This window comes from Pantoea sp. JK (assembly GCF_026130245.1).
GTDB lineage: Bacteria > Pseudomonadota > Gammaproteobacteria > Enterobacterales > Enterobacteriaceae > Pantoea > Pantoea trifolii.
The window spans coordinates 115,057-171,585 of record NZ_JAINFN010000011.1 but is presented as its reverse complement, the minus strand read 5'-3'; the positions used below and the strand labels follow the sequence as shown (position 1 = coordinate 171,585).

The window sequence follows — 56,529 nt, the reverse complement described above, 5'->3', positions numbered from 1 at the left end:
CACGATATGGCGGTGGTGGAACGTATCGCTAACCGCGTGGCGGTGATGTATCTCGGCCAGATTGTTGAGCTGGGGCCGCGTCAATCGGTGTTCAACCAGCCGCAACATCCGTATACCCAACGTCTGCTGGCCTCGGTGCCGGTGGCCGATCCCCAGAACCGTCAACCCCGCACTTTCGAGGACGGCGAAATTCCGTCGCCGCTGCGCAAGGTGGGAGAAACGGTCGTTAAACCGCGTTATCGCCAGGTTGCTCCGCAACACTGGGTCGCTGATTGTGTTTCGCGCTAACCCTCAATACCAGGAGATTTCATGAACCCGATTTTCCGCCGTACTGCGCTCGCGCTGGGATTGACCCTCTCGCTGGCCGCCGCCGCTCAGGCGCAGGATCTGCGCATTTCGATGTATGCCGACATCACCGGCCTCGATCCGCACGATACCTCCGATAACGTCAGCTACTCGGTGCAGAGCGGCATCTTCGAACGTCTGTTCCAGTTCGATGCCAGGATGAAGCTGCAGCCGTGGCTGGCTACCAGCTACACCAGCAACGACAGCGCCACCGAATTTACCCTGACGCTGCGTAAAGACGTGACCTTCCAGGATGGCACGCCGTTCGATGCCGAAGCGGTAAAAGCCAACCTCGATCGCCTTGCCGACCAGACCAAAGGCCTCAAGCGCAACAGCCTCTACAAGATGATTGCGAAAGTGACGGTGCTGGCGCCGGACCAGGTGAAAATCGATCTGAACCAATCGTTTGGTGCTTTCATCAACACGCTGGCGCATCCGTCGGCGGTGATGTGGAGCCCGGCGATTCTCAAGCAGTATCCGGAAGAAGCGCAGTTGCGTCTGCATCCGGTCGGCACCGGCCCGTTCAAATTCGTCACCTGGCAGCCGGGTAAAGCCGTGACGCTGGCGAAGTACGACGGCTACTGGCAAAAAGGCTGGCCAAAAGTGGATAACGTGATCTTCTCGCCCAGCCCGGAAGATGCCACGCGCGTGGCGGCGCTGAAATCCGGTCAGGTGGATGCGATCTGGCCATTGCCATCCGATCTGATCGCCACCGTGCAGAGCGACAGCAAACTGGCGGTGCAGCGCGATCCAAGCATTTATCTCTATTACATGGCGATCAACACCCAGCACAAACCGCTGGCGGATGTGCGCGTGCGTCAGGCGATCAACTACGCCATTGACCGCGATCTGTGGTTGAAAGTGGCGTTTGCCGGCATGGGCAAACCGGCCAGCTCGGCGATTCCGCAAGGCGTGCAGTTCTACCAGAAGCAGAGTGCGCCGAACTATCGCTATGCGCCGGATGAGGCCAAAGCGCTGCTGAAAGCCGCCGGTTATCCGAACGGCCTCGATCTCAAACTGTGGGTCACCAACGCCACCGCCAGCGTGCGTGCCGCGCAGGTATTAAAAGCGCAGCTGGCAACGGTGGGCATTCGCGCCACGGTCACGCCGATGGATTCCGGCACGCGTAACGCCAAACTGTGGGGCGTGAAGGACCCGAAAGAGGCGGAATTTGATCTCTATTACGGCGGCTGGTCGACATCAACCGGTGATGCCGATTGGGCCTTGCGTCCACTCTACGCCACCGAATCCTGGGTGCCGACCTCGTATAACGTCTCGTACTTCAGCAACGCCGAAGCCGACAAAGCGATTGCCGGCGGCCTAGCCACCGCCGATCCAGCTAAGCGTGGCGAAGCTTACGCCGAGGCACAGAAAGTGTTGTGGAAAGAGGCGCCAGTCGCCTTCCTCGGCACGCCAGACAATCTGGTCGGCAAACGCAGCACGCTGAGCGGTGTGTCGATGCTGCCGGATGGCAACTTCCTGTTTAATCAGGCGACGTTTAAGTAAAGGTTGGGTGGGGTTGGGTGCTCGCTGTCCCCCATCCCGGCCTTCCCCCGCAAGCGGGGGAAGGAGATGCTGCCACATGCAACTTCTGAGCTGGCATATGGCAGCATCTTCCTCCCCCATTTATGGGGGAGGACCGAGGAGGGGGACAGCCAGCACAATCTGGGGACAGCAAGCACAATCTGGGAAAAGCCAGCACGATCCCAAAAAAATAAAGGAACCGCATGTTCGCATACATCATTCGCCGACTGCTGGAGATGATCCCCGTATTGCTGGTGGTCTCGCTGCTGGTCTTCGGCTTCATCAAACTGCTGCCTGGCGATCCGGCGCGTATCTACGCCGGACCGGATGCGCCTTTGGCCGCGGTGGAAGCAGCGCGTCAGCATCTCGGACTTAACGATCCGCTGCCGCAGCAATATATCAACTGGATCGGCGGCCTGCTGCGCGGCGATCTGGGCGTCACTTATCGCACTCAACAGCCGGTGCTGGAGGTGATCAAGCAGGGCTTTATGCCCACGCTGTGGCTGGCGCTGGCCGGTTTTGCCTGGTCGGTGATTCTGGGCCTTTTCCTCGGCGTGTTTGCCGCCCTGAAACGCGGTAAATGGCAGGACTGGACCTTAATGAGCGTCGCCGTCGGCGGCATCTCGATGCCCACGTTCTGGCTCGGCCTGCTGCTGATCCAGTTCGTCGCCATGCCATTCGGCCTGTTCTCCGTCAGCGGCTTCAATCAACCCAGCGACATCGTGTTACCGGCGATCACGCTCGGTTCTTCGGTGGCGGCGGTGATGGCGCGCTTCACCCGCTCGGCGTTTCTTGAAGTGGCGCAGGAAGATTACGTGCGCACCGCGAAAGCCAAAGGGCTGCGTAATCGGCTGGTGACGTGGAAACACGTGATGCGCAATGCGTTGATCCCGGTGATCACCATGCTCGGTTTGCAGTTTGGTTTTCTGCTCGGCGGATCGATCGTGGTCGAAAGCGTGTTCAACTGGCCGGGATTGGGCTGGCTGTTGATCGAGTCGATCAAAGCGCAGGATCAACCGGTGATCCAGGCGTTAGTCATGCTGTTCGTGTTTGAATTTATTATCATTAACCTGCTGGTGGATCTGCTGTACGCCGTGGTCAACCCAGCGATTCGCCTGCGACAGGAGCCCTGATGAGTCTGCAATCTCTGCCTGCCCACGCGCAGGAGGCGATCCGTTCGCCGTGGCGCGATTTCCTGCACGCGCTGGTGCGTAATCCGCTGGCGCTGGTCTCCGGCGGCTTTGTGCTGCTGCTGGTGCTGGTGGCCATTTTCGCGCCCTGGCTGGCGCCATGGGATCCAATGGCACCCGACTGGATGGCGCTGTCATCGCCGCCCTCCAGCACGCACTGGATGGGCACCGACGAACTGGGGCGCGATCTGTTCAGCCGCATCATCTTTGGCGCGCGTATCTCGCTGTATGTGGGCGTGTTGTCGGTAACGCTCGGCATGGTAGTTGGCGTGCTGCTCGGCCTGCTGGCGGGCTATTACGGACGCTGGATCGATATGCTGATTATGCGTGGCTCTGACGTGCTGTTCGCCTTTCCCGGCATGCTGCTGGCGATTGCGGTGGTGGCGATTCTCGGTCCGGGACTCAACAACGTCATCATCGCGGTAGCGATCTTCAGCGTGCCGGTGTTTGCCCGCATCGTGCGTGCGTCCACGCTGTCGCTGAAACAGGCAGCGTATGTTGAAGCGGTGCGCTGTGCCGGTGCGCCGGACCGCGTGATTCTGCTGCGCCACATTCTGCCGGGCACGCTGTCAAACGTGATTGTCTATTTCACTATGCGTATCGGCACCAGTATTCTGACCGCCGCCGGGCTGAGTTTTATCGGTCTCGGCCCGGAACCCGATGTGCCGGAGTGGGGCAATATTCTGGCGATGAGCCGCAGCATGATGATGGCTGGCTTGTGGCACGTCAGCGTGTTTCCGGGTCTGGCGATATTCATTACCGTGCTGGCGTTTAACCTGTTGGGTGATGCGCTGCGCGACACGCTCGATCCCAAACTGAAGAGCTAAGCATGGACTTTCAACAACTGCAGCGCGACCTGCTGCTGCAACGCTGGCGCAGCGAGCGCCAGCTGGGACAACCGCGCAGCGCCAGCGGGCCAACCAATCGTATTAGCGACGTGCCGGGCGTGCGCGTCGGTCACTACACGTTAGCCGATGGCGAGCGACAAACCGGCGTCACCGCGATTGTGCCGCCGGGCGACAATCTGTTTACCCAGCCGCTGCCTTGTGCGGCGGCGGTGTTTAACGGTTTCGCCAAGCCGGTTGGTCTGGTGCAGGTTGAAGAGTTGGGCGTGCTGCAAACGCCGATTCTGCTGAGCAACACGCTGGCGGTCGGCACGCTGTTTACCACGCTGGTGCGCGATGCCATCAGCCGCAACAGCGAGTTGGGCCGCAGCTTGCCCACGGTCAATCCGCTGGCGCTGGAGTGCAACGACGGCTGGCTCAACGATATTCAGGCGCTGGCGATCACTGAAACGATGGCGCAGCAAGCACTCTATGACGCCACGACAGATTTCGATCGCGGCAGCGTGGGTGCCGGGCGCGGCATGAGCTGTTTCAGTTTAAAAGGCGGCATTGGTACGGCGTCGCGCATGATTCCGTCGCTCAATGCCACGCTGGGCGTGCTGGTGCTGGCGAACTTCGGCGCGTTGACCGCGCTGACGCTGGATGGCGTGCGCCTCGGCGAAATGATCGCACCGCTGCTGCCGGAACTGACGCCGCAGCGCGATGCCGGTTCCATCATCATTATTATGGCGACCGATGCGCCGCTCGATGCACGTCAGCTGAAGCGCGTCGCCAAACGCGCCGGGGCCGGTTTGGGACGACTAGGCAGCTATTGGGGCCACGGTTCGGGCGATATCGCGCTGGCGTTTTCCACCCAGCCGCAGCCGCAACCGCCAGAAGAGTCCATGCTGGAACCGCTGCTCGCCGCCGCCGCCGATGCCACCGAACACGCGGTGCTGGATGCCTTACTCAGTGCCGAATCTGTCACCGGTTTTCGTGGCCATCATCGGCCGTCGTTAACCGAAGTATTAGATCGATTGACCGCGTCGTAGGGTCGCCATTCATGGCGACCTCTGCCAATAACCGCATGGAACCCAACCTCATGAAAATCTTCATCTCTGCTGACATCGAAGGCATCGCCGGCGTCATGCGCCCTGAACAGTGTTCACCGGGCCACGCCGAATATCAGTTGGCGCGCGGCCTCATGGAACAAGAAGTCAACGCCGCCATTGATGGCGCCTTTGCCGGTGGCGCGACGGAAGTGGTGGTGGCCGACAGCCACGCGCAGATGACCAACCTACGCGCGGAAAATATCGATCCCCGCGCGCGTATGGTGCAGGGCAAACCGCGTGGCTTATCGATGGTGGAAGGCATTGAGCAGCAGCCGTTTGATGGCCTGTTCTTTATCGGCTATCACAGCGCGGCGGGCGAACCGGGCGTGCTGGCGCACACCATTAATGGCCGTGCGTTCTGGCGCATTCACATCAACGGCAAGGTGATGGGCGAGACCGATATCTACGCCGCAGCCGCTGCCGAACAGGGCACGCCGCTGTGGCTGGTAAGCGGTGACGATCAGCTCAAAGGCTGGATTGCCGAGCATTATCCCTCGGTGGATTACGTCTGTGTGAAACGCGCCATCTCACACACCTGTGCCGAATCCATCAGCCCGCAGGCGGCGCAAAACGCCATTCGCGCTGCGGCAACGGCTGCGGTGCAGCGCAAACGCCAAATCAGCACCACGCGGTTGAGCGCGCCTTATGAGATGCAGCTGCAAGCCAGCAAACCAGTGTTGGCGGATCTGTTCAGCCTGATCCCCGGCGTGACGCGCATTGACGCGGTCACCGTTGGTTATCGCGCGGACAACATGAACACGTTAATCAGCCTGCTGAGCGCCTTCTCCTATCTGGCGAGCACGCAGTCGTGATCGTAGGGGCGTCATTTATGGCGGCCGCGCTAAATCATCAGGTCGGTCCGCATTTCCTGCTGAATTTTGCTAACCTGCGCGCAATTTATATATAACAACGAGGCAGTCATGCAGCTCTGCAGTTTTTATCTTATTGACCAGCAAAGAAAAAGTTACGGTATTGTGCAGCAAGAGGGCGTGATTGATATCGGCGCACGTCTCGGCGCTGACTGCCCGGACCTGAAAACCTTGCTGCAACGCGGCGCGTTAAGCGATCTCGACGCCTTCGTTTCAATGCCGGTTGATCACCCGTTTAGCGCCATTCGCTTCATGCCGGTGGTAGAAAATCCTGGCAAAGTGTTCTGTGTTGGCATGAACTACGCCGACAAACGCAAAGAGTTTGCCGAGACGATTGAAGCGCCGACGCTGTTTGTGCGTTTCGCGGATTCGCTGGCGGCGCACGAGCAGCCGCTGATGAAACCCGCGACCACGCAGGAATTTGATTACGAAGGCGAACTGGCGGTGATCATTGGCAAAGCGGCCTATCAGGTGAAAGCCGCTGATGCGCTGAATCACGTTGCGGGTTACAGCTGCTTTATGGATGCCACGGTGCGCGACATGCAGTTTACCTGGTTCACCGCCGGGAAAAACTGGCAGCAAACCGGCGGTTTCGGGCCGTGGATGACCACCGCCGACGAGATCCCCGATCCGCAGCAGCTGGCGATCAAAACCTGGCTCAATCAGCGCGAAGTGCAGAACGACACCACCGCCAGCATGGTGCATCCGGTGGCGAAGATCATCGAGTACATTTCCGCGTTCAGCCCGCTGTCGCCAGGCGATGTGATCATCACCGGTTCACCGGGCGGCGTCGGTAAAAAACGCACGCCACCGCTGTTTATGTTCCCCGGCGATGAGATTGAAGTAGAAATCGAAAAGATCGGCCGTTTACATCATTACGTGGCTTAGCGCCCGTCATACTTCGAGCCGCCGCTGCGTTGGCTACGTGTGCTCACCCCAGTCACTTACTGATGTAAGCTCCTGGGGATTCACCCACTTGCCGCCTTGCTGCAACTCGAATTATTTAGGGCGTGCTGTCTGTAAAAAGCGCACCACGCGGCTGCGGTTCAACAGCAGCCGCAGCGTGTCGCCTTCGCGCGCAATCGCGAAGCGCTTCTCCCACGGTCCATCCTGCGCGGTGGCTAAGAGGCGATCGTTGCCCAGCGACTGCAAACGTGCGCGAATCGCCGCCGGGCCGATGCCCATGATTAAGCTGTCGCCCTCAATCACCAACTCGCTGCGCCACTGCGGCGCAAACCAGCGGCCTTGCAGATTATCGAGACTGGCCTGATCGGCCTGCACTGGCACAAAACGTCGTGCGGCATGGCCAATCTCACCGACAATCGCCGCGCCATCATGACGTAACCGCATCGGGAAGGTGCTGGAGAGCGACGCCGCCGTACCGTGCACATCGTCACGCCACAAGGTTTCGCCTGCGCCGAGCCAGGTGGCGGTCACGCCTTTAATTTCCAGCCAGTCGGCGGCGTCTTGCGCCACGTAAAGTCCGGGCGTTAAATCGTGTCCTTTCTCCGGTAACGCGCGATTGAGCAACGCCGCCATCACCCGCAGCGCGCTTTCAGAGGTAGTGACATCTTCGCGGTTGGCGACCAGCGCCACGCCGATTTTCAGTTCCGGATGCAGCAGGAAATAGCTCTTATAGCCGGCATGCGAACCGCCGTGACCAAACAGCGTCTGGCTGCCGAGCGTCGAGCTGGTGATGCCCAAACCGTATCCGCTGGTGCGGCCATCGTTGAGATTACGCGGCGCGCTCAGGCGCTGCAGCACGCCTGCCCCCGGTCCGCTATCGGCCAGCAGGCTTTGCAGCCAGCGCGTCAGATGATGCAGGCTGCCGGTCACGCTGCCCGATGCCGAGAGATGCAAACCGGCGCTGGAAAGCTGCCACTGCGCGCCGTTTTGCCAGTAGCCAGGCACCAAACCGGGCACGATATCGAACCAGCTTTCTGGCGCAATCAGGTTGATATCCAGCGGATCGCAGATGTACTGCTGCAGCAGATCATTGAATAACACGCCTTTGGCTTTCAGCGCTTCTTCCACCAGCCGATAGCCGGTGTTGGTGTAGGAGATTTCGCTGCCGGGCGCATAGTTGAGCTCGCCTTCGCGCGCGATAAAATCCAGCAGATCTTCGGCGCGGGTGGCGTTATACACCGACAATCCCAGCAGCGATAAGGTTTCGCGCACGTCCGGCAAACCGCTGCTCATATCCAGCGCCTGGCCGACGGTGATCTGGCCGTTGGCTCCGCTCAGCTGCGGAAGATGCTGCACCAGCGCATCGTCGAGCTTGAGGTAGCGACGTCCCGGCCCGGTCACCAGCGCGGCAAACAGATGTTTAGTGATCGAGGCGAAACGCACCACGCTGTCGGCGCTGAACGGCGTTTGCTGCGCCAAATCAGCCAATCCGGCGCAGTGGGTTGAGTGGATCTGGTGCGCATCAAACAGCACCATTGCGCCGCCCGGCGCGCCTGGCTGTTGCCAGCTTTCAGTGATCTGTTGTGCGACATCCGCGGCGTGTTGCCAGTGAGCGGTCATGCCGGTTCCTCCAGCGTCATGCTGAGATCGAAAAGTTGGGCGGTATGCGGATGCTGGATGCGCCGCGCGCGCAGATCGTCGGCGCTCAGCTGCTCCACCATCTCGCCATTCTGCATCACGCCAATGCGCTGACACAGGTGCGTTACCACCGCGAGATTGTGCGTCACCATAATGTAGGTGAGTTTGCGCTCGCTGCGTAGGTCGCTGAGTAAATTCAGGATTTCGGCCTGCACCGATACATCAAGTGCCGAGGTTGGCTCATCCAGCAGCAGCACTTCCGGTTCGGCGATCAGCGCGCGCGCAATCGCCACGCGCTGACGCTGGCCGCCCGACAGCTGATGCGGATAGCGGAAACGTACCGAGGCGGGCAAGCCCACTTCGCCTAACGCCTGGCTGATGCGCTGTTCAGCGCGATCGAGCTGATGCACCAGCAGCGGTTCGTGCAGGATGCGATCAATGGTTTGACGCGGATGCAACGAACCAAACGGATCCTGAAACACCATCTGCACCTGACGATAGAAGGCGCGACTGCGTTTAGCGCTGAGCTGCATGCCGCCAAACAGCATGCTGCCTTGCCAGTCGGCATTCAGCCCAGCGAGCGCGCGCAGGATGGTGGATTTGCCCGAGCCGCTTTCACCGACCAGGCCAAAGCTTTCGCCGTTACCGACCGAGAAGCTGACGTCTTTCACCGCCGTGTGCGCACCGAAGTGGATGCGCAGGTTATCGATTTGAATCATGGGTTGTTCCGTGCGAACCGTGAAACGGTCGGCATGAATGCCGACCCTACGGTAGGGGCGCCATTTATGGCGACCAGGCTAATTATTCGCGCCACGCGGCATCGCGCTGCAATACGGGTAAACGCTCGCGCGGATGGCGCAACGACGGCAAACATGCCAGCAAACCGCGCGTGTAAGGATGCTGCGCCTGCTGCAACTGCCCGGCATCGAGCAGCTCGACGATGCGGCCGGCGTACATCACCGCCACGCGATCGCAGAAGTGCGACACCAGCGGCAAATCATGGCTGATCAGGATTAGCCCCATGCCGCGCGCCGAGACCAACTCGTCAATCAGCTTGAGGATCTCTGCCTGCACGGTGGCATCCAGCGCGCTGGTGGGTTCATCGGCGATCAACAGTTCTGGATCGGGCGCCAGCATCATGGCAATCATCACGCGCTGGCCCATGCCGCCCGAGACTTCATGCGGATAGCGTTTCGCCACGGCTGCGGGATCGCGAATCTTCACCTGCTCCAGCAGCTCAATCGCCGCCTGCATCGCCGCTTTATGGCTGCCGCCTTTGTGCTCGCGCCAGGCTTCGGCAATCTGCTGGCCGATGGTCATCACCGGATTGAGTGAATATTTCGGGTCCTGCAGGATAAAACCGACGCGCTTGCCGCGAATTTTACGCAGCACTTTCTCGCTGGCACCGCGCAAATCGATGCCATCAAAGCGCAGCACATCGGCGCTGACTTCCGCGTTGCCCGGCAATAACTGCATCAGGCTGCGCGCGGTCAGCGACTTGCCGGAACCGCTTTCGCCGACAATGGCAAACTTCTCGCGGCCCACGCTAAAACTGACGCCGCGCACGGCTTCAACGGTTTCGCTGCGCGAGCGGAAGGCAACGCGCAGGTTCTCGATTTCCACCAACATTTAGCGCTCCTTGGGATCCAGCACGTCACGCAGACCGTCGCCGAGAAAGTTAAACGCCAATGACGTCAGGAAAATCGCGATACACGGCATTAATGGCACCCACCATTCGCTGAACAGGAAGCGACGCGCGGTAGCAATCATCGTGCCCCATTCCGGTGACGGCGGCTGCGCGCCCATGCCAAGGAAGCCAAGGCTGGCGGCGGTGATAATGATGGAACTCATGTCCAGCGTGACGCGCACGATCAGGCTCGGCACGCACAGCGGCATGATGTGGCGCAGGATAATGCGCAGCGGTGACGCGCCGGTCAGACGGCTGGCGGCGATAAAGTCGCTGTGGCGGAACTGCAGCGTTTCGGCGCGCGCCAGACGTGCATATGGCGGCCATGATGTCAGGGCAATCGCCAGAATTGCGCTCTCAACGCCAGGTTTCAGCGCGGCAACAAACGCCAGCGCCAGAATCAGACGCGGGAAGGCGAGGAAGATGTCGGTCAAACGCATCAGCGCTTTATCGATGAAACCGCCGGCATAACCGGCGATACAGCCAATCAGCAGACCGAGCGGCGCGGTGAGCAGCACCACAGCGATCACCATGCCGAGCGTGGTGCGGCCGCCATAGATAATGCGCGTCCAAACATCGCGCCCCAGTTCATCGGTGCCGAGCCAGTGTGCGGCGGAAGGTGCCGCAAGACGGTTTTCCAGATGCTGCACCCCGGGATCGAACGGCGTCAGCCACGGTGCAAACAGTGCCAGCAGCAGCATCACCGTCACCACCAGCAGTCCGGCCATCGCCAGTGGATTACTGCGCAGGCTGAGCCACAGGCGATAACGCCGGCCCCACACCGCCTGGCGACGATTGGCGGGCGTGTCGTCGAGCAGCCATTCTCGTGAGAAGAAGATCATTTTACGCGCGGGTCCCAAAGTCGATAGAGAAGGTCAGCCAGCTGATTGAGCAGCACATACACGGTGCCGACCAGCAAGGTGGCGCCGATCACCGGGTTCATGTCGGCGTTCATCAGCGAGGTGGTGAGATATTGGCCGATACCGGGCCAGGCGAAGACGTTTTCCGTCACCACCGCGCCCTCCAGCAATCCGGCGTAGGTCAGCGCCAGCACCGTGACCAGCTGCACCGCCACGGTGGGAAACGCATGCCGCCAAATCACCCGCCGTGACGACAAGCCTTTGGCGCGCGCGGTGATCACGAACTCGCCGCTCAGCGCGTTAAGCATAAAGGTGCGCGTCATACGCGTGATGTAGGCCATGCTGAAGTAGGCCAGAATCAGCACCGGCTGCGCCATGTGCGCCAGCGCATCCCAGAAGGCGTCGGTCTCCCCGGCCAGCAGCGAATCGATGGTGAGGAAGCCGGTGACCTGCGGCACCATATCCTGCCAGATGATGTCCTGCCGTCCAGGGCCGGGCGCAATGCCGAGCACCGCGTAGAACACCAGCAGGCTCAGCAGCGCCAGCACGAACACCGGCAGCGAATGGCCGGCAAGACAGATCACGCGAATGGTTTGATCGACCCACGAACGTTGACGCACCGCCGCCCACACGCCGAGCGGAATGCCGATCAGCGCCGCGATGATGATCGCCGCCGTCGCCAATTCCATGGTAGCGGGGAAGAAGCGGGCGATGTCGGTAATCACCGGATTCGAGGTGAGAATTGATTTACCGAGATCGCCATGCAGCAGTTGATTAAGGTAGTGACCAAACTGCACGTAAAGGGGCTGATCCAGCCCCATTTCCGCACGCACGCGCTCGACCACCGATTGCGGTGCGTTATCACCGACCGCCGCCAGCACCGGATCGGTGGGCATGACGCGGCCAATGAAAAAGGTCAACACCGACAGACCAAACAGCGTCAGCACCAGGCTTCCCAGGGTGCTGACGATTCTCTTCAGTAACGGCATCAGGCTTTTTTCACCTGCGCATACGGCCACTGCTCCAGCACGGTCATGTGAACATCACTCAGCGCTTTGCTGGTGGCCACGTTTTTGGTCTTCTGCATCATGAAAATGAACGGACTCTTCTCGCGACCTAGCTGCTGAATCTGCTGATAGAGCGCGATGCGTTTCGCTGGATCGGGCTCATGCAACGCCTGCTCGGTGAGTTTGTTGAACTCTTCATCTGACCAGCTGCAGCGCCACGCCAGCGTACGCGCACGCGCGTTATCGCTGTTGTCGGTGTTAACGCAGAAGGCTTCGGTGTTGGAGTTAGGATCAAAGTAATCGGCTCCCCAAACGGTCAATGCCAGCTGATGCTGACGCGCACGCATCTTGGTCAGAACCTGACGGTTTTCGGCGGCGATCAGTGACACTTTGATGCCAATCGCGCCCAGCTGGGTTTGAATCGCCTGCGCGATGTCCGGATACGGTTGCATTGAGTAGTGATCGAGGGTGATGTCGAAACCGTCCGGATAACCCGCTTCGGCCAGCAGCGCTTTGGCTTTCGCCAGATCTTTGTGGAATGGCGTATCGTCCAGCGCCGCCGGGAAGCCGCTCGGCAGGAAGCTTTGATGGGTGACAAAACTCATCGACAGAATGTTTTTCTGGATGCTTTCGTAATCCAGCGCCCACTTCAGCGCCTGCCACACCTGCGGTTTTTTCAGGTACTGATTATTGGTGTTGCACGACATCAGCATGATGGCCGACAGCGACTGATTCACCAGCGACACGCTGCTGTCGTTTTTCACCTGCAGCAGCTGTTCAGTGGTGAGATCATACGCGGCATCGACATCGCCTTTTTTCAGCATCAGCGCCTGCGCGGCCGGATCGGCGATGTGTTTGAGGATCACGCGTTTGGTTTTGCTTGAACCTGCATATTGCGGGCTAATCTCCAGAATCACCGTTTCGCTGGCATTCCAGGTGCGCAGGGTAAAGGCACCGGAACCGGCGCTGTGCTGTTTCAGCCAGCCGTTACCGAAGTCATTGTTCTGCTGGTTTGCCAGACAGGCTTTCTTCGACACGATGCTGCCGACGGTGGCGGACAAGCAGTAGAGCAGGAAGGTTTCGGCCGCCGGCGCGCCGAGTTTCATCTCAACGGTGTGCGCATCTTTCGCGGTCACCAGCTGCGTCACGTTGTCTTTGGTAAAGCCGAACTGGTTGATAATAAAGGCCGGGCTCTTATCCAGCTTGACGATACGTTCAATCGAGAACGCTACGTCTTCTGCGGTGAGCGGCGAACCATCGGCGAATTTAGCTGCCGGATCGAGATGGAAAGTGTAAGTGCCGTTATCGCTGCTGACGTCCCAGCTTTGCGCCAGTTGACCAATCACTTTGTCGGCTTGCTTGGGATCGGGCGTGACTAAACGTTGATAGAGGTTGCCGCAAATCTGGCCACCGGTGGCTTCGAAGCTTTCGTGTGGATCGAGGCTGGTGATGTTATCGAGCTGCATCGCGATCACCAGCATGGTCGGCGGCGTCGCGGCAAAGGATGAATTCAGGCTGAGGTAGGAAACAACAGGTACAGCAGTGCATCCTGCAAGAAAACGTCTTCTGGTAACCATGTAAACTCCCAACTGATTGATAAGTAAAATAAAAAATTGTTATTTGATTGTTTTTTGTCTTGACTTTACGCACCTGCCGGAGGATTAATACCGGCTCTAAGCCATTTGTTTCACGCGCGTGTGCTCGCCCTTTTTTGGTGCAATTTGCTCCGCCAGCTGGCAGTGCTGCGCTTTCCCCCGAACATGGAACTGAACAACATGTCTGACTCGATGACCCTCGATATTCCGGTCTTTGACGGCCACAACGATGTGCTGAATAAGCTGTGGCAGCACTATCAGCCGGACGCGGTTAATGCCTTTTTCACTGGCACCAAAACGGGCCAAATGGACTTGCCGCGTATCCGTCAGGGAAATATGGCAGGTGGCATTTTCGCCACCTGGGTGCCGTCCCACCCTCTGATTGCAAGAAGTGCGCCAGACCTCGCAGATTTTCCTCAGGAAATTATCAACTCAGCGCGCGATGCGACGTTTTCTATGCTGGCGCTGCTACTGCGCATTGAGCAGGCCTCAAACGGCCAGGTGAAGATTTGCCGCAGCGTGCGTGATATCCGCCACTGCATGGCAAACAAGGTGTTAGCGGTGGTGATGCACGTGGAAGGTGCGGAAGCGCTGGATACCCACGGTGAATTGCTCGACATGCTCTACGCCAGCGGCTTGCGCACGCTGGGGCCGCTGTGGAGCCGCCCGAATCAGTTCGGCGACGGCGTGCCGTTCCTCTATCCTTCGTCGCCGGATATCGGCAATGGCCTGACGGCCGCGGGCAAGCAGCTGGTACGCGACTGTAATCGCCGCCGCATCATGGTTGATTTGTCGCATATGGATGAGAAAGGCTTCTGGCACACCGCAGAGATCAGCGATGCGCCGCTGGTGGCGAGCCACTCCAACGCGCATGCGATCAGCGCGCAGTCGCGCAATCTCACCGATCGCCAGCTGGCGGCGATTGCTGAAACCAACGGCTTTGTCGGTGTCAATTTTGCCGTGCCGTTCCTGCGTGAAGATGGCGATCGCCATGCGCCGACCGGCGTCGATGCCATTGTGCGTCACGTTGAGTATCTGCTGGAAAAAGTCGGGGAAGATGGCGTCGGTTTTGGTTCGGATCTCGATGGCGCCACCATGCCGGGCGATCTGAAAGACGTGGCCGGATTCCCACTGCTGGTGCAGGCGCTGGCGGCACGCGGCTATTCGCGTGCGCTGCTGGAGAAGATTTGCCACGGCAACTGGCTGCGCGTGCTTGAAGCCACCTGGGGCGAATAATCATGCGGCTGCGGCATATTGAAGTGTTTCAGGCGATTGTGCAGACCGGCAGCATCAGTGCGGCGGCGCGTTTGCTGAATGTGTCGCAGCCGAATGTCAGCCGCGTGCTTAATCACGCCGAGCAGCAGCTTGGTTTTGCGCTGTTTGAACGGCGCGCGCAGGGCATGGTGGTGACCGCAGAAGGGCGGCGTTTGCTGCCGGAAGTGGAAGACATCTACCAACGTTTACAAGCAATTACCCAGCTCACCGAGCAACTGCGGCGCGGCGAAGGGCAAACGGTGCGCGTCGGTGCCGCTCATGCGTTTGGTCAGATGGTGTTAGCGCCAGCGCTGGTGAACTGGCGACAACAGGCGGCCTCGGTCAGCGTGGAATTGGTCACCGAGCATTTCAGCACCTTGTGCAGCATGATCATGGCGAATCAGCTCGATTTCGCGCTGGTGTTTGGTCAGCAGGTAGATGCGGATTTACTGGCGGAGCCGCTGTTTCAGTCATCGATGGTGGCGTTGCTGCCGCACGATCACACCCACAATGAGCCGGTGACGCTGGAGTGGCTGTGCGCTAATAACCTGCTGATGATGCAAAATCAGGATCCGCTCGGTCGCGTGCTGCACCGCGCGCTGCGCGATAAAGGGCTCAATCCAGCGGTTTCGCTGTCGATCAAAACCTATTCGGTGATTGCCGATATGGTGCTGGCGGGCGGCGGCGTCGGGATTGTCGATCTGTTTACCGCCTGCCGTTATGCCGACCAGCTCAAGCTGTTGCCGGTCGCGCAGCCGCTGCCGTTTGAAGTGATGTTAATCAGCCGCCGCGATCAGCCGCAGTCGCAATCCACGCTGCAGCTGAAACAGGTGATTCGCAATAAGCTGTGGGAGATCGCGCGCCAATGTGAATCGCAGTTTTTCACCCGCCCAACGTAATACCGGTTTCGTAGGGTCGCCATTTATGGCGACCGTCCCACATCCGACTCTTAATTACACCCCATCCGTAATTGGTTTACGCACCAGCAGCAAATACGCCAGCGCGCCCACCACCGTCACACCGGCGCAAATCATCAACGCCAGGCTAAACGACTTGGTGGTATCCAGCACCCAACCGGTGATCACTGGCGCGAATGAGGCGAACACGAAGCTGGCGAAGTTCTGGATGCTGCCAACCGAGGCGGTCATGCGCGCCGTGACGTTGGCGTGAATCAAACCCCAGCACGATGTACCGGCAAAGTGGATACAGAACAGCGCCATACCGATCATGGTCACCGCGCTGGTGGTATCGGTGGCACGCGTTACGAAAGCGGTAAACGCAGCAGACAACAGCATGCCAGTGACGATTGAGACCTTACGTACTTTCACCGCATCATGGCCACGACGCACCAGCGCATCGACCACATAACCGTTCAGCAACATGCCCGCCGCGCCGAACAGGAACGGAATCGCCGCCAGTAAACCGGTACTTTTCAGGTCGAGGTTATAGGTGGATTGCAGATAACCCGGCAGCCACGCGATATACAGCCATGCGGTGTAGTTGATGCCGCTGAAGCCAATCATCATGCCCCACATGGTGCGCTGCTTAAACAGGCCGCGCCACTCGGCAAAACTCAGCGGCTCTTTGCGCGATGCCACGCTGCCCGCCTGCAGATAGTGAATCTCTTCGCCACTCAACTTGTTGTTATCGCGATCGCGGTACATCAGATACCAGCCGATGGCGAGGAACATGCCGAGCACGCCGATGGTGACAAACATGCCGCGCCAGCCCATCACCATCATCATCGCGGCCAGAATCGGCGGCGCAATGGATAAACCAATCATCGAGGCGGCGTTAAACATGCCCATCGGCATGCCGCGATCTTTGATGTTGAACCAGTCGTTGATCACCTTGACGCCGCACGGGTTCATCGGCGCTTCACCAATACCTAACCCGATGCGCACCAAAATAAACTGGGTGAAGTTATGCACCAACCCCGCCGCTGCCTGGAACAGCGACCAGAAGAACATGCCAATCGCCAGCATGATGCGCGGCCCTTTGCGATCGAGCAGCGCACCGCACGGCAGCTGTGCTAAACCGTACGCCAGTGAAAACGCCGACAGCAGCACGCCAATTTCAGTCGCAGATAACCCCAGTTCTCCCCGGATGGTCATATTGGCGACCGACAGCGAACTGCGATCGAGATAGTTGATCATGGCGGCGAACAGCAGCAGCAACATGGCGGTAATCTGGATCTTTCTGATGCGCGGCGAGCGCACCACGTCACTGCGTGCCGGGATAAAATCTTGCCCGTCTGCAGCCGGTTGTGGCGCGTTTTCGCGGCCACGAGCCGAAGTATTTTCCATTGCGACCTCCCGGATCTGGGTACTTATCGTTATGCGTTTGTGTGGGATCCTGCGGCAGCAAAACGGTGCTGCCCCAACGGATTGACTTCGAGACTAGAAGCAATCAGATCGGGATGTTGCGGAGATGTTTCAGATTCGTGCGGGAGCTAATGCTTTGTGGTTTTTAATCGGTTTTTAATTGTACTGACGGATAGATCGGATCATCGATGTTTTGGCGGTGCCGAGATGATTGTGCAGGGCGCACAAAGCTTCGACATCCTGGCGGCTAATCAGCGCCGTCAGAATCGCCATATGCTCCTCCAGCGCCACAATATTGCGCTGCTTAAGATCGGTTTCATCCCATTGATAATGCGAGTGAAAAATCACTGAAATTATCTCCAGCGACTGATTAAAAAACGGATTGTTGGCGGCGGAGAGAATCAGCGTATGCATCTCTTTATCCAGCGCGGCGAAGTGGCGGTAATTGCTGGCGATGGTGTCGCGCATCGAACGATGGCGATCCAGCAGGTCGCGCGCCTGCATCCAGCGCTCATCCTGCGAGGGCAGGTTGAGAAAACGGGTCAGCGCGTGAGTTTCCAGCATTTCGCGCAACTCAAACAGGTTCTCGGCATACTTCTGATCGAACTTCTTCATGCGCCATTGTCCGCGCTTCACCGGCTCCAGCAGGTCATAACGCATAAAGCGCAGCAGGAATTCGCGTACCACAATCGGACTGACCTTTACCTGCTGCGCTAACTGCAGCTCGCTAAAGGTATCGCCCGGCATCAGCTGGCGCTGATTAATCAGGTTGAAAAAGGTCTGCTCAAACTGCAGCGCCTGCTGATCAATCGGCGGCGTCAGGGCGTTAAAACCATCTTCTTCGCTGGGATCGCGCACGATAACGTAGGTTTCATCCACCTTTTCCAGTACGCCGCGCTCATGCAGATGCTGCAAGGTATGGCGCACCGTGGTGCGGCTGATGTTGAACATTTCGGCCAGCGCCGCCTGCGGTGGCAACGGCGAACGGATATGACGTTTGGCAATGCCTTCCAGCATCTGGTTAATCACATTCTGACGTAGGTTCTGGCTGCGGCTCATACGCGTCTCCGGTTTTTTATCTATTAAAAACCATACAAAGCCCAAAAAAAGCGGTTGGCTTCACACTTCCCCCAACGCAAAAAGCTGCCATCGCCGATTTTCGCCATAACTGCGACAACAGCACAGGAGAAGCCAATGACAACGATGAAAACGCTGGTGGTCGCCGAGCCGCGCCAGATGGTGTGGCAGCAGCGCGCGAAGCCGACGCCCGCCGCTAATGAAGTTCTGATTAAACCGATCGCCGCCGGTATTTGTGGCACCGATATTCACGCCTGGGCCGGTAATCAGCCGTTCTTCAGCTATCCGCGCGTGTTGGGGCATGAGCTGTGTGGCGAAGTGGTAGAACTCGGCAGCCAGGCCAGCGGCTTCAGGCTGGGCCAGCGCGTGGCGCTGATTCCCTATGTTGCCTGCCAGCAGTGCGATGCCTGTTTAAGTGGCAAAACCAACTGCTGCGAAAAAATCTCGGTGATTGGGGTGCATCAGGATGGCGGTTTTTGTGAATTCCTCAGCGTGCCGACCAGCAATTTGCTGGCGGTGGATGAGGTTGATCCCGAAGCCGCCGCGCTGATTGAACCCTTCGCCATCAGCGCGCATGCGGTGCGCCGTGCGGCCGTTACGGCGGATGAGCAGGTTTTGGTGGTGGGCGCAGGTCCGATTGGCCTTGGCGTGGCCGCGATTGCGGCGGCGGCGGGGGCGAACGTGGTGGTGGCCGATACCAGCGAACAGCGCCGTGCGCACGTGGCGCAGAAACTAGGGTTGGCGACGGTGAATCCGTTAGACGCCGATTTTGATACGCAGCTCAAAGCGGAGTTTGGCGGGCGATTGGCTGCCAAAGTGATCGATGCCACCGGTAGCCCAGCGGCGATGAACGGCGCGGTGAAACTGATTCGTCACGGCGGCACCATCGTGTTTGTCGGCCTGCATAAAGGCGATCTGGTGATTCCGGATATCGAGTTCCACAAAAAAGAGACCACGCTGATGGGCAGCCGTAACGCCACGCTGGAAGATTTCGCTAAAGTCGGCGAACTGATGGCGAACGGGCAGCTTCGTGCCGACATGATGCTGAATCGCCATTATGATTTTTCTACGCTGGCGGAGCGCTTTGAAGCGGATGTGATTAACAACCGCGAACTGATTAAAGGCGTAATTCACTTCGAGCGGTAATACTCCCTGATGTTCGGTCGCCATGAATGGCGACCCTACGACCGCCTTGTCGCATATTGTCTGCATTGCCAAGCCAGCGTATTATCTCCCGCCTAAGGTGATGGCGTGCCACCTTCCCCAACCGCCGTTCTGGTTACAGACGGCTGATGACGCCTGACAACACTCGTATCCCTGCGCGGGAGACGGCGGTGTGTCAGGTGTTATTCTGTCCTGCCGCGGCCCTGCGCGTAATTCATTTCAGGAGCTCCAAACTATGTTGAAGTCGTTACTGGCGGTGGTACTGGGCGGTGCGGTTGGTTGTTCGCTGCGTTGGTTGATCTCATTACGTTTTAACGCGCTGTTTCCCAATCTGCCGCCGGGCACCTTGATGGTGAATCTGGTGGGCGGTTTTATCATCGGTGCGGCGCTGGCTTTCTTCGTGCGCAACCCGCATATCGATCCCTTCTGGAAACTGCTGATTGTCACCGGTTTATGCGGCGGCTTAACCACGTTCTCGACCTTTTCAGCAGAAATTGTCGGGCTGCTGCAAACCGGCAAATACCTGTGGGCGATGTCGAGCGTGATGGTGCATGTCATCGGTTCCTTGCTGATGACCTTCGCCGGTTTTGCCGTGGTAAACCTGCTGGGATAACCATCAGGCTTGAAATAACTCCTCAGAGGTAGATACTGATCGCCATTCTGTGCGCGTGACGCACAGAATGTGTCACCGATTATCCGGACGATTAAGGAGCTGTGTCATGCGTCATAACCCCAAATTCCTTAACCTGGTGTTGTTAAACGGTGAACCTGAGGAGAAGCTGCGTGCCGCACGCGCCGCCGGTTTCGAGCAGGTTGAGATCTGGCGCGACGATGTGCAAGCCAGTACGCCACAGTTAGCAAAGCAGTTACAGCTTGGCTTCACCAATGTTCAGGTGCTGCGCGATTTCACCGGTGCGCCGGATCGTGAGCGCCAGCAAAAACGCGAAGAGCTGCGTCAGTTCATTCAGATTGCCCAAACCATCGGCTGCGACACCATTCAGGCACCCGCCAGCACGCGTGAAGATTGCGTAGCATCGCGTATTGATGAAGATTTGCGTTGGATGGCGTCGGAAGCCGCGCGCTACAACATGCGCATCATGTATGAGCCGATGGCGTGGTGCAGCGTGGATAATACGCTGCCGCTGGCGTGGGAACGGCTGCAACGGCTGGACCAGCCGAATATCGGTTTGGTGGTCGATCTGTTCCACATCTGCGCGTTAGGCGGCGACGCATCGCAGCTGGACGGCATTCCTGCCGATCGTATCTACGAAGTGCAACTGTGTGACATGGCCGACATGCCGCCGCAGGATAAGCAGCCGCTCAGTGAGTACGCGCGTCATCAGCGCCTGTTGCCGGGCGATGGCATCATCGAAGTGGAACGCTTTGTCGATAAGCTGAAAAGTGCCGGTTACAGTGGGCCGGTCGGCATTGAAGTGTTTAACGATAAGTTGAAAGCGCAGCCAGCAGAGGTGGCTGCGCACAAGGCGTGGCAGGCGTTAAATCGCTACTGGCCTTAATCCTGCAAACATTGCGCAATAAAACCGGCGGCATCCATCGCACCCTGCGATGAAATGGTGTGGCCGGTGGCCGCTTCATAGCGCGCTTCCACCGTCACGCCAGCCTGTTGCAAACGCTGCTCCGCCGATGCGCTTTCGCTAAACGGAATCACATCATCGGCTTTGCCGTGAATCAGCAGCGCGGGCGTATACGGCTGCGGTGTTAACGCGCCATCAAACGCCAGACGACCGGAAAATGCCACCACGCCCGCCAGCGAATAACGGCCTGACGCCAGCGCATCCAGCGCCATTATCGAACCCTGCGAAAAGCCCACCAGAATCACTTTGTCCCACGCATCCGCCATGCCGTGTTGCGCCATCAGCTGTTGCAGCGTGTCATCAAAGGCCGCGCGGGCTTCACGCACCCGCGCCGGACGGTTTTCGGGTGTGATGCCGGTCAAACTAAACCACTGATATCCCATCGCATGTTCAAAGGGATAGGGCGCATTCGGCGAGGCAAACGCCACATCTGGCAGCAGCCGCGCCCAATGTTCGCCGAGCACCGCGAGGTCGTCGCCGTTGCTGCCGACGCCATGTAAAAAAATCACTAACGCTTTTGCCATCGCATTGCTCCTTAAAAACCGTAGGCCGCCATATCCGGGCCAACCGGCACAATGCCGTTGGGATTCAGCGCTTTAATCGAATAATAGCCCTGCTTGATATGGTCGATATTCACCGTCTGACGCACGCCAGAAACCGACAGCATACTCTTGAGATAACGATCGAGCAGCGGATAGTCGCGCAGGCGGCGCAGGTTGCATTTAAACAGGCCGTGATAGGCGGCGTCAAAGCGCACCAGCGTGACGAACAAGCGAATATCCGCTTCGGTTAAGCGCTCGCCGAGCAGGAAGGTGCGGCCATCCTGCAAACGCAGCTCCAGCTCATCCAACTGGCTGAACACATCGTTAAACGCCTGCTGATAGCTGATCTGCGTGGTGGCGAAGCCGGTGCGATACACGCCGTTATTCAGGCGTGGATAGATCGATTCGTTCAGCGTGTCGATCTCTGCGCGCAGATCCTCGGGATAAAGATCAATACGATCGTCCGCCAGCGCGCCAAAGCCGCTGTTCAGCATGCGCAGGATATCGGCCGACTCGTTATTGACGATGGTTTGCGTCTTTTTGTCCCACAGCACCGGCACAGTGGCGCGGCCGGTGAAATCTGCATCGGCGCGGGTATAAAGCTCGTGGATGTATTCGGCTTTATTCAGCCAGTCGCGATCCGCGCCGGGATAATCACCGAAGCGCCAGCCTTGCGCGCCAAGCTGCGGTTCCACCACCGACACGCTGATCACTTTCTCCAGCCCTTTCAGAGTGCGTGCCAGCAGCGTGCGCGAAGCCCACGGACAAATCAGTGCCACATAGAGGTGATAGCGATCCGGCTCGGCAGCAAATTCGCTGGAACCATCTGCGGTGATCCAGTGACGAAAACTGGATGTCTGGCGCACAAATCCGCCTTGTTTATCGGTGGCTTGCACCGGATGCCACTCTGCACTCCACTTACCATTTACCAGCATCGCCTTCTCTCCCCAGTGTTGATGGAGTAAGCATACAGCGCTGCTGGTTGGGTGATAATCCGGGAAAAATGGCTTTCATTGCTTCCAAATTGGAAGGAATCAGCCGGGCGGATGGTGCCGGAAATGGGCGGCGAGGAAATCGATCAGCAGCCGGGTTTTCTGCGCCAGATGACGCGCCGGCGGATAGAGCGCGAACAGGCCGAGCGGCGGCGTGGCGAACGCCTCTAATATCGAGACGATTTCACCGCGCTGCAGAGCGGGCGCGGCAATAAAACCCGGCAGCCGCGCAATGCCCAATCCGGCAATCGCCGCCTGCAAACAGGCTTCGGTGTTTGAGAAACAGAGACGACCACGAATCGGCATGCTAACGCTGTCGCCGCACGGCGTGACAAACGGCCAGTGCCAGGGATCGCGGAAGTTGGTATCGCTGATGCACTGATGTGCCGCCAAATCGCGCCAGTGCTGCGGCGTGCCGTGTTGCAGCAGATAACTGGAGGAGGCCGCCACGCGGATTGGCACATCGCCGAGGCGGCGCGCAATCAGGCTACTGTCGTCGAGTTTGCCTATGCGGATTGCCATATCGAAGCCTTCATCTACGATGTTGACTGCACGATCGGAGAAGTTCACGTCGAGTTCGATCTGCGGATAATGGCGCGCGAACTCCACCAGCACGCTGGCTAACACCGCCGTACCAAAGGTGCCGGGCGCGCTGATTTTCAGGCGGCCGGTCGGCGTGGTGGCGCTGTCGCGCACGGTGGCATCCAATGTATCAAAAGCTTCCAGCAGCGTTTTTACCCGCTCGTAATAGGCGCGACCGACTTCGGTGGGCGAGAGCGCACGCGTGCTGCGTTTAAACAGCTGGACGCCAAGTTCCTGCTCCAGCCGGGAGACCAGCTTCGACGCCTGGCCGCTGCTGGTGCCAAGGCGCTCGGCCGCACCGGCAAAGCTGCCGACTTCCAGCACGGCGACAAACATGCGGTCACAATCGAGTCGATCCATGGCGTTTCCTGTTAGTTCAGCGTTTTATGTTAATCGGTCGCCATGAATGGCGACCCTACGTCGTAGGTTGCGCATTAATGCGCATCGGGTCAAATCTGCTGATTACACATTCAGTGCGCTATACCTTTTCCCACGCGGGAAAACCTGTTGAACTAGGCGCCTGCTTTCACCAGGCCGGGAGCCGTGAATGTCTTTGCTACATCTGTCATCGCTGGCGGAGATTGCCGCCGTCGAATGGGATGCGCTGTTACCTGACGATCAACCGTTTTTACGCCACGCATTTCTCTTGTCACTTGAAGAGAGCGGCAGCGTGCGGCCCGAAAACGGCTGGCAGACGGATCACCTGTTGTGGCGGGAAAATGGCGTGCTGCGTGCCGCCATTCCCGGCTATCGCAAACGCCATTCGCGCGGTGAATATGTGTTTGACCATGCGTGGGCGGATGCCTGCCAGCGCGCCGGTATTCCTTACTATCCGAAATGGCTGGGTGCGATTCCGTTCAGTCCGGTGACCGGCGCACGTCTGTTGGGCGATGAAGACGCGGTGCTGAAATTGCTCAGCGCGCTGCCGGATAATCTCTACGAACAGGGTTTGAGCGGCGCGCACATCAATTTCACCACGCCATTCGCCAACCACATCATGCAGCAGCAGCCAGACTGGCTGGAACGTCTTGGCTTGCAGTATCACTGGCACAACAAAGGCTACCGCGATTTTCAGGATTTCCTCGACACGCTGATGTCGCGCAAGCGCAAACAGCTGCGCAAAGAGCGTGAGCAGGTGATGAGCAGCGGCTTTGAATTCAGCTGGTATCGCGGCGATGAGCTGCGCGAAGATCAGTGGGATTTCGTCTACACCTGCTACGCCAACACCTATGCGGTGCGCGGCCAGCGACCGTATTTGACGCGCCACTTCTTTAGCCTGCTGGCAGAGCGCATGCCGCGTTCGATTCGCGTGGTGATCGCGACGCTGCAAGGCCAACCGGCCGCCATGGCGTTCTGCTTAATGGACGGCAACACGCTGTATGGCCGCTATTGGGGATGTCTGGCGGAGTTTGATCGGCTGCATTTCGAAACCTGCTTCTATCAGGGCATGGATTTCGCCATCGCGGAAGGTTTACAGCGTTTTGATGCGGGCGCGCAGGGCGAGCACAAGCTGGTGCGCGGCTTTGAACCGCATATCACGCACTCGTGGCACTATCTGTGTCATCCCGGTTTGCGCGATGCGGTGGCGGATTTTCTGCTGCAGGAACGGGAAGGCGTGCGCGGCTGGGCAATTGAAGCGCGCGACGCCTTGCCGTATCGGCGTGGTGATTAATCCGCGCCGACAAAACCGCCGGTCTGATGCTGCCACAGGCGCGCGTAAAGTCCGCCGTGCGCCAGCAGTTCGCGGTGGTTGCCCATCTCGACAATCTCACCTTGCTCCAGCACCACCAGACGATCCATTTTGGCGATAGTGGAAAGACGGTGGGCGATGGCAATCACCGTTTTGCCCTGCATCAGCGTTTCCAGGCTCTCCTGAATCGCCGCTTCCACCTCGGAATCCAGCGCCGAGGTGGCTTCGTCCATGATCAGAATCGGCGCATCTTTCAGCAGCACGCGCGCGATGGCGATACGCTGACGTTGACCGCCCGACAGCTTGACGCCGCGCTCGCCCACGTGCGCATCCAGACCAGTGCGGCCTTGTGGATCGGAGAGCAGCGGAATGAACTCGTCGGCGCGCGCGCGGATAATCGCCGCCTGCAACTCCTCTTCCGTCGCATCCGGGCGACCATACAGCAGGTTTTCGCGAATCGAGCGGTGTAGCAGCGACGTGTCCTGGGTGATCATGCCGATTTGTCCGCGTAAGCTCTCTTGCGTCACTTCGGCGATGTTTTGATCGTCAATCACAATGCGACCGCTGTTGATGTCATACAGCCGCAGCAGCAAGTTCACTAAGGTGGATTTACCGGCGCCGGACGGGCCAATCAACCCGATTTTCTCGCCCGGTTTGATGTTGAGATTGAGGCGATTAATCACTTGACGGCTGCCGCCATAATCAAAACGCACATCCTCAAAGCGAATCTGACCACGCGTCACCTGCATGTTTTTCGCGTTCGGCTGATCCTGCACGCTCAGCGGCTGTGCAATGGTGTTCAGGCCATCCTGCACCATACCGATATTCTCGAAGATGCCGTTTACCACCCACATGATCCAGCCGGACATGTTCACCAGACGGATCACCAAGCCGGTCGCCAGCGCAATCGCGCCGACGCTGATCAGCGACTGGCTCCACAACCACAGCGCCAGGCCAGACGTGCTGACAATCAGCAAGCCATTGAGCGTCGAGAGCGTGATATCCATGGTAGTGACCATGCGGCTGGCGTGCTGGGTTTTGTCGGTTTGCTCCTGAATCGCCTCACGCGCGTAACGCTTCTCCAGATCGTTGTGCGAAAACAGTTTGATGGTGGCGATGTTGGTGTAGCCATCGACGATGGTGCCCATTAATTTTGAGCGCGCTTCCGATGACACCACCGAACGCTGTTTAACGCGCGGCACGAAGAAGCTCAGCGACACGCTGTACGCCACAATCCAGATCACCAGCGGAATCATCAGGCGCCAGTCCGCTTCGGCAAACAGCACCAGCGAGGTCACCGCATAAATCACCACGTGCCAGATGGCGTCCACCAGCTGTACCGCCGAATCACGCAGCGAGTTACCGGTTTGCATGATGCGCTGGGCAATGCGCCCGGCAAAATCGTTCTGGAAGAAGTTCAGGCTCTGGCGCAGCACGTAGTTGTGATGCTGCCAGCGGATCATGCTGGTCATGCTCGGGTTAATGCTTTGATGCACCAGCATATCGTGCGCGGCAATCACCACGGGCCGCAGAATCAGCGCCACAAAGCCCATCCACAACAATATTTGCCAGTTATCGCTAAACAACGAGGCGGGCGTGGAGTGATTAACCAGGTCAATGATGCGGCTGAGATAGCTGAACAGCGCCACTTCGATCAGCGCCTGCGCCAGCCCGACAATCAGCAGCGCGACAAAGCTCGGCCACACCTGACGCAGATAGTAGAAGTAGAACGGCCAGACGCTGGCGGGTGGGTAATCGGTTGGCGCATCCTGGAAAATATTGATAAAACGTTCAAAACGGCGATACAACATAGAATCACTCTTCCCGAAATGGTGAGAGTTAACAGCTTAGTGCATGTGAAAAGGGATTACCGACATGGATTTACACATTCGCGGTCGTGAGCCGGGCGATGCCGCCGCTTACCAACGCCTATACAGCCATCCTGACGTTTATCGCTGGACCACGCAGTTGCCGTGCCCGAGCATAGCGACCTGGCAGAAAAAATTCGAAAAGATGGATGAGCTGGGATACATCGGCTTTGTTGCGGAGATCGATGGCGCGATGGTCGGCGAGCTGACGCTGTTTGTCGAGCAGCGTCCGCGCACGCGTCACAGCATCAGTTTTGGTATCAGCGTCGATCCGGCGTTTGGCGGGCGCGGCATTGGTGAAAAGCTGATCCGCAACGCGATGGATTACGCCTTTAACTGGCTCGGCATTCTGCGCATCGAACTGGAAGTATTCCACGATAACGAACGCGCGCTGCGCCTGTATCAGAAGCTGGGCTTCGAGCGCGAAGGCGTGAAACGCAAAGCCTGCCTGCGCGACGGCGAGTATCACGATATCGTGCAGATGGCGATATTACGTTAACCGTAGGGTCGCCATTCATGGCGACCTTGTCGATAACCGCACTAAACCTGCGTTACGGTCGCCATAAATGGCGACCCTACAATTGGCGGTAATTATTGTGATTTATCAACGTACTTCTGCATATTCTCTTTGGTTACCAGCTCGAACGGGATCCACACGTGTGAATCGACTTTCTCGCCTTTAATCAGCTTCTGCGCCACATCCACCGACGTTTTGCCCTGGCCGACCGCATCCTGGAACACCGTGACCTGAATTTTGTCCTGCGACAGCGCTTTCAGGCCATCTGGCGTAGCATCGATGCCGCCAACCAGCACCTTTTTATTGCCCTTGGCCAGCGCCATCGCCGCGCCAATCGCCATCTCATCGTTGTTAGCCGCAACGATATCAATTGCTTCATCGTTGCCCAGCCAGTTATTCATCAAATCCATGCCTTCGTTGCGCGCGTAGTTGGCGGGCTGTTTCTGCACTACTTTCATGCCGGGATATTTCGCCACTACTTGCTCAACGTCTTTAGTGCGTTGCAGCGCACCGGCATCGGTCAGGTTACCGATCATGATCGCCACATTGCCTTTGTAGTTAGCCATTTTCGCCAGCGCTTCCATCTGCAAGGTGCCGGATTCACGCTCGTCGGAGCCGACAAACACCACGCCGGCCGGCAGCGATTTATCGCCTGGCGTGCGGTTTACGTACACCAGCGGAATTTTTGCCTGCTGCGCTAACTTGGTCAGCTGCGGCGTGCTGGCAGAATCGACCGGATCGACGATGATGGCATCCACGCCCGCGCCGATAAAACTCTGCACCTGATCGGTTTGACGTCCGACGTCACCGCGTGCATCTTCAAACTGAATATCGAGTCCACGCGCTTTGGCTTCTTTATCAATCGACTGACGAATAATAGTGAGGAAGTTTTGATCGAAGTAGGCCATCGACACGCCAATTTTTTCCGCCAGCGCCGAGGCTGATGTTGAGAGCAGGCCGAGCAACACAATCGCCTTGAGGGTTTTCATCGCAGACTCCAGAGTAAGCTTGTTATTAGAATGAATGTTTCATTAAGATCAAAAATGGCTTAATGAAATCATTTTCAGCCTACGAGCCCGCTACGCGGCTGACAATCAGCACGGTTGGATTTTGCAGCCAGGCGCACACTTTGCTCTCGGGTGCGCCTTTCCTTCGTGCGCTCATAGTTGCGCTGCGAAGGATTTTCTTAGAGCTGGCGCACATTGCGGCGCAAAGGCGAGCGGATCTTTAAGGTTCTGTGCAGCGCCGCACCTCACTTTGTGCCAGCTGCTAAATCTGGCGCTAATTAGCACCGTCGATTCCGCCATTCGCCCAATGACCACGCCTGAAACCGCTTCCTATAGTTGCTGAACAGGGAAATAAAGTGGTTTTCCGGTACGGTTCATTTGAGGAATTCAGCCCATGCTAAAAGCCAATAATCGTCCACAGAACAGCCACGTACGCGTTTGGATCCTGTGCCTGATCCTGTTTCTTTCCGTGGTGGCGTATGCCGACCGCTCGATCCTGTCGATCTCGGGATCGGCGATCAAAGATGAGTTTGGGCTGTCGGCGATCCAGCTTGGCCTGATCCTCTCGGCGTTTAGCTGGGCCTATGTGATCGGCCAGATCCCCGGCGGCCTGTTCCTCGATCGCTTCGGCACCAAAAAAGTGTATGGCGTAACGCTGGGGTTGTGGTCGATCTCCACGCTGCTGATGGGCTTTGTCGGCGAGTTCTCCAGCGGCATGACCATGGCACTGACATTGATGTTTGCGCTGCGTTTCGCGCTGGGCCTGATTGAAGCCCCGAGTTTTCCCGCCAATGCCCGTGCGGTGATCATGTGGTTCCCCAGCGCCGAACGCGGCCGCGCCTCTTCACTCTTCGCCTCGGCGCAATATTTTGCCGTCGCTATCTTCTCGCCGCTCTCCGGCTGGCTGGTGTCGCGTTTCGGCTGGGAATGGCCGTTCTTCGTACTGGGCGGCATTGGCGTGCTGGCGGTGTTTGTCTGGATGGGCTTTATGCGCAGTCCGCGCCATCATCCGCGAGTATCGGAAAATGAGCTGCGCTACATCGAGCAGGGCGGCGCGCTGGTCGATATTGATTCGGCGCAAACGCTAAAAGCGCGTCCGCCGTTGAGCAAAGCGATGTTCAAAAAGTTGCTCAGCAACCGTATGCTGTGGTGCGCCTATATCGGCCAATATTGCATCATCGCGCTCAGCTACTTCTTTATCACCTGGTTCCCGATTTATCTGGTGCAGGCGCGTGGCATGAACATTCTCGACGCCGGTTTTGCCACCATCGCACCGGCGGTGTTTGGCTTCGTCGGCGGCATCAGCGGCGGCTATATCTCCGACAAACTGCTGGCAAACGGCTGGAGTTTATCCTGGGCGCGTAAAACGCCGTACATCGTCGGCATGCTGATGGCGGCGTCGCTGGTTCTGGCGGCGATGATCCCCAGCAACGTCGGCATTATCGCCATTATGTCGTTCGCCTTCTTTGGCAAAGGCGTGGCGGCGGGCGCTGGAACCTGGACGATTGTCAGCGATACCGCACCAAAAGAAGCGGTTGGCCTGGCGGGCGCGATCTTCAATGGCATCGGCAATATGGCGGGTTTTATCACGCCGCTGCTGTTCGGCATCATCGTCGGCTTAACCGGCAGCTACAGCATTGGGCTGGTGTTTGTCGGCGCGCACTGCGTGGTCGCTGCTTTACTGTTCCTGCTGGTGATGGGACCGATTGAACGCGTTGGTGAGGAGCAGGAGATTTCAAGCCAGGTCGCCATGAATGGCGACCCTACGACGTAATGTGCGCATTAATGCGCACCCATCTCGCAAACCTCACCGATCGCACAAATCACTCCTGAAGATTTTTTGCTCAGCTGCCGATACCTCCTTACCACCCACTGATATTAAGGAGCGATATCGTGATAAAGCTGATTAACGTTGACGAACTGCGGCAGGGAATGTTTATCCACAAACTTGAGGTTTGGTGGGTCAAAGATAAGCGCATTCGCAACCAAATGCTGATCACTGATAAACGCCAGATCGCGATGATCCGCAATGAGGGGATCCTGCAGTTATGGATCGATCTCGATAAATCGGTTCAGGCGCCCGCTGCGCCCGCGCCAAAAAAAGATATTCCTCAAACCCCGTTTTTCCAGGAGATGGATCAGGCGCAAAGCATCTTCAATCAGGGGAAACCGCAGGTGCTGGCGATGTTTAACGAGGCGCGTATGGGGCAAGGCCTCGACCTCGATTACACCCTTGATCTGGTGGATCAAATAGCCGGTTCGATCACCCGCGAACCGACTGCGCTGCTGAGTGTGGCGCGCCTGAAGAATCACGACGATTACACTTATCTGCACTCGATGGCGGTGTGCGGCTTAATGATCTCGCTCGGCAAAAAAATGGGCCTCGATGAGCACCAGCTGCGCCGCGTTGGCATGGGCGGTTTGCTACACGATGTGGGTAAAGCCGCGGTGCCGCTGGAGATTCTCAACAAGCCCGGCAAGCTCAGCGATGAAGAGTTCACCGTGATGCGCCAGCACCCGATTGTCGGTGCGCAGATGTTAATGGAAGCTAACGCCGGTGAAGATCTGCTGGATATCGCGCTGCATCACCATGAAAAATACGACGGCAACGGTTATCCGCACGGTCTGAAAGGCGAGGAGATCTCACTGTATGCGCGCATGGCATCGGTGTGCGACGTCTACGATGCCGTCACCTCGAATCGTCCTTATCGTAAAGGCTGGACGCCTGCCGAAGCGATGCACAACATGTTGAGCTGGCGTGGCCACTTCGATAACTCGCTGCTGCACGCCTTCGTGCGCACCATCGGCATCTATCCGGTGGGATCGCTGGTGCGACTGGCTTCCGGGCGCGTGGCGCTAGTGGTGCAGGCGGGCGAAAAATCGTTGCTCAAGCCCAAAGTGCATGTGTTCTGGTCACTGCACGCGCAGCGCGAAGTAAAACCGGAAGAGCTCGATCTCGGCGACAGCTTCTGCACCGACAGCATTACCGGCGCGGAAGACAGCGGCTTGTGGCAGAACATCGATCTGAACCGCATCTGGGCGTTAGAAAGCGCTTAATTCTTCACCATTTTTATACTTTATTTACGCCCGCTTCCCGCCTTTTTACCTCTTCTTTATGCCGCGCCGCGCATGCTTGCAGCACTACCAAAATCCTCTGGAGGTTGCTGTGAGCGTGGGCGTGATAGCCGGCATCGTGCTGGTGTTTGTTCTTCTGGGCTACCTGATTTATGCCCTGCTAAATGCGGAGGCATTCTGATGGCGGCGAATGCATTCATGCTAATTGCGGTATTCCTGCTGGTACTGATGGTGCTGGCACAACCGCTGGGACGTTATCTCGCCCTGTTTGTGGCTGACAAGGCGCTGCTGCCGCGTACTGAACGCGCGCTGTGGCGACTGGCCGGAGCCGACGGCGACGCCATGCGCTGGCCGCACTATTTGCTGGCGATTCTGCTGTTTAACGCGCTGGGTTTTGCCTTGCTGCTGCTGATGTTGATGACGCAGGCCGCGCTGCCGCTGAACCCGCAGCATCTGCCTAATCTGAGCTGGGATCTGGCGCTCAATACCGCCATCAGCTTTGTCACCAACACCAACTGGCAATCCTACGCCGGGGAAAGCACGCTGAGCTATTTCAGTCAGATGGCGGGCCTCACGGTGCAGAACTTCCTGTCGGCGGCGACCGGTATCGCCGTGGCGTTTGCGCTGATTCGTGGTTTTGCCAACCGTTCGCTGGCGACGCTCGGCAACGCGTGGCGCGATCTCACGCGCATTACCGTTTACGTGCTGCTGCCAATCAGCCTGCTGATGGCGCTGTTCTTCGTCAGCCAGGGCAGCATTCAAACCTTCGAACCTTACCATGCGCTCACCACGCTGGAAGGCGCGCAGCAGACGCTGCCACTCGGTCCGGTGGCGTCGCAGGAAGCGATCAAAATGCTCGGCACCAACGGCGGCGGTTTCTTCAACGTCAACTCGGCGCATCCGTTCGAAAATCCGACGGCGCTGACCAACTTCGTGCAGATGCTGAGCATCTTCCTGATCCCGGCGGCGCTCTGTTTCACCTTTGGCCAGCATCTGGGCGATCGTCGTCAGGGCCACATGCTGCTGTGGGCGATGACCATCATGTTCGTGCTGGCGGTGATCACCGTGATGTGGGCCGAACTGCGTGGCAATCCGCACTTCCTCGCGCTCGGCGCGGACAGCGCCATCAACATGGAAGGCAAGGAGACGCGCTTCGGCATTCTCAACTCCAGCTTGTTTGCGGTGATCACCACGGCGGCGTCGTGTGGTGCGGTCAACGCCATGCATGACTCTTTCACCGCGCTCGGCGGCATGGTGCCGATGTGGTTGATGCAGTTGGGTGAAGTGGTGTTTGGCGGCGTAGGTGCTGGCCTGTACGGCATGCTGCTGTTCGTGCTGCTCGGCGTGTTTATCGCCGGGTTGATGATCGGTCGCACGCCAGAATACATGGGTAAAAAAATCGACGTGTGGGAGATGAAGATGACCGCGCTGGCGATTCTGGTGACGCCAACGCTGGTGCTGCTTGGCAGCGCGCTGGCGATGATGACCGACGCCGGTCGCGCCGGCATGGCCAATCCCGGCATTCATGGCTTCAGCGAAGTGCTGTATGCGGTGTCATCGGCGTCTAACAACAATGGCAGCGCCTTTGCCGGATTGAGCGCCAACACGCCGTTCTGGAACCTGCTGCTCGGCTTCTGCATGTTGGTGGGCCGCTTCGGCATCATCATTCCGGTGCTGGCGATTGCCGGTTCGCTGGCGGCGAAGAAAATTCAGCCGGTGGGCAACGGTACGCTGCCAACGCACGGCCCGCTATTTATCGCGCTGCTGATTGGCACCGTCTTGCTGGTGGGCGCATTGACGTTCATCCCCGCGCTGGCATTAGGCCCGGTCGCGGAACATCTGCAACTTATTCAGGGATAACGGAATCATGAGTCGTCAACAACTGGCGCTGTTTGATGCGGCGCTCACCCGCGTTGCCATGCTGGATGCGCTGAAAAAACTCGATCCGCGCGTGCAGTTCCGCAACCCGGTGATGTTTTTGGTGTGGATTGGCAGCGTGCTGACCTCGGTATTGGCGGTGGGCATGGCCAGCGGCACGCTCAGCGGCAACGCGGGCTTTACCGCCGGCGTCGCCATCTGGCTGTGGTTCACCGTGCTGTTCGCCAACTTCGCCGAAGCGCTGGCGGAAGGGCGCAGCAAGGCGCAGGCCAACAGCCTGAAAGGCATCAGCAAAACCAGCGATGCAAAAAAACTGGCCGAAGCGCGTTATGGCGCAGCGTGGCAAAGCGTGGCGGCCGATACGCTGCGCAAAGGCGATGTGGTGCTGGTGGAAGCCGGTGACATCATTCCATGCGACGGCGAAGTGCTGGAAGGCGGCGCGTCGGTGGATGAGAGCGCCATTACCGGTGAATCCGCGCCGGTGATTCGTGAATCGGGCGGTGACTTCTCCTCCGTGACCGGCGGTACGCGCATTCTGTCCGACTGGCTGGTGATTCAGTGCAGCGTCAATCCGGGTGAAACCTTCCTCGATCGCATGATTGCGATGGTGGAAGGCGCAAAACGCCGTAAAACGCCGAACGAAGTGGCACTGACTATTCTGCTGGTGTCGCTGACGATAGTGTTCCTGTTGGCGACCGCCACGCTGTGGCCATTCTCGGCGTATGGCGGCACGCCAGTCAGCATCACGGTGCTGGTGGCGCTGCTGGTGTGTCTGATTCCTACCACCATCGGCGGCCTGCTGTCGGCCATCGGTGTGGCGGGCATGAGCCGCATGTTGGGCGCGAACGTGATTGCCACCAGCGGCCGTGCGGTGGAAGCGGCAGGCGACGTCGATGTGCTGATGCTGGATAAAACCGGCACCATCACGCTGGGTAACCGTCAGGCGACGCAGTTCCTGCCTGCGCCGGGCGTCAGCGAACAGCAACTGGCTGATGCGGCGCAATTGGCGTCGCTGGCCGATGAAACGCCAGAAGGGCGCAGCATCGTGGTGCTGGCGAAGCAGAAATTTAACCTGCGCGAGCGCGATCTCAGCAGCATGGGCGCGAGCTTTATTCCGTTCTCGGCGCAAACGCGTATGAGCGGCGTCAACGTGCAGGATCGTCTGATCCGCAAAGGTGCGGTCGATGCGGTTCGTCGCCACATCGAAGCCAATCATGGCCGTTTCCCGCTGGAAGTGAATGCCGCAGTGGAAGAGGTGGCGCGTGCGGGCGGCACGCCGCTGGTGGTCTCGGAAGGCGCGCAGGTGCTGGGCGTGGTGGCGCTGAAAGATATCGTTAAAGGCGGCATCAAAGAGCGCTTTGCCGAGCTGCGTAAGATGGGCATCAAAACAGTGATGATCACCGGTGATAACCCGTTAACGGCGGCGGCGATCGCGGCGGAAGCGGGCGTCGATGATTTCCTGTCGGAAGCGACGCCGGAAGCCAAGCTGGCGCTGATTCGCCAGTATCAGGCCGAAGGGCGTTTAGTGGCGATGACCGGCGATGGCACCAACGACGCACCGGCGCTGGCGCAGGCCGACGTGGCGGTGGCGATGAACTCCGGTACTCAGGCGGCGAAAGAGGCCGGCAACATGGTCGATCTCGACTCGAATCCGACCAAGCTGTTGGAAGTGGTGCACATCGGTAAACAGATGCTGATGACGCGCGGTTCGCTGACCACCTTCAGTATCGCCAACGACGTGGCGAAATATTTCGCCATTATTCCGGCCGCGTTTGCCGCCACCTATCCGCAGCTCAACATGCTGAATGTGATGGGGCTGCATTCGCCGAACTCGGCAATTCTGTCTGCGGTGATTTTTAACGCGCTGGTGATTGTGTTCCTGATTCCGCTGGCGCTGAAAGGCGTGAGTTATCGCCCGCTGAGCGCGGCGGCGCTGCTGCGTCGCAACCTGTGGATTTACGGTGCGGGCGGATTGGTGGTGCCGTTTATAGGTATTAAAGCCATCGACCTGCTGCTGACGCTGCTTGGTCTGGCTTAAGGAGAAGAGAAATGAGTCAGTTACGTCCAGCTATTGTATTGTTATTAGTGCTTACGCTGCTCACTGGTGCGGTCTATCCGCTGCTCACTACCGGTCTGGCGCAATGGTGGTTCCCATCACAGGCCAACGGTTCGCTGATTGAGCAGGATGGCGCGGTACGCGGTTCCGAGCAGATCGGCCAGGCATTTAATCAGCCGGGCCACTTTTGGGGCCGACCTTCCGCAACCGGTGATGCGCCTTATAATGCGCTGGCCTCGAGCGGCAGCAATCTGGCAGGCAGCAATCCGGCACTGGACAAAGCGGTGGCAGAACGCGTCGCTGCGCTGCGTGCGGCGAATCCGCAAGCACCCAAAGCGGTGCCGGTGGAGTTAGTGACGGCATCGGCGAGCGGATTAGACCCGGACATTTCGCCGGAAGCCGCGTTGTGGCAGGCACCGCGTATTGCCGCCGCACGCAACATGGCGCTGAAAGATGTTGAGGCGCTGATTGTGCGCCACACCGAGCGCCCGCTGCTGCCGTTTGTCGGCGAAGAGACGGTAAACGTGCTGCGCCTCAATCTGGCGCTGGATGATTTGCAATAAACCCGTAGGGTCGCCATTGATGGCGACCGTTTTCATGGCCGCACGGAACCTCGATTAATTGGACGGATTCTTTGAACGACCTACATGATGAACTGCCCCGCCCCGATCCCGATGCGCTACTGCTAAACCACAGCGACAGCCATCGCGGTAAGCTGAAAATCTACTTCGGCGCCTGCGCGGGCGTGGGAAAAACCTTCGCCATGCTGCAGGAGGCGCAGCGCCTGCGCGCACAAGGTCTCGACGTGCTTGCGGGCGTGGTGGAAACCCACGATCGCGCAGAGACCGCAGCGCTGCTCAACGGGCTGGCGCTGTTGCCCCGTCGTGCCACCGGGCGTTCACGCCACGCCGAATTCGACCTCGATGCGGCATTAGCGCGTCATCCGGCGGTGATCCTGATGGATGAACTGGCGCACACCAACGTGCAGGGTTCGCGCCATCCCAAGCGCTGGCAGGACATTGAAGAGCTGCTCGAAGCGGGCATCGACGTCATCACCACCGTTAACGTCCAGCATCTGGAAAGCCTGAATGATGTGGTCGGCGGCGTCACCGGTATTCAGGTGCGCGAAACCGTGCCCGATCCCTTCTTTGACAGTGCCGACGAAGTGGTGTTGGTGGATCTGCCGCCGGACGATCTGCGTCAGCGGCTGAAAGAGGGCAAAGTCTACGTCGGCGACCGCGCCGAACGCGCCATCGAAAACTTCTTCCGTAAAGGCAATCTGTTCGCGCTGCGCGAGCTGGCGCTGCGCCGCACCGCCGATCGCGTGGATGACCAGATGCGCGCCTGGCGCGATCAGCAAGGCCGCGACAAAGTGTGGCATACGCGTGACGCCATTCTGCTGTGCATCGGTGACGATACCGGCAGCGAGAAGCTGGTGCGCACCGCCGCACGTTTAGCGGCGCGGCTTGGCAGCGAATGGCACGCGGTGTATGTCGAAACGCCGCGCCTCAATCGGCTGCCGGAAGCGCGCCGTCGCGCCATCCTGCGCACGCTGCAGCTGGCGCAGGAACTTGGTGCGGAAACCGCCACGCTCTCCGATCCCGATGAAGCGCGCGCGGTGTTGCGCTACGCGCGCGAGCATAATCTCGGCAAAATCGTAACCGGTCGCCAGCCGCAACGGCGCTGGCGGCGCGACAGCTTTGCCCAGCGCCTCGGCGAACTCGGCCCGGATCTCGATTTGCTGGTGGTGGCATTGGATGAACCGGTGCGCGATGCACCGCATCCGCTCAGCGGCCAGCGCGCCAGCAGCGAAAAATGGCGGCTCTATCTGCGCGGCTGCTTGATGGCGCTGCTGCTGTGTATTTTGGTCACCGGCGTTGGGCGCTGGCTGCTGGTTGAGTTTGATCCCGCCAACAGCGTAATGATTTATCTGCTGGCGGTGGTGCTGGTGGCGCTGCGCTATGGCCGCTGGCCGTCGGTGTTCGCCACGGTAATCAACATCATCGCCTTCGACCTGTTCTTTGTCGCGCCGACCGGCACCGTTGCGGTGTCAGATTTGCAGTATCTGGTGACCTTCGCGGTGATGCTGGCAGTGGGCGTGATTGTCGGGAATCTCACCGCTGGCGTGCGCTATCAGGCCAAAGTGGCGCGCTATCGGGAACAGCGCGCGCGGCATCTGTATGAGATGGCGAAAGCGCTCGGCAGCGACCTGACGCCGCAGGATATCGCCAGCACCAGCCAGCGCATCATCGATGTCACCTTGCAGGCGCGCAGTTTGCTGCTGCTGCCGGATGAGCAGGGCGAGCTGCAAACCGTGGGCGATACCGCGATTGGCACGCCGCCGGATCTGGCTATCGCCAAGTGGAGTTACAGCAAAGGTCAACCGGCGGGCGCGGGCACCGATACCTTGCCTGCGGTGCCGTACCAGATTCTGCCGCTGAAAAGCGGCAATCACTGTCGCGGCTTGCTGGTAGTGGAACCGGAAAACCTGCGCCAGCTGATGATTCCCGAGCAGCAGCGTTTACTGGAAACCTTCACCGTGCTGATTGCCAACGCGCTGGAACGCATGGCGCTGTCGCACAGTGAGGCGGCGTCGCGGCTGTCCGCAGAACGCGAGCAGCTGCGCAATGCGCTGCTGTCAGCGCTATCGCACGACCTGCGTACGCCGCTGACGGTGCTGTTTGGTCAGGCGGAGATGCTGATGCTCGATCTCGCCAGTGAAGAGTCGAAGTACGTCGGCCAGGCCAATCAGATTCGCGAACAGACGCTGAGCACCATCCGGCTGGTGAGCAACATGCTGGATATGGCGCGCATTCAATCTGGTGGACTCAATCTGCGCGAAGAGTGGGTGGCGCTGGATGAGGTGATTGGCGGCGCGCTGAGCAGCATGGGCCCGTCGCTGAAGGGCCATGAATTTATGCTCGATTTACCCGAGATGGTGCTGATTAAAGGCGACAGCGCCATGCTGGAACGGGTGTTTACCAATCTGATCGAAAACAGCCTGAAATACGCCGGCAACGCCGCGCAGCACGGTATTCGGGCGTGGCGCGATCGCGATCGGCTGGAGATTGCGGTGTGGGACAGCGGTCCCGGCATCGCGCCGGAGAACCTGACGCGTATTTTTGACAAGTTTGCGCGCGGCGATAAAGAGTCAGCGGTGCCGGGCGTCGGATTGGGCTTGGCGATCGGTAAAACCATTATCGAATCCCATCGCGGGCGCATCTGGGCGGAGAATCGGCCGGAAGGCGGCGCGGTGTTCCGTTTGTCATTGCCGCTGCCCGCCGAGCCTGAAATTTCTGAAGAAGGGCTGAAATAACTTCACATAAGTTCGGTTATACTCGCCCACTTGTCTGTTGATTAATGGGAACTTATGGAACGTTTTATCGAAAACCTGATGTATTCATCGCGCTGGCTGCTGGCTCCGGTTTACATGGGACTTTCGTTGGGCCTGCTGGCGCTGACCATCAAATTCTTCCAGGAAATTTTTCACCTGTTGCCGCACGTCTTCACCATCGCGGAGAACGATTTGATTCTGTTGCTGCTGTCGCTGGTGGATATGACGCTGGTCGGCGGTTTGCTGGTGATGGTGATGCTCTCGGGTTACGAGAACTTTGTCTCCAAGCTGGATATTGATGAGCACAGAGAGAAGCTGAGCTGGCTCGGTAAAATGGACTCCGGCTCGTTGAAAAACAAAGTGGCGGCCTCGATTGTGGCGATTTCATCGATTCACCTGCTGCGTATTTTTATGGATGCGCGCAACATCGAGAATGAAAAGCTGATGTGGTACGTGATTATCCACCTGACGTTTGTGCTGTCGGCCTTTGTGATGGGCTGGCTGGATAATATGTCGAAGGGGGATAAGAAAGCGGTGAAGATGTAGTTGGGTGCGCGCTGGCCCTCACCCCAGCCCTCTCCCGCAAGCGGGCGAGGGGGCTGACCGTGCTACCATCGGTTCCCTCTCCCTTTGGGAGAGGGTTAGGGTGAGGGAAAAACGCTACCGCGTCGGCGGCTGTGCTCCCGCTAACTTCGGCATCACTTCGCGAATCATGGCGAAAAACTTCTGTAATCGCGCCGGATAATAGCTCGCCCACGGATAAGTCAGCCACACCGGCAGCGGCGGCGCTTGCCACTCCGGCAGCAGCTGAATCAAATCCCCTCTCGCTAAATCCTCCTGCACCACCCACGACGACACCACCGCCGCGCCCATCCCGGCAATGGCGGCTTTGCGCACCGCGTACAAACTGTCGCTGGCGAGGCGCGGGGCAATCGCCAGATTCAGCGGTTGACCATCACTAATACGCTGCAAGGCGATTTCGTTGCGATAAAAGCTGGTCAGCGCCAGCCACGGCAGATGAGTGAGCTGCGACACCTCATCCACTGGCGGATGCGCGGCCAGCAGCGACGGTGCCGCCACCACAAAGCGCGGCACTTCCGCCAGTAACACAGCCACGATTGACGCATCGCTGGGCGCACCGACCTGAATCGCACAATCGATGTTTTCGCTGATGAAGTCTGGCGTGCGGTCATTCAGCGTCCACTCCACGGTTAAGCGCGGATAGCGATGCAGATAATCAATCAGCGGTTCAATCAGCTGATCCTGGCCAAACGCATGCGGCGCCCGCACGCGCAACGTGCCAATCGGGTCATCGCTGGCGCCGGTGAGATCATCCTCCAGCGCATGCCAGGTCGCCACCAGCTGACGCGCCTGCGCATAGCAGCGCTCGCCATCATCGGTAAGTTTCAGCGCATGCGTGGTGCGCATAATCAGTTTGAGGCCGAGCCGCTGCTCGAGTGCCTGCAGACGACGGCTGATGGTGGGCTGCGTGGTGCCGAGCTGGGTGGCAGCGGCTGACAGCGATCCGCTCTCGACGATGCGGATAAAGGTTTGCATCAATTCGATGCGGTCCAGGCTGGAGATGTTGTTCATACGCACCACGCATAACAGTTCTGTGTTTGAGCAGTCTACCGCGTATGGCGGCGACGCGCTTTAATAAGCGCACTTTCACGGGGGAATCCACTATGTCAGCCATCTCAACGTCAGCCATGCCAGCTGAAAAACTGCCCGCGCCGCTGGTCTTCACGCTCGCGGCCGGTGCCGGACTCAGCGTCGCATCGATTTATTACAGCCAGCCGATGCTGGATATCATCAGCAAACAGTTCAACGTCGGGATCGGCAGCGTCGGCATGGTGCCGATGTTGACGCAAGCCGGTTACGCGCTGGGGATTTTGCTGCTGGCCCCGCTCGGCGACCGTCACGATCGTCGCACCATTATTCTGATTAAAGGTTTGCTGCTGGTTGCTGCGCTGCTGCTGTGTGGCTTCTCGGGCGGATTGAATGCCTTACTGATCGCCAGCTTCGTCACCGGTTTAACCGCCACCGTGGCGCAAGACATCGTGCCAGCTTCAGCGGCGTTAGCGCCGGAGCGCAGTCGTGGCAAAACCGTCGGCACGGTGATGACGGGATTGCTGGTGGGGATTTTGCTGTCACGCGTGGTGAGCGGCGTAGTGGCGGAGTATTTCGGCTGGCGCACTATGTACATGATTGCGGCGGTAGCGGTATTGCTGATTAGCGTTGCACTGTGGCGCGTGCTGCCGCGCTTTACGCCGGGTACCTCGGTGAGCTATCCGCGTTTACTGCTGTCGCTGGCGCATCTGTGGCAGCACCATCAAACGCTGCGCCGCGCCGCGCTGGCGCAAGGATTGTTGTCGGTGGGCTTTAGCGCCTTCTGGTCAACGCTGGCGTTGATGCTGAGTCAAAACTTCCATCTGGACAGCGCCGTCGCTGGCGCATTCGGCCTTGCGGGTGCCGCAGGCGCTCTGGCCGCGCCGTTAGCTGGCAGCGTGGCGGATCGCATCGGTCCAGCGCGTGTTACGCAGTACGGTGCCACGCTGGTTATGGTGTCATTTGCGCTGATGTTCCTGCTGCCGCTGCTGCCGATGCCGGCTCAGCTGGGTCTGATTATCATCAGCACCATCGGTTTTGATTTGGGTGTGCAGGCCACGCTGGTGGCGCATCAGACGCTGGTTTACAGCCTGGCACCAGAAGCACGCAGCCGCCTTAACGCTTTAATGTTTACCGTTGTTTTCATCGGCATGGCGACCGGTGCGGCGCTGGGAAGCCTGGCGCTGGCGCATTGGGGCTGGACCGGCGTAGTCGCACTCGCAACGTTGGCCGCTGCGCTTGCCCTGATGATTCGCCTCGCCAGCCGTCATCTGAAAAACTGATCGCTTAACATGTGCCAGGCTTAAAGGAGAATGTCATTTAAAAACGGAGCGTTATGAATTTCCTGGCCTGGACCGCCGCCACCGGCGGTCTTTTACTCCTTATGTCACTGGCTTCCGGGTGGATTCACCGTGGGCCAGTGACCTCATTTGGTCTCTACCTGTTCGCGGGCATCCTGTGTGGTCCGTGGATGCTCAATCTGCTGCAAGTCGACATCATCGGTCACGCCAATCTCGCCGCGCATCTCACCGAAATCGCCATGGCGGCCTCGCTGTTTATCACCGGGCTGAAACTGCGTTTGCCGCTCAACGCGCATGCGTGGCGGCTTGGCGTCAGGCTGGCGTTTCCGGCGATGCTGCTTACCGTCGGCGGCATGACGCTGCTGGTGCACTGGATCACTGGCTTCGATTGGGCGATGTCGCTGGCGTTTGGTGCCATTGTTGCGCCGACCGATCCGGTGCTCGCCAGCCTGATTTCCGTGAACGATGCGCGTGATGACGATGCCCTGCGCGTGGCGCTCTCCAGCGAAGCGGGCATGAACGACGGTTCCGCGCTGCCGCTGCTGATGCTGGCGATTTTGCTGTTGCAGCCGGGCGAATTGAGCACCGCTGCGCTGGGCGAGTGGTTTGCCAAAGATGCGCTGTGGGCGATTGGCGGCGGACTGGGAATTGGCTTTGCGCTGGGTTGGCTGATCGGTCAGCTGGCGACGCATTTACGTACCGCCAATCAGGATGTCGCACCCAACGATCTGTTCGCACTGGCGCTGATTGCGCTCAGCTATGCCGCCGCGCAGTCGGTGGATGCGTCGGGCTTCCTCGCCACCTTTGCGGCCGGCGTCGGGTTACGTCGCGCGGAATTGCGCGTGGTGAAGCACTATCCGCAAGATGAGATGTCTGAAGAGGAGCGTTTCTTACCGGCAGAAGCGCGCGTCAATACCGGTCAGCGGATGGCGCAGGGCAGCAGCGGCATGGTCAAATCGGTGGGTTTGGTGATCGGCGATGCGCTCTCCTTTGGTGATACTATCGAGCGTTTGCTGGCGGCGGGCATGATGGTGGTGCTCGGTATTACGCTGGCGCAGCACTGGAATCTTACCGGTATCGGCCTCGCGCTGCTGCTGTTTGTGGTGGTGCGTCCGCTGGCGGTATGGATCACCACATGGCGCTGCGATATTCCGCTGATGCGACGTTTGCTGATTGGCTGGCTGGGTATTCGCGGCATCGGCAGTATCAATTATATTGCCTATGCATGGGTGCACGGCATGCGTGGACCGCAGGCGGAACAGATGGTGGATATGGCGCTGACGTTAGTGGTGTGCAGCATTGTGTTGCACGGCATCACGGTCACGCCGTTGTTAAACTGGCGTGCTGCCCGTCAGGCCGCACGCGCCGAACAAAACGAAAACTGATTTATTGGAAATTATTGGAGCCTATTATGAAAGCGTTATTACTCGCCCTCGTTGGGCTGTCGCTGTCAGCCGGTGCCCTGGCTGCCGACGGTGAAAATAATCAGGAAGAGAATGTTTATGCCAGCCAGCTGTGTCATCTGGTGAGCAGTGAAAAGAAGACCAGCGATTTGGATGGCTACACGGAGAAGCTGAAGTCACAACTCGCGGCCAGCCAGTCTTCGTCGTCTATGCAGCAGCCTGAATTTAATGAAGAAATCGCGCAGGAAGTGATTAGCGCGTGGCTGGAGTTGGGCGAGGATGAGCGCGGCAAACTGCGTCATGACCAATCGCAATGTGAACAAACGGTGATGACGCAGTTCCAGCAACAGGACTAATACCCGTCATACTTCAAGCTGCAGGTGCGTTGGCTGCGTGTGTTCACCCCAGTCACTTACTTTTGTAAGCTCCTGGGGATTCACACCCTTGCCGCCTTCCTGCAGCTCGAATTATTTAGGGTATTCGAAAAAGCTCGCGCCTTTTTGGGCGCGTTTTTTATGGCTTTTTTGTACGATTTACGTACATAATCGCCAACGTCGAAATCAGACATGCGTCACATAATGAGATTCAGCTGTTGAAGCTGGCATTTTTTGCATACTGGCACTGGGCAAGATGATTACACGTCGTCACTTTTTGTTGGCTACTGGAGCAACCGTTCTCTCGATGACCACGGGCAAACTCTTTGCTCGCGATGATGTCATTCCGTTGTGGCCCGACGATCCGCCCGGCGGCGGCGGCCCTTCAGGCTTGCTCAAAGTCGATCGCCATGGCTCCTGGACCAATATCGTTTCACCCGCGATTCAACGTTTCCGCCCGGAAAATCCCAACGGCGAAGCGGTGATTGTGGCGGCGGGCGGCGGCTATCGTTTTATCGGTATGGGCCGCGAAGCCTGGCCGGTGGCGCGCTGGCTGAATGGCAGCGGCTATACGGTGTATGTGCTTAGCTACCGTTTACCGGGTGAGAAGTGGCAGGCGGGCAATCTGGCACCGCTGCAGGATGCGCAACGTGCCATTCGTCTGGTGCGTTCGATGGAGCGCAAAGTGCATGTGTTGGGCTTCTCCGCCGGTGGCCATCTGCTCGGCATGGCGGCGGCGCGTCCGGATTTTGAATCCTATCCGGCGCAGGATCCGCTGGATCAGGTCAGGCCAATTGTGGATAGCGTTGGGCTGATTTATCCGGTGATCACCCTTGAAGCGCCGTATCAGCGCACCAACACGCATCTGATGATGGTGGGCCAAAACGCCACGCCGACCCAGGAAGCCAACTGGTCAGTGCAAAACTACGTCACGCGGCAATATCCGCCAACTTTTCTCGCCCAGGCCGAGGACGATCACACCTCCAACCCCCACAATACAGAAATGATGCGTGACGCTTGTCGCCGCATGCGCGTGCCGGTTGAGCTGATAGAACTCAGCAGCGGCGGGCATGGTTTTGGTCTCGGCAAAGCGGGCACGCCAGCCGCATTGTGGGATCAGGCGTATGTGCGTTGGTTGGATAATCAGGGTTAATTACGTCAAATTAAAATTCGCGTCCGGCTGCAGCGGTTCCGGCAGCGGCGTATCGCCATTCATCGCTTTCAAATTGCGTTCGATATTGACGCACAGCGCATCAAGCGGCAGATGATTCGGTGCGGTGCCAAACGGATGTTCCAGCTCCTCCGCCAGCGCTTCCAGCGACAAAAAGGTGTAGGAGATAAACATCGATACCAGCGGCGTCATCAGGTGTAAATCCGCCACCAGCGCAAACGGCAGCAGCGTACAGAACAGGTAAACCGTGCGATGCAGAATCAGGCTGTAGGCGAATGGAATCGGTGTGCTGGCAATGCGATCGCAACCGCCCAGAATCGCCGACAGCTGATTAAGATTTTCATCAATGCTCTGCCAGACAATATCCGACACTAACCCTTCATCGCGGCGCTGCGCCAGCCATTCACTTAAGCACAATAAAATCTGCGACGTCGGCATCGGATGATGCAGCACTTTGCTGTGCCAGCAGGCTGGCAGCAAACGCTGTAAATCGACCTGCACATCAGTTTTACGCAGGCGATGTTTCAGGCTCCAGCAGAACGCCAGCAGCAAGCCGGTAAATTCCTGTACCTGTTCTTCACTCAGGCCACGAATGCTTTTGATCTGCCGCAGCAGCGAGCGTTGGGTGATATGCAGGCTGCCCCACAAGGTGCGAGCTTCGATAAAACGCGCATAGCTGGCGTTATTACGAAAGCCGAGAAAGATAGCGATCGACACACCGACCAAACTAAAAGGCGCGGTGGTGAGGTGAATGCCGAAAGTGGAGTACCACGGGTAACCAAAGATGGCGATCAGCGACATCAGCAGATTGAGCGACAGGCGGAACACGATGTTGCTGAGCACCGAGCCATGCCAGTCAAACAGCCGGAGAAACCAGTGTTGATGAGGACGTACGATCATTTTGCGATGGTGTATTTTTTAGGTTTTGTGAAGATAGGTTACGCCGCCGGGCATGAAGAGAGCAACGCCGTTGCTGAAGGTTTTAAGACTGAAACCGTGTTTCTCGACCTCACGCGTAATGAGGCAGGCTGACTTTCAGGGCATCGATAAACAGCCGCAGCGCCATGGATTGATGTCGGTTGGGCGGGAACCACAGCGCAATCCCCGCCGATTGCACCCGCCACTCGGCCAGCAGCTCCACCAGCTGTCCGCTGCGCAGTTCTTTCTCCACATACAGCGATGGCACATACGCAATGCCCAAACCGGCGAGAGCGGCCTGTGCCATCAACGCGTTGCTGTCTAACGTCAGCGTGCCTGGCACGTCAATCTCATGCTTTTCGCCCGCCTGCGCATATTCCCACTGATAACGTTTACCGCTCGGCAAGCGCTGGCGAATGCACTGCTGTTGCAGCAGATCGCGCGGATGAAGAATCGACGCGTTTCTTGTCAGATAAGCGGGCGCGGCGACGGTTACAAACGTCAGCGGGCCGCCAAGCGGAACGGCCACCATATCCTGCGGTACATCCTCAATCAGCCGAATGCCGGCATCAAAACCGGCGGCGGTGATATCCACTAACGCACCTTGCGCGGCGAAATCGAGCTGAATATCGGGATAGTGCGCGCTAAAGTCCGCCACTACGTGATCCAGCAGCAAACCGATCGAGGCATCGCTGGCGCTGATGCGCAGCGTGCCGTAATGCTGATGACGGCTGGCGGAGATGTCGTGCAGCACATCATCCATCTGGTTCAGCAGCGGCGAAAGCCGATCCAGCAGTTGCTGCCCGGCATCGGTGAGCGACACGCTGCGCGTGGTGCGTTGAAACAGCTGTACGCCAAGATTGTGCTCCAGCGTTTTCACCAGATGGCTGAGCGAAGAGCGCTTTAAGCCGAGCATTTCAGCGGCACGGCGAAAGCTGCGCTGCTCGCCCAGCGTTTTGATGGCCTGCAGTTCGTGCCAGGAAGGACGTCTCATTGGTGGTTTTTCCTCACCGGGTCATGCGCGATTAGGTGGATTATCTCCACCAGTAAAGCGATCTACCATCAGGTTTTCAATATGAGGAGCACAACATGAAAACCTGGTTAATTACCGGTGCCAGCAGCGGGCTGGGCCGATTGATGAGTGAACGTTTACTGGCGCGCGGCGATCGCGTATTGGCAACGGTGCGACGTGAGCAGGCGATGGCCGATCTGCAGCAAACCTACGGCGAACAGCTGCAGATTATTGCGCTGGATTTGGCGCACACCGCCAGCATTGCACCCGCGATTAAACGCGCTTTTGCCGCCGTCGATCGCATTGATGTGGTGGTGAGCAACGCAGCTTACGGCCTGTTTGGCGCGGCTGAAGAGTTGAGCGATGCGCAGATTGAGCGCCAGATCGTCACCAATCTTACCGGTTCAATCCAGCTGATTCGCGTGGTGATCCCTTTCCTGCGTCAGCAGGGCGGCGGGCGCATCGCGCAGGTTTCCTCCGAAGGCGGCCAAATCGCCTATCCCAACTTCAGCCTGTATCACGCCACGAAATGGGGCATTGAAGGATTTGTCGAAGCGGTGCGCCAGGAAGTCGCCAGCTTCGGTGTTGATTTCCTGCTGGTGGAACCAGGCCCGACCGCAACCCATTTTGGTGCGGGTCTGGATGTGGCCGATGCGCTGGCGGTTTATCGCGATAACGCCGCAGGCCAGTTGCGTCAGGCGATTTTTTCGGGCGATTTCACTATTGCCGGCGATGCCGGGAAATGCGTCACGGCGATGATCGCCACGCTGGATCAGCCCAGCATGCCGCTGCGATTAGCGCTCGGCAGCACGGCGTATCAGAATATCGAAACGGCGCTGGAAAGCCGGCTGGCAGAGCTGCGCGGGCAACGGGATGTGGCGTTTGGCGCGGATGTGTAAATCTGTAGGGTCGCCATTCATGGCGACCAAGCCGCAAATCAATAATAATCGCCGTGGCGGTAATCCCATGAAGGGAAGATCTCGGACAGCAGCGCCATAATTTTATCCACATCCAACCCTTTACGAATCAGCACCGGGCACGGCGTGATTTTGCGCTCGCCGTTTTGCTGTGGAATCAGACGACCTTCGCTATCCACCATCGACACCATAACGCCTTGTTCATAGCGCACTTTATTGGCATCGTTAGGCTGAATGGATTTCACATAAGCATTGGCTTCGATAATTAAATCGGCGCGGGCTTCAATGCGCTCGCCAATACCTTCAACCAAACCGCGATTTCCCTGCCCAGATGGATTGGCTGAGCTGGCAAAGGAGAATTTCCCGTGAGTATCCCATAATGCTTTTGCGATATTTTCGCCTGGCTTGCCGAATTTAATCACGAAGCAGCTGGTTTGACGGCCATCCATCATCAGCTCTTTTGAGCCATCATCGGGAATACGCGACAGCGCATCGTCGCGCCACGGAAGAATACAGCCCAGCAGAATATCTTCATCCCAGTGACGCTGATAAAGCTGGTCGATTTCTGGTGTGAGCTGCGCCAGCGAACGCAGCTGTTCCAGCGAGCCGCACAGCACCACGCCAGGCTTGTTGCGCTTGCGCTGCTTGGCTTCGAACTTACGCTCCAGTCCGGCTTTATCGGAGGTCATGATGATGTAGCCCACTTTGGTTGGGCTAACGATCATGCCGCCATCTTTCGCCAGAATATCGATGGCTTCCGGTTGTAATCCGCCATTCCAGGTTATCTGCTTAGCGCTCATGGAGTTACCCTGTCTGCAAAAAAAGGATATACAGGAATATTACCTGCAATGAAGTTAAGGGCTTGGTAAATTAACCCGATATTTAATCAGGATTAATTTTATAGTTGAAATATCTGTTGCGATAATAGTACTAAAAATATCACTAATGCAATGGGTGAAAATAACGATGAAATTAATAGGGCTAATAATAAATAACGCCTGTGAATTGTAGTGTTATTTACTAAATGGCGCTGAAAAGCGTATTCAGCGCCAGCAATAATCAGAACAGGATGGCGTGCACCATCGCTCGCAGCGCAATACCGAGCATAATGCCGGGCACGGCAAAGCGGAACAGGCGCGGGAATCGGCTCGACAGGCCAAGGTAGATCCCGATGCCGGGCAGATCGAAGGTTTGAATCAGCAATCCCGCCGACGCGTTGATGTTGTGCGCGCTGTATAAGCCTTTCTCCACCAATCCCGCCACCACGCCGTAATAGGCGGTGCCGCCTGCCAGACATTTAGTCAGCGCCGGAAGAATATAGACTTCGGAAATATTCAGCTTATCCAGCAGCGGCGACACCAGACGCGTCAGCATTTCAATCCCGCCTGCTTCCTTCAAAATGCCGACCACCAATAACGAGATAATCAGCATCGGCAGCGAACCCAGCGCCAGACGAATCGCATCGGATCCGGCGCTATTAATGATGCCAATCAGCCCCATTTTATTTTCGCTGCTGGTGACGGCTTCATCTTCATTCAACAGCGCCGCATCAGAGAGTTTGCGGCCAAACAGGTGATAAGTTGCCGCCGCCGCTACTACGCCGCCGCAGATCGAAATAATTAGCGCCGTGCTCCAGTGTAATCCCGCCGGAATCAGCGGATAAAAGGTGCTGGCCTGGCCCATGGCAAACAGCATCGCCAGCGTGGCCGCCATATGACGATCGGAAGTGCCGCGCTTTTCCATAATGGCGAGCGCCGCCAGCGGGGCCGCAAAGCTGACGAAATTAAGCTGAATCATGGCAAAAAATGCCAGCCCGGTGATACCGAAAGGTTTTAATAACGGCGTGGCATGACGCACAACAAAATCAAGTAGACCTTTGACCTCCAGATATTTCATGATGAATAACATCACCACCATAATCGGAATCAACGTGTAGAGGGCCACGTCTACCGAGGCTTTGCCTGCGGACATAATGATATCGATAATATTCATGCCCGCTTCCGACCTTTATTCACACCGTTCTCCCCGTAAAAATATTTAAACTGGTAATGCCATTGAATTTTCAGTGCGCATTAATGGCGACCGCCAACAAAGAAATAAATCTTATCCTGTGCATGCATTATTGAGTAGTGAAGAAAACGGAATGTAAATTACAGCCATAAAAAAACCAGCCATGAATAAATGGCTGGTTTTTCATTTCCGACAGGAAATATTAACGCATCGTCACAAACTCTTCCGCCGCCGTTGGGTGAATCGCTACGGTGTTATCGAAGTCTTTCTTGGTCGCGCCCATTTTCAGCGCCACCGCGAAGCCTTGCAGCATCTCATCCATACCGTTGCCGATACCGTGAATGCCGACAATCTTCTCTTCCGGGCCAACGCACACCAGCTTCATGCGGCAAGGCTGGCGATGCTGGGTAACGGCGGTGTACATCGCGGTGAAGGAGGATTTGTACACTTTCACCTGATCGTCGCCGTACTGTTCGCGCGCCTGCGGTTCGGTCAGTCCCACGGTACCAATTGGCGGATGGCTGAACACCACAGTCGGCACGTTGCTGTAATCCAGATGCTCGTCCGGTTTGTTGTTAAACAGACGCTCGGAGAGACGACGGCCTGCGGCAACGGCCACTGGCGTCAGTTCCACCGCGCCGGTGTTATCGCCCACCGCGTAGATGCTTTTCACGTTGGTGTTCTGGAATTTATCGACGTTGATGTAGCCTTTGTCGTTCAGCGCCACGCCGGTTGCCGCCAGATTGAGGTTGTCGGTTGCTGGTTCACGGCCAATCGCCCACACCAGGCAATCGACGGTTTGCTCGTGGCCGCTTTCCAGCTGCAGCGTCAGGCTGCCGTCGGCGTTTTTGATCACGGCTTTCGGAATCGATTCGGTGTGCAGCATTGGGCCTTCGGCTTGCATCACTTCTACCAACGTATCGACGATCAGCGGATCGAAACTGCGCAGCGGCGCATGCTTACGCACGAACAGATGCGTTTCTGCACCCAGCGCATTGACCACGCCCGCCAGTTCCACCGCGATATAGCCTGCGCCCACGACCGCCACGCGTTTTGGCAGGGCATCGAGCTCAAAGAAACCGTCAGAGTCGATACCGTATTCCGCGCCCGGCACGTTGGGATGGCTTGGGCGTCCGCCGGTGGCGATCAGAATATGATCGGCAGTAATGGTTTCACCGTTCACTTCCACGGTATTAGCATCGATAAAGCGCGCGAAGCCTTTGATCACTTCAACCTTGTTTTTACCCAGCACGTTGTCGTACGAGCTGTGAATGCGGTCGATGTAGGCGCTACGGTTTTTCACCAGAATTGACCAGTCAAAACGGTTTACCGTGGTGTCGAAGCCATAATCTGGCCCATAAAGATGAATAGCTTCAGCGATTTGCGCCGCATGCCACATGACCTTTTTCGGTACGCAGCCGACGTTGACACAGGTGCCGCCCAGCTCTTTGGCTTCAATCAGGGCGCACTTCTGGCCATGCATCGCTGCACGGTTAATCGAGGCGATACCGCCGCTGCCGCCGCCGATGGCGAGGTAGTCAAAATGTCTGGTCATCCGTTATGTCCATCTGTTGGAAGAAAATTGGCATAGAGTTTAACGCTAGGACGATTATTGACGCAAAGATTGAACCTATGATTGTAATAGCATTGATTTTTATGTCCGATTACAGGGAAGCATAGCATGCAACTGACATTCCTCGGCACCGGCGGCGGTGCGCCCAGCCTGCAACGTAACGTCACCGCGATAGCGCTGACGCTGTCGAAACGCGGCGATACCTGGCTGTTTGACTGCGGCGAGGCGACGCAGCATCAATACATGCGTTCTGCGCTAAAGCCGGGCAAGCTGGAGAAAATCTTCATCACCCATCTGCACGGCGACCACATCTTTGGGCTGCCGGGCTTGCTTACCAGCCGCTCGATGGCCGGTATACCCGAACCAATGACTATTTACGGACCAAAAGGTATTCGCCAGTTTATCGAGACGGCGCTCAGTTTGAGTGGCTCGTACACCTCTTATCCGCTGGAAATTGTCGAGATCGAAGCCGGTTTGGTGCTGGATGACGGCGAAGTGCGCGTGACGGCCTGGCCGATGAATCATGTGATTGAGTGTTATGGCTATCGCATCGAGCAGCACGATAAACCGGGCTTCCTTGATGCGCCGCGCCTGAAAGCAGAAGGTGTACCGCGCGGGCCGTGGTACCAGGATTTGAAAGCGGGTAAGCGCATCCAGCTGGAAGATGGTCGAGAGATCAACGGCGCCGATTATCTTGGCCCGGCAACCAAAGGCAAAGTGCTGGCGATATTTGGTGATACCGCGCCAACCGAGGTGGCGCTGCAGCTGGCCGCGAATGCCGATGTGATGGTGCATGAAACCACGCTGGAGGCGGCGCTGCAGGATAAAGCCAATGGACGCGGCCACTCAACCACCCTTCAGGCCGCCGAAGTGGCGAAACAGTCGGGGGCGAAGAGGATGATCGCCACCCATTTCAGCTCGCGCTATTTGTCTAAGGATCGGGAGAAACTGCTGGCGGAGTGCCAGTCGGTGTTTGCGGCGACCGAGCTGGCACATGATTTCGCGGTGTTCGAGGTTTAGTGCTGTAGCGCCGGATAGGTGAAAAACAGCAGATGCGTCATGTTGAACAGGAAATGGATGCCGGTGGCGACCCACAGGCGTCCGCTCCACTGCCATGCGAGGCCGTAAATCAGCCCGGCGAAGGTGGCAAACACCATCAGCAGCGGCCCGCCGGGAAAATGCGACACGCCAAAAAGCAGCGAAGTCAGTAACAGCGCGGCAACGGGGCCGCCTTTCTGGCGCAGGCGCTGTTGCAGATAGCCGCGAAAGAACGCTTCTTCCGCCAGAGACACGAAGAACAGATTCGCCAGCATAAAACTGCCTAACCATTCCGGCCAGTGTGGTTCAACGGCCAGGCCACCTAACTCAACCGCGACATACAGCAGCAGCGGAATCGCCGCCAGCAGCGCCAGCCACAAGATTTTGCGTCGCGGCGGCGCGGATTTAGTGCGGAACAGCTGCGGCAAGCAGATGAGCAACACAAACGGAATCAGCGCTTTATCGAAGTTATACGAGAAGCTAAAGGGTAGGCTGAGCGGCCCGGCTTGCACATCTTCCACCTGACGCGGATTTTTGAAACCGGGGAAAAAGTGCACAAACAGGCCGATAGCGATGGCAACCAGCGCGGCTTCACTCACCAGCTGAATCCAGCGTGCGTTATTTTCCACGCGAATCCAGGCGATGACGGCAATCGCGCCGAGCAGCACCATCGCTGGCCAATCCAGCACATCTTCGAACAGCCCCAAAATAGTGGCGAGCGTGAGCAGCAGTACCGAAAAACGTTTAGCGGGCGACAGCACAGCAAGTGCGCCAGCCAGAATGATCCACATGATAATTGTCCTGATAGGCTGGCGACGTAGTCAGCGAACTTACTCTGGCACGATCTGCGTGACGCTGAAGTGACCGGTTCCGGCGGGCACCAATTTCTGATGCAGCCAGGGCAGCAGCTCTTCCATCTGCGCTTTCAGCTTCCACGGCGGGTTAATCACGATCATGCCGGAGGCCGTCATGCCGCGCTGATCGCTGTCCGGACGGACCGCCAGCTCAATCTGCAGAATGTTGCGGATATTGGTGGCCTGCAGATCTTTAACCATATGCTTGATCTGCTGACGCATCACCACTGGATACCACAGCGCAAACACGCCGGTGGCGAAACGCTTGTGACCTTCCTGGATGCCTTTTACCACATCCTGATAATCGCTTTTCATCTCATACGGCGGATCGATCAGAATCAGGCCGCGACGGCTCAGCGGCGGCAGCTTGGCTTTCAGCTGCTGGTAGCCATCGCCACGCGCCACGCGCGCGCGGGAATCTTTGCTGAACTCGGTGCGCAGCAGCGGATAATCGCTGGAGTGCAGCTCGGTCAGCTCCATTTTGTCCTCTTCACGCAGCAGGAAGCGGGCAATCAACGGCGAACCCGGATAATACTTTAAGGTGCCGTGCGGATTGAGATTACGCACCGCCGAGAGATACGGCTTGAGCAGCTCCGGCACATCCGGCTGCTGCCAGATGCGGCCAATGCCTTCCAGATATTCACCGGTACGCTCGGCGTGCTCTCCGCTCAGCAGGTAACGTCCGGCACCGGCGTGGGTATCCAGATAGAGGAAAGGTTTTTCCTTCTCCATCAGGGCGGTGAGGATCAGGCTTTCAACGGTGTGTTTCAGCACGTCGGCATGGTTGCCGGCATGAAAACTGTGGCGATAACTCAGCATAAAGAAAGGGGGTCCGCGGTTGGATCAAAGGGAGTCAAAACATCGTGTGTGGCGCGATTATAGCCGCGCTGCATAAAAATTGCTGACGTTTTGGCGCGAGGCTTAAGTTTGCAAGCAACGGGTCGCTTTAGCCGATTGCGATCAAGCCTGCTTCAGGAAAGTTCGCCGTGTAATAACGCGATACTCGAAATTTCACTACAGATTAAGTAAGTTAGTTTCCGGTAGCGAAACGGTCGCGAGCGAAATGCCAGGTGTTTCTGGCAGGAAACTTTTCGGTTAAAGCCGTATAATTTTTTGCTTAAAGCATCTCAAACAACTCCTGGTGACAATAATGAAAAAAATGACTGGTGTCGCGGTGGCAACCCTGTTGGTACTGACTGGCTGCGCGAAACAACAACCCACTCATAGCTTGGTTACGCCGCCGATCGCGGAAGAGCAGCCTGCAGCGCAAAACGCGCCAGAGCAACAAGGTACGCCATTTGTGGCTTCAGCTCCGGCTCAGCCAGCGACCGCTTCATTCAGTGACGACCGTTCGAGCAATATTCAGCAGTGCCGCAAAGAGCTGGACGCGATGCGCCTTTATAGCCAGGCTTCTTATGCCAGCTATCAAGCCGAATTCCAGAAAATCGGTGCGCAGACCAATAAATATCTGCAAATTAAAGATTCAATTGGTGCGGATATTAACGATTTAGTGATGCCGCGTTATCAATTCCAGATTCGTGAATTGTGCTTCCGCATTAAGACACGTCTGTCGCAGCTGATTATTCGCCAGGCCGGTTAAACCACGCGTTTTTAACCACACTCGTTAAGTAACAGCGCGAAATTTCGCGCTGTTGATGGGCTTCATTTCTATTTAGATAATAGGGATGAGGCCTTTTGTGTTCTTAGGGCTGTTACAGGAGATTGTGATGACACAGCGTCATCTGCCGTTTGTCCTTTTCTGCACTGCATTATTATTACCTGCGTTGGCCTCTGCGGCCTCGGAAGAGGAAATGCTGCACGCCTTTGGCGATGCGGCGCGCACGCTACCTTCTGTACCAGTTCAAACGCCAAAACCGCAGCCAAAACCGGTTGCACCAAAAATAATTCAAAAAACCGCCGCTCAGCCTGAACTCCAGACGCAGCTCAACCATCTGCGCGCGCGTTATCGAACTGGAAAAGCAGAAAGCCGCTCTGCAATTGAAGAACGAACAGCAGGAAAAGAGGCTACAAGCGAGCAACGATAAACTCACCGCAGAGCTTGAAACAGCGAAAAAGCAGCCCGTTGTTGCGGCGGCACCGCTCACGGATCCCAAAAGTGATGCTGAGCGCGATGGTTATATGTTGGGGCAATCCATCGCCAGCAACGCGGTGGTACAACTGCAGATGGTGAAAGATACCGGCCTCACCATCAGTCTTGAACAGCTCATTGCGGGATTTAGCACACAACTGCAAACCGGCACTTCGGTTATGAACAGTGAAGAGATGTCGCGTCGATATGCGGCAATGCAGGAAGCCATCAATAAAAATATGGGCTCGCTGATCGAGAAAGGCTACGCGCGGTTGAACAAGCAGCTCGATAAGCGCAAAAGCCTGTTAACGCAGAATGGCGTGCACTGGTTTACGGTTAAATCAGTTAATGCAAAGCTGATCCCTGAACAGCAAGTGCAGGTGAGTGTGAAAGTCAGTACGTTGAGCGGCAAAGTGATTAACGATTTTGCCGACGATAAGGTGGTGTTTGATAATACGCTGCCTCCTTTACTGTATGAAGGGATGTCTTTAACGGGAACCGGTGGCGCTGTGGAAGGCTGGGCGCTGGCGAAAGATATCTTCGAGCGCGAGCCGTTGCCGCCGTGGGTGGCGCCTTACGATGTGATTCACTACCAACTCGCGATTAAATAATCTTCAGCCCGCCTTCTGGCGGGCTTTTCTTCGTTGGTCCAGGCTTAGTGGCATTGATTTTCATGCCATCAAGCCGCATGTTAGTAAAATGCGTCGCGCGAAAGTTCGCGCCACTACTTCATCATGAAAGGACTGCGCTTATGACCAATCCGTTACTCACGCCTTTTTCGCTGCCTCCGTTCTCTGCCATCAAACCTGAACATGTGGTGCCTGCGGTTACTGAAGCGCTAAATGACTGCCGCGCAGCGGTGGAACGCGTTGTGGCACAAGGCGCGCCTTATACCTGGGAAAATCTGGTGCAGCCGCTGGCTGAAGTCGACGATCGCTTAGGTCGCCTGTTCTCGCCGGTCAGCCATTTGAACTCGGTAAAGAACAGCCCAGAACTGCGTGAAGCTTACGAGCAAACGCTGCCGTTGCTGTCCGAATACAGCACCTGGGTTGGCCAGAATGAAGGTTTGTACCAGGCGTATCGCAACCTGAAAGAGGGCGATAGCTACGCGGCGCTGGATACCGCGCAGAAGAAAGCGGTGGATAACAGCCTGCGTGATTTTGAGCTGTCCGGTATCGGCCTCGATAAAGAGAAGCAGAAGCGCTACGGCGAAATCGCGGCGCGTCTTTCTGAACTGGGTTCGACCTACAGCAACAACGTGCTCGACGCCACCATGGGCTGGAGCAAGCTGGTAACCGATGAAGCGGAACTGGCGGGCATGCCGGAAAGTGCGCTGGCCGCCGCCAAAGCTCAGGCCGAAGCCAAAGAGCAACAAGGCTGGCTGCTGACGCTGGATATCCCAAGCTATCTGCCGGTCATGACGTATTGCGACAACGCCGCACTGCGTGAAGAGCTGTATCGCGCGTATTCAACGCGTGCTTCCGAACAGGGCCCGAATGCGGGCAAATGGGACAACGGTCCGGTGATGGCGGAAGAGCTGGCGCTGCGCCATGAACTCGCGCAGCTGCTGGGCTTCGACTCTTACGCTGACAAATCGCTGGCGACCAAAATGGCGGAAAATCCGGCGCAGGTGATCGACTTCCTGACCGATCTGGCGAAACGCGCTCGTCCACAAGGCGAAAAAGAGCTGGCTCAGCTGCGCGCCTTCGCGAAGAAAGAGTACGGCGTCGACGAGATGAATCCGTGGGA

53 protein-coding genes and 1 riboswitch (2 of these 54 cut by a window edge) are annotated in these 56,529 nt (G+C 57.8%); of the genes, 32 read left to right on the top strand and 21 right to left on the bottom strand.

All coding sequences use genetic code 11. The annotated features are described in order from the left end of the window. The 7 genes from PanJK_RS21215 to PanJK_RS21185 all read left to right on the top strand — a co-directional run. Positions 1-288 carry the end of an ABC transporter ATP-binding protein gene (locus tag PanJK_RS21215; RefSeq protein ID WP_265302713.1) on the top strand. Its footprint begins 1,575 nt before the window's first position, so 288 of the gene's 1,863 nt are visible here — the last part of the coding sequence; the start codon falls outside the window, past its left edge; its stop codon occupies positions 286-288. Between the two features lie 21 nt (positions 289-309). Further along, positions 310-1,851: a glutathione ABC transporter substrate-binding protein gene (locus PanJK_RS21210; RefSeq protein WP_265302710.1), complete on the top strand. Its 1,542-nt coding sequence runs from the start codon at positions 310-312 to the stop codon at positions 1,849-1,851. Between the two features lie 221 nt (positions 1,852-2,072). Beyond that, the gene (locus tag PanJK_RS21205) at positions 2,073-3,002 is read left to right on the top strand and encodes an ABC transporter permease (protein ID WP_265302708.1); all 930 of its coding nucleotides are present in this window, start codon (positions 2,073-2,075) and stop codon (positions 3,000-3,002) included. Then, entirely contained in the window at positions 3,002-3,886 is an 885-nt protein-coding gene (locus PanJK_RS21200) for an ABC transporter permease subunit (RefSeq protein WP_007891891.1), read from the top strand. Before PanJK_RS21205 ends, PanJK_RS21200 begins: the two co-directional genes overlap by 1 nt. Before the next feature lie 2 nt (positions 3,887-3,888). After that, entirely contained in the window at positions 3,889-4,935 is a 1,047-nt protein-coding gene (locus tag PanJK_RS21195; protein WP_256697777.1) for a P1 family peptidase, read from the top strand. Positions 4,936-4,985: 50 nt separating this feature from the next. Then, the gene (locus tag PanJK_RS21190; protein ID WP_258144153.1) at positions 4,986-5,807 is read left to right on the top strand and encodes a M55 family metallopeptidase; all 822 of its coding nucleotides are present in this window, start codon (positions 4,986-4,988) and stop codon (positions 5,805-5,807) included. A gap of 108 nt (positions 5,808-5,915) precedes the next feature. Then, positions 5,916-6,752: a fumarylacetoacetate hydrolase family protein gene (locus PanJK_RS21185; protein WP_265302704.1), complete on the top strand. Its 837-nt coding sequence runs from the start codon at positions 5,916-5,918 to the stop codon at positions 6,750-6,752. 111 nt (positions 6,753-6,863) lie between these two features. Here PanJK_RS21185 and PanJK_RS21180 read toward each other — a convergent pair whose 3' ends face one another. The 6 genes from PanJK_RS21180 to PanJK_RS21155 all read right to left on the bottom strand — a co-directional run bounded on the left by PanJK_RS21180 (position 6,864) and on the right by PanJK_RS21155 (position 13,539). After that, entirely contained in the window at positions 6,864-8,390 is a 1,527-nt protein-coding gene (locus PanJK_RS21180; protein ID WP_265302702.1) for a serine hydrolase domain-containing protein, read from the bottom strand. Further along, positions 8,387-9,127, bottom strand: coding sequence for an ABC transporter ATP-binding protein (locus PanJK_RS21175; protein WP_256697772.1), 741 nt, complete (start codon positions 9,125-9,127; stop codon positions 8,387-8,389). The genes PanJK_RS21180 and PanJK_RS21175 overlap by 4 nt, the downstream gene beginning before the upstream one ends. Positions 9,128-9,209: 82 nt before the next feature. Beyond that, entirely contained in the window at positions 9,210-10,037 is an 828-nt protein-coding gene (locus tag PanJK_RS21170; RefSeq protein WP_265302700.1) for an ABC transporter ATP-binding protein, read from the bottom strand. After that, positions 10,038-10,937, bottom strand: a complete 900-nt coding sequence (locus tag PanJK_RS21165; RefSeq protein WP_008106684.1) for an ABC transporter permease — start codon at positions 10,935-10,937, stop codon at positions 10,038-10,040. Further along, the gene (locus tag PanJK_RS21160; protein ID WP_008106687.1) at positions 10,934-11,944 is read right to left on the bottom strand and encodes an ABC transporter permease; all 1,011 of its coding nucleotides are present in this window, start codon (positions 11,942-11,944) and stop codon (positions 10,934-10,936) included. Before PanJK_RS21160 ends, PanJK_RS21165 begins: the two co-directional genes overlap by 4 nt. Continuing rightward, complete coding sequence (locus PanJK_RS21155; RefSeq protein WP_265302696.1) at positions 11,944-13,539, bottom strand: ABC transporter substrate-binding protein; 1,596 nt, start codon at positions 13,537-13,539, stop codon at positions 11,944-11,946. Before PanJK_RS21155 ends, PanJK_RS21160 begins: the two co-directional genes overlap by 1 nt. Before the next feature lie 198 nt (positions 13,540-13,737). Here PanJK_RS21155 and PanJK_RS21150 point away from each other — a divergent pair, with 198 nt between their 5' ends. Continuing rightward, positions 13,738-14,793 carry a dipeptidase gene (locus PanJK_RS21150; RefSeq protein ID WP_265302694.1) on the top strand — a complete coding sequence of 352 codons (1,056 nt, stop codon included), beginning with the start codon at positions 13,738-13,740 and terminating at the stop codon, positions 14,791-14,793. Positions 14,794-14,795: 2 nt separating this feature from the next. Further along, the gene (locus PanJK_RS21145; protein WP_265302692.1) at positions 14,796-15,710 is read left to right on the top strand and encodes a LysR family transcriptional regulator; all 915 of its coding nucleotides are present in this window, start codon (positions 14,796-14,798) and stop codon (positions 15,708-15,710) included. 54 nt (positions 15,711-15,764) lie between these two features. On the opposite strand, the gene PanJK_RS21140 is transcribed toward PanJK_RS21145, so the two are convergent. Together PanJK_RS21140 and PanJK_RS21135 are read right to left on the bottom strand one after the other, a co-directional pair. Continuing rightward, positions 15,765-17,117, bottom strand: coding sequence for an MFS transporter (locus PanJK_RS21140; protein ID WP_008109477.1), 1,353 nt, complete (start codon positions 17,115-17,117; stop codon positions 15,765-15,767). 174 nt (positions 17,118-17,291) lie between these two features. Continuing rightward, positions 17,292-18,194: a GntR family transcriptional regulator gene (locus PanJK_RS21135; protein WP_064741307.1), complete on the bottom strand. Its 903-nt coding sequence runs from the start codon at positions 18,192-18,194 to the stop codon at positions 17,292-17,294. 135 nt (positions 18,195-18,329) lie between these two features. On the opposite strand from PanJK_RS21135, the gene PanJK_RS21130 reads away from it, so the two are divergent. The 3 genes from PanJK_RS21130 (at position 18,330) to PanJK_RS21120 (ending at position 20,893) form a co-directional block, all read left to right on the top strand. Then, the gene (locus PanJK_RS21130; RefSeq protein ID WP_265302688.1) at positions 18,330-19,358 is read left to right on the top strand and encodes a zinc-binding alcohol dehydrogenase family protein; all 1,029 of its coding nucleotides are present in this window, start codon (positions 18,330-18,332) and stop codon (positions 19,356-19,358) included. A gap of 87 nt (positions 19,359-19,445) precedes the next feature. Further along, positions 19,446-19,521: riboswitch (Fluoride riboswitch) on the top strand. Positions 19,522-19,611: 90 nt separating this feature from the next. Beyond that, a complete protein-coding gene (gene crcB / locus PanJK_RS21125) occupies positions 19,612-19,989 on the top strand; it encodes a fluoride efflux transporter CrcB (RefSeq protein ID WP_039333080.1) in 378 nt (125 codons plus the stop codon). Positions 19,990-20,095: 106 nt separating this feature from the next. Continuing rightward, positions 20,096-20,893, top strand: coding sequence for a sugar phosphate isomerase/epimerase family protein (locus PanJK_RS21120; RefSeq protein WP_265302682.1), 798 nt, complete (start codon positions 20,096-20,098; stop codon positions 20,891-20,893). Here PanJK_RS21120 and PanJK_RS21115 read toward each other — a convergent pair. From PanJK_RS21115 to PanJK_RS21105, 3 genes are all read right to left on the bottom strand, one after another. After that, the gene (locus PanJK_RS21115; RefSeq protein WP_265302680.1) at positions 20,890-21,495 is read right to left on the bottom strand and encodes an alpha/beta hydrolase; all 606 of its coding nucleotides are present in this window, start codon (positions 21,493-21,495) and stop codon (positions 20,890-20,892) included. The genes PanJK_RS21120 and PanJK_RS21115 overlap by 4 nt on opposite strands. A gap of 11 nt (positions 21,496-21,506) precedes the next feature. Further along, a complete protein-coding gene (locus PanJK_RS21110) occupies positions 21,507-22,448 on the bottom strand; it encodes a glutathione S-transferase family protein (protein ID WP_256697760.1) in 942 nt (313 codons plus the stop codon). A 99-nt stretch (positions 22,449-22,547) separates the two neighbouring features. After that, the gene (locus PanJK_RS21105; RefSeq protein WP_256697759.1) at positions 22,548-23,447 is read right to left on the bottom strand and encodes a LysR family transcriptional regulator; all 900 of its coding nucleotides are present in this window, start codon (positions 23,445-23,447) and stop codon (positions 22,548-22,550) included. Between the two features lie 187 nt (positions 23,448-23,634). On the opposite strand from PanJK_RS21105, the gene PanJK_RS21100 reads away from it, so the two are divergent. After that, positions 23,635-24,759, top strand: a complete 1,125-nt coding sequence (locus PanJK_RS21100) for a GNAT family N-acetyltransferase (protein ID WP_265302676.1) — start codon at positions 23,635-23,637, stop codon at positions 24,757-24,759. Here PanJK_RS21100 and PanJK_RS21095 read toward each other — a convergent pair. Next, positions 24,756-26,588 carry an ABC transporter ATP-binding protein gene (locus PanJK_RS21095; protein WP_265302674.1) on the bottom strand — a complete coding sequence of 611 codons (1,833 nt, stop codon included), beginning with the start codon at positions 26,586-26,588 and terminating at the stop codon, positions 24,756-24,758. The two genes, PanJK_RS21100 and PanJK_RS21095, sit on opposite strands and share 4 nt — an antisense overlap. 64 nt (positions 26,589-26,652) lie before the next feature. Here PanJK_RS21095 and PanJK_RS21090 point away from each other — a divergent pair, with 64 nt between their 5' ends. After that, complete coding sequence (locus tag PanJK_RS21090) at positions 26,653-27,144, top strand: GNAT family N-acetyltransferase (RefSeq protein WP_265302672.1); 492 nt, start codon at positions 26,653-26,655, stop codon at positions 27,142-27,144. Between the two features lie 92 nt (positions 27,145-27,236). Here the strand turns inward: PanJK_RS21090 and PanJK_RS21085 are convergent, their stop codons facing one another. Continuing rightward, the gene (locus PanJK_RS21085) at positions 27,237-28,151 is read right to left on the bottom strand and encodes a sugar ABC transporter substrate-binding protein (protein WP_008109461.1); all 915 of its coding nucleotides are present in this window, start codon (positions 28,149-28,151) and stop codon (positions 27,237-27,239) included. 412 nt (positions 28,152-28,563) lie between these two features. On the opposite strand from PanJK_RS21085, the gene PanJK_RS21080 reads away from it, so the two are divergent. The 8 genes from PanJK_RS21080 (at position 28,564) to PanJK_RS21045 (ending at position 39,058) form a co-directional block, all read left to right on the top strand. After that, entirely contained in the window at positions 28,564-29,943 is a 1,380-nt protein-coding gene (locus PanJK_RS21080) for an MFS transporter (protein ID WP_265302669.1), read from the top strand. A 119-nt stretch (positions 29,944-30,062) separates the two neighbouring features. After that, complete coding sequence (locus tag PanJK_RS21075) at positions 30,063-31,226, top strand: HD-GYP domain-containing protein (protein WP_256697749.1); 1,164 nt, start codon at positions 30,063-30,065, stop codon at positions 31,224-31,226. A 109-nt stretch (positions 31,227-31,335) separates the two neighbouring features. Continuing rightward, entirely contained in the window at positions 31,336-31,425 is a 90-nt protein-coding gene (gene kdpF, locus PanJK_RS21070; protein WP_081113208.1) for a K(+)-transporting ATPase subunit F, read from the top strand. Then, on the top strand, positions 31,425-33,104 hold the full coding sequence (kdpA, locus tag PanJK_RS21065) for a potassium-transporting ATPase subunit KdpA (RefSeq protein ID WP_265302666.1): 1,680 nt from the start codon (positions 31,425-31,427) through the stop codon (positions 33,102-33,104). Before kdpF ends, kdpA begins: the two co-directional genes overlap by 1 nt. 7 nt (positions 33,105-33,111) lie before the next feature. Further along, positions 33,112-35,160: a potassium-transporting ATPase subunit KdpB gene (gene kdpB, locus PanJK_RS21060; RefSeq protein ID WP_256697746.1), complete on the top strand. Its 2,049-nt coding sequence runs from the start codon at positions 33,112-33,114 to the stop codon at positions 35,158-35,160. A gap of 11 nt (positions 35,161-35,171) precedes the next feature. Then, positions 35,172-35,741: a potassium-transporting ATPase subunit KdpC gene (kdpC, locus tag PanJK_RS21055; protein WP_265302663.1), complete on the top strand. Its 570-nt coding sequence runs from the start codon at positions 35,172-35,174 to the stop codon at positions 35,739-35,741. Positions 35,742-35,812: 71 nt separating this feature from the next. Continuing rightward, a complete protein-coding gene (gene kdpD / locus PanJK_RS21050) occupies positions 35,813-38,494 on the top strand; it encodes a two-component system sensor histidine kinase KdpD (protein ID WP_265302661.1) in 2,682 nt (893 codons plus the stop codon). A 54-nt stretch (positions 38,495-38,548) separates the two neighbouring features. Beyond that, complete coding sequence (locus tag PanJK_RS21045; RefSeq protein WP_008109449.1) at positions 38,549-39,058, top strand: TIGR00645 family protein; 510 nt, start codon at positions 38,549-38,551, stop codon at positions 39,056-39,058. Between the two features lie 114 nt (positions 39,059-39,172). Here the strand turns inward: PanJK_RS21045 and PanJK_RS21040 are convergent, their stop codons facing one another. After that, positions 39,173-40,105, bottom strand: coding sequence for a LysR family transcriptional regulator (locus PanJK_RS21040; RefSeq protein ID WP_265302659.1), 933 nt, complete (start codon positions 40,103-40,105; stop codon positions 39,173-39,175). Between the two features lie 92 nt (positions 40,106-40,197). On the opposite strand from PanJK_RS21040, the gene PanJK_RS21035 reads away from it, so the two are divergent. The 4 genes from PanJK_RS21035 (at position 40,198) to PanJK_RS21020 (ending at position 44,351) form a co-directional block, all read left to right on the top strand. After that, a complete protein-coding gene (locus PanJK_RS21035) occupies positions 40,198-41,403 on the top strand; it encodes an MFS transporter (protein ID WP_265302656.1) in 1,206 nt (401 codons plus the stop codon). Between the two features lie 53 nt (positions 41,404-41,456). Then, positions 41,457-42,806: a cation:proton antiporter gene (locus PanJK_RS21030; protein WP_154157268.1), complete on the top strand. Its 1,350-nt coding sequence runs from the start codon at positions 41,457-41,459 to the stop codon at positions 42,804-42,806. Positions 42,807-42,832: 26 nt separating this feature from the next. Beyond that, on the top strand, positions 42,833-43,180 hold the full coding sequence (locus tag PanJK_RS21025) for a hypothetical protein (protein WP_256697741.1): 348 nt from the start codon (positions 42,833-42,835) through the stop codon (positions 43,178-43,180). Positions 43,181-43,454: 274 nt separating this feature from the next. Continuing rightward, entirely contained in the window at positions 43,455-44,351 is an 897-nt protein-coding gene (locus PanJK_RS21020) for an alpha/beta hydrolase (protein ID WP_265302653.1), read from the top strand. Here the strand turns inward: PanJK_RS21020 and PanJK_RS21015 are convergent, their stop codons facing one another. Next, positions 44,352-45,269, bottom strand: coding sequence for a bestrophin family protein (locus PanJK_RS21015; RefSeq protein ID WP_265302651.1), 918 nt, complete (start codon positions 45,267-45,269; stop codon positions 44,352-44,354). It abuts the gene before it with no gap. Positions 45,270-45,378: 109 nt separating this feature from the next. Beyond that, entirely contained in the window at positions 45,379-46,281 is a 903-nt protein-coding gene (locus PanJK_RS21010) for a LysR family transcriptional regulator (RefSeq protein WP_265302649.1), read from the bottom strand. 95 nt (positions 46,282-46,376) lie between these two features. Here PanJK_RS21010 and PanJK_RS21005 point away from each other — a divergent pair, with 95 nt between their 5' ends. Then, positions 46,377-47,198, top strand: coding sequence for an SDR family oxidoreductase (locus PanJK_RS21005; protein WP_265302647.1), 822 nt, complete (start codon positions 46,377-46,379; stop codon positions 47,196-47,198). 38 nt (positions 47,199-47,236) lie between these two features. On the opposite strand, the gene PanJK_RS21000 is transcribed toward PanJK_RS21005, so the two are convergent. The 3 genes from PanJK_RS21000 to gorA form a co-directional block, all read right to left on the bottom strand. Beyond that, complete coding sequence (locus PanJK_RS21000) at positions 47,237-48,016, bottom strand: L-threonylcarbamoyladenylate synthase (RefSeq protein WP_265302644.1); 780 nt, start codon at positions 48,014-48,016, stop codon at positions 47,237-47,239. Between the two features lie 259 nt (positions 48,017-48,275). After that, complete coding sequence (locus tag PanJK_RS20995; protein WP_265302641.1) at positions 48,276-49,208, bottom strand: nucleoside recognition domain-containing protein; 933 nt, start codon at positions 49,206-49,208, stop codon at positions 48,276-48,278. A gap of 220 nt (positions 49,209-49,428) precedes the next feature. Then, on the bottom strand, positions 49,429-50,781 hold the full coding sequence (gene gorA, locus PanJK_RS20990; protein ID WP_265302639.1) for a glutathione-disulfide reductase: 1,353 nt from the start codon (positions 50,779-50,781) through the stop codon (positions 49,429-49,431). Between the two features lie 126 nt (positions 50,782-50,907). On the opposite strand from gorA, the gene rnz reads away from it, so the two are divergent. Beyond that, on the top strand, positions 50,908-51,819 hold the full coding sequence (gene rnz, locus PanJK_RS20985; RefSeq protein ID WP_256697732.1) for a ribonuclease Z: 912 nt from the start codon (positions 50,908-50,910) through the stop codon (positions 51,817-51,819). Here rnz and PanJK_RS20980 read toward each other — a convergent pair. Then, positions 51,816-52,628 carry a CPBP family intramembrane glutamic endopeptidase gene (locus PanJK_RS20980; RefSeq protein WP_265302637.1) on the bottom strand — a complete coding sequence of 271 codons (813 nt, stop codon included), beginning with the start codon at positions 52,626-52,628 and terminating at the stop codon, positions 51,816-51,818. The two genes, rnz and PanJK_RS20980, sit on opposite strands and share 4 nt — an antisense overlap. A 39-nt stretch (positions 52,629-52,667) precedes the next feature. Continuing rightward, complete coding sequence (locus PanJK_RS20975) at positions 52,668-53,510, bottom strand: 23S rRNA (adenine(2030)-N(6))-methyltransferase RlmJ (protein ID WP_007889903.1); 843 nt, start codon at positions 53,508-53,510, stop codon at positions 52,668-52,670. Positions 53,511-53,841: 331 nt separating this feature from the next. On the opposite strand from PanJK_RS20975, the gene PanJK_RS20970 reads away from it, so the two are divergent. The 4 genes from PanJK_RS20970 to prlC form a co-directional block, all read left to right on the top strand. Beyond that, entirely contained in the window at positions 53,842-54,291 is a 450-nt protein-coding gene (locus PanJK_RS20970) for a hypothetical protein (protein ID WP_256697730.1), read from the top strand. 127 nt (positions 54,292-54,418) lie between these two features. After that, positions 54,419-54,736 carry a hypothetical protein gene (locus PanJK_RS20965; RefSeq protein WP_265302633.1) on the top strand — a complete coding sequence of 106 codons (318 nt, stop codon included), beginning with the start codon at positions 54,419-54,421 and terminating at the stop codon, positions 54,734-54,736. Continuing rightward, on the top strand, positions 54,690-55,391 hold the full coding sequence (locus PanJK_RS20960; protein WP_265302630.1) for an FKBP-type peptidyl-prolyl cis-trans isomerase N-terminal domain-containing protein: 702 nt from the start codon (positions 54,690-54,692) through the stop codon (positions 55,389-55,391). The genes PanJK_RS20965 and PanJK_RS20960 overlap by 47 nt, the downstream gene beginning before the upstream one ends. A 140-nt stretch (positions 55,392-55,531) precedes the next feature. After that, a protein-coding gene (prlC, locus tag PanJK_RS20955; protein ID WP_110867662.1) for an oligopeptidase A crosses the window boundary here: on the top strand, positions 55,532-56,529 show its beginning. The gene runs 1,045 nt beyond the window's last position; only the first 998 of its 2,043 coding nucleotides appear in the window; it begins with the start codon at positions 55,532-55,534; its stop codon lies off the right edge, out of view.

What these genes read in the sequence shown, in the direction of transcription:
- PanJK_RS21210 (WP_265302710.1), top strand. Translation starts at nt 310, where the DNA reads ATGAACCCGATTTTCCGCCGTACTGCGCTCGCGCTGGGATTGACCCTC.
- PanJK_RS21195 (WP_256697777.1), top strand. Translation starts at nt 3,889, where the DNA reads ATGGACTTTCAACAACTGCAGCGCGACCTGCTGCTGCAACGCTGGCGC.
- PanJK_RS20965 (WP_265302633.1), top strand. Translation starts at nt 54,419, where the DNA reads ATGACACAGCGTCATCTGCCGTTTGTCCTTTTCTGCACTGCATTATTA.
- PanJK_RS21040 (WP_265302659.1), bottom strand. Translation starts at nt 40,105, where the DNA reads ATGAACAACATCTCCAGCCTGGACCGCATCGAATTGATGCAAACCTTT.
- PanJK_RS21000 (WP_265302644.1), bottom strand. Translation starts at nt 48,016, where the DNA reads ATGAGCGCTAAGCAGATAACCTGGAATGGCGGATTACAACCGGAAGCC.
- gorA (WP_265302639.1), bottom strand. Translation starts at nt 50,781, where the DNA reads ATGACCAGACATTTTGACTACCTCGCCATCGGCGGCGGCAGCGGCGGT.
- PanJK_RS21160 (WP_008106687.1), bottom strand. Translation starts at nt 11,944, where the DNA reads ATGCCGTTACTGAAGAGAATCGTCAGCACCCTGGGAAGCCTGGTGCTG.
- PanJK_RS20970 (WP_256697730.1), top strand. Translation starts at nt 53,842, where the DNA reads ATGAAAAAAATGACTGGTGTCGCGGTGGCAACCCTGTTGGTACTGACT.
- PanJK_RS20980 (WP_265302637.1), bottom strand. Translation starts at nt 52,628, where the DNA reads ATGTGGATCATTCTGGCTGGCGCACTTGCTGTGCTGTCGCCCGCTAAA.
- PanJK_RS21130 (WP_265302688.1), top strand. Translation starts at nt 18,330, where the DNA reads ATGACAACGATGAAAACGCTGGTGGTCGCCGAGCCGCGCCAGATGGTG.
- kdpA (WP_265302666.1), top strand. Translation starts at nt 31,425, where the DNA reads ATGGCGGCGAATGCATTCATGCTAATTGCGGTATTCCTGCTGGTACTG.
- PanJK_RS21025 (WP_256697741.1), top strand. Translation starts at nt 42,833, where the DNA reads ATGAAAGCGTTATTACTCGCCCTCGTTGGGCTGTCGCTGTCAGCCGGT.
- PanJK_RS21110 (WP_256697760.1), bottom strand. Translation starts at nt 22,448, where the DNA reads ATGCTGGTAAATGGTAAGTGGAGTGCAGAGTGGCATCCGGTGCAAGCC.
- PanJK_RS20975 (WP_007889903.1), bottom strand. Translation starts at nt 53,510, where the DNA reads ATGCTGAGTTATCGCCACAGTTTTCATGCCGGCAACCATGCCGACGTG.
- crcB (WP_039333080.1), top strand. Translation starts at nt 19,612, where the DNA reads ATGTTGAAGTCGTTACTGGCGGTGGTACTGGGCGGTGCGGTTGGTTGT.
- PanJK_RS21045 (WP_008109449.1), top strand. Translation starts at nt 38,549, where the DNA reads ATGGAACGTTTTATCGAAAACCTGATGTATTCATCGCGCTGGCTGCTG.
- PanJK_RS21155 (WP_265302696.1), bottom strand. Translation starts at nt 13,539, where the DNA reads ATGGTTACCAGAAGACGTTTTCTTGCAGGATGCACTGCTGTACCTGTT.
- PanJK_RS21185 (WP_265302704.1), top strand. Translation starts at nt 5,916, where the DNA reads ATGCAGCTCTGCAGTTTTTATCTTATTGACCAGCAAAGAAAAAGTTAC.
- PanJK_RS21170 (WP_265302700.1), bottom strand. Translation starts at nt 10,037, where the DNA reads ATGTTGGTGGAAATCGAGAACCTGCGCGTTGCCTTCCGCTCGCGCAGC.
- PanJK_RS21120 (WP_265302682.1), top strand. Translation starts at nt 20,096, where the DNA reads ATGCGTCATAACCCCAAATTCCTTAACCTGGTGTTGTTAAACGGTGAA.
- PanJK_RS21090 (WP_265302672.1), top strand. Translation starts at nt 26,653, where the DNA reads ATGGATTTACACATTCGCGGTCGTGAGCCGGGCGATGCCGCCGCTTAC.
- PanJK_RS21035 (WP_265302656.1), top strand. Translation starts at nt 40,198, where the DNA reads ATGTCAGCCATCTCAACGTCAGCCATGCCAGCTGAAAAACTGCCCGCG.
- PanJK_RS21010 (WP_265302649.1), bottom strand. Translation starts at nt 46,281, where the DNA reads ATGAGACGTCCTTCCTGGCACGAACTGCAGGCCATCAAAACGCTGGGC.
- PanJK_RS21180 (WP_265302702.1), bottom strand. Translation starts at nt 8,390, where the DNA reads ATGACCGCTCACTGGCAACACGCCGCGGATGTCGCACAACAGATCACT.
- PanJK_RS21115 (WP_265302680.1), bottom strand. Translation starts at nt 21,495, where the DNA reads ATGGCAAAAGCGTTAGTGATTTTTTTACATGGCGTCGGCAGCAACGGC.
- PanJK_RS21105 (WP_256697759.1), bottom strand. Translation starts at nt 23,447, where the DNA reads ATGGATCGACTCGATTGTGACCGCATGTTTGTCGCCGTGCTGGAAGTC.
- PanJK_RS21095 (WP_265302674.1), bottom strand. Translation starts at nt 26,588, where the DNA reads ATGTTGTATCGCCGTTTTGAACGTTTTATCAATATTTTCCAGGATGCG.
- PanJK_RS21015 (WP_265302651.1), bottom strand. Translation starts at nt 45,269, where the DNA reads ATGATCGTACGTCCTCATCAACACTGGTTTCTCCGGCTGTTTGACTGG.
- PanJK_RS21175 (WP_256697772.1), bottom strand. Translation starts at nt 9,127, where the DNA reads ATGATTCAAATCGATAACCTGCGCATCCACTTCGGTGCGCACACGGCG.
- rnz (WP_256697732.1), top strand. Translation starts at nt 50,908, where the DNA reads ATGCAACTGACATTCCTCGGCACCGGCGGCGGTGCGCCCAGCCTGCAA.
- kdpC (WP_265302663.1), top strand. Translation starts at nt 35,172, where the DNA reads ATGAGTCAGTTACGTCCAGCTATTGTATTGTTATTAGTGCTTACGCTG.
- PanJK_RS21145 (WP_265302692.1), top strand. Translation starts at nt 14,796, where the DNA reads ATGCGGCTGCGGCATATTGAAGTGTTTCAGGCGATTGTGCAGACCGGC.
- PanJK_RS21020 (WP_265302653.1), top strand. Translation starts at nt 43,455, where the DNA reads ATGATTACACGTCGTCACTTTTTGTTGGCTACTGGAGCAACCGTTCTC.
- PanJK_RS21100 (WP_265302676.1), top strand. Translation starts at nt 23,635, where the DNA reads ATGTCTTTGCTACATCTGTCATCGCTGGCGGAGATTGCCGCCGTCGAA.
- PanJK_RS21140 (WP_008109477.1), bottom strand. Translation starts at nt 17,117, where the DNA reads ATGGAAAATACTTCGGCTCGTGGCCGCGAAAACGCGCCACAACCGGCT.
- kdpB (WP_256697746.1), top strand. Translation starts at nt 33,112, where the DNA reads ATGAGTCGTCAACAACTGGCGCTGTTTGATGCGGCGCTCACCCGCGTT.
- PanJK_RS21205 (WP_265302708.1), top strand. Translation starts at nt 2,073, where the DNA reads ATGTTCGCATACATCATTCGCCGACTGCTGGAGATGATCCCCGTATTG.
- PanJK_RS21190 (WP_258144153.1), top strand. Translation starts at nt 4,986, where the DNA reads ATGAAAATCTTCATCTCTGCTGACATCGAAGGCATCGCCGGCGTCATG.
- PanJK_RS21150 (WP_265302694.1), top strand. Translation starts at nt 13,738, where the DNA reads ATGTCTGACTCGATGACCCTCGATATTCCGGTCTTTGACGGCCACAAC.
- PanJK_RS20995 (WP_265302641.1), bottom strand. Translation starts at nt 49,208, where the DNA reads ATGAATATTATCGATATCATTATGTCCGCAGGCAAAGCCTCGGTAGAC.
- PanJK_RS21005 (WP_265302647.1), top strand. Translation starts at nt 46,377, where the DNA reads ATGAAAACCTGGTTAATTACCGGTGCCAGCAGCGGGCTGGGCCGATTG.
- PanJK_RS21200 (WP_007891891.1), top strand. Translation starts at nt 3,002, where the DNA reads ATGAGTCTGCAATCTCTGCCTGCCCACGCGCAGGAGGCGATCCGTTCG.
- PanJK_RS21080 (WP_265302669.1), top strand. Translation starts at nt 28,564, where the DNA reads ATGCTAAAAGCCAATAATCGTCCACAGAACAGCCACGTACGCGTTTGG.
- PanJK_RS21135 (WP_064741307.1), bottom strand. Translation starts at nt 18,194, where the DNA reads ATGAGCCGCAGCCAGAACCTACGTCAGAATGTGATTAACCAGATGCTG.
- PanJK_RS21085 (WP_008109461.1), bottom strand. Translation starts at nt 28,151, where the DNA reads ATGAAAACCCTCAAGGCGATTGTGTTGCTCGGCCTGCTCTCAACATCA.
- PanJK_RS21165 (WP_008106684.1), bottom strand. Translation starts at nt 10,937, where the DNA reads ATGATCTTCTTCTCACGAGAATGGCTGCTCGACGACACGCCCGCCAAT.
- PanJK_RS21030 (WP_154157268.1), top strand. Translation starts at nt 41,457, where the DNA reads ATGAATTTCCTGGCCTGGACCGCCGCCACCGGCGGTCTTTTACTCCTT.